Annotated in this window: 49 protein-coding genes and 1 other RNA gene (1 of these 50 running past the window's edge); 29 read left to right on the forward strand and 21 right to left on the reverse strand. The window is 58.6% G+C overall.

All coding sequences use genetic code 11. From position 1 onward, the window contains the following. Window positions 1-126: 126 nt before the first annotated feature. From BN3544_RS04950 to ompA, 5 genes are all read right to left on the reverse strand, one after another. Complete coding sequence (locus BN3544_RS04950) at window positions 127-798, reverse strand: hypothetical protein (RefSeq protein ID WP_019431260.1); 672 nt, start codon at window positions 796-798, stop codon at window positions 127-129. A gap of 428 nt (window positions 799-1,226) precedes the next feature. Further along, window positions 1,227-1,615: a transfer-messenger RNA gene (gene ssrA / locus BN3544_RS04955) on the reverse strand. Window positions 1,616-1,627: 12 nt separating this feature from the next. Next, a complete protein-coding gene (locus BN3544_RS04960; RefSeq protein ID WP_019431259.1) occupies window positions 1,628-2,293 on the reverse strand; it encodes an HAD-IA family hydrolase in 666 nt (221 codons plus the stop codon). A 6-nt stretch (window positions 2,294-2,299) separates the two neighbouring features. Continuing rightward, complete coding sequence (gene ubiG, locus BN3544_RS04965; protein ID WP_019431258.1) at window positions 2,300-3,010, reverse strand: bifunctional 2-polyprenyl-6-hydroxyphenol methylase/3-demethylubiquinol 3-O-methyltransferase UbiG; 711 nt, start codon at window positions 3,008-3,010, stop codon at window positions 2,300-2,302. A gap of 90 nt (window positions 3,011-3,100) precedes the next feature. Continuing rightward, window positions 3,101-3,751: an outer membrane protein OmpA gene (ompA, locus tag BN3544_RS04970; protein ID WP_026036874.1), complete on the reverse strand. Its 651-nt coding sequence runs from the start codon at window positions 3,749-3,751 to the stop codon at window positions 3,101-3,103. Window positions 3,752-3,984: 233 nt separating this feature from the next. On the opposite strand from ompA, the gene gyrA reads away from it, so the two are divergent. From gyrA to BN3544_RS05020, 10 genes are all read left to right on the forward strand, one after another. Continuing rightward, complete coding sequence (gene gyrA, locus BN3544_RS04975; protein ID WP_019431255.1) at window positions 3,985-6,636, forward strand: DNA gyrase subunit A; 2,652 nt, start codon at window positions 3,985-3,987, stop codon at window positions 6,634-6,636. A gap of 2 nt (window positions 6,637-6,638) precedes the next feature. Further along, the gene (serC, locus tag BN3544_RS04980) at window positions 6,639-7,730 is read left to right on the forward strand and encodes a 3-phosphoserine/phosphohydroxythreonine transaminase (RefSeq protein ID WP_019431254.1); all 1,092 of its coding nucleotides are present in this window, start codon (window positions 6,639-6,641) and stop codon (window positions 7,728-7,730) included. A 28-nt stretch (window positions 7,731-7,758) separates the two neighbouring features. Next, window positions 7,759-8,859 (forward strand): prephenate dehydratase, encoded by a 1,101-nt coding sequence (gene pheA / locus BN3544_RS04985; RefSeq protein ID WP_026036873.1) that lies wholly within the window; start codon window positions 7,759-7,761, stop codon window positions 8,857-8,859. Beyond that, window positions 8,856-9,776 carry a prephenate dehydrogenase gene (locus tag BN3544_RS04990; protein WP_019431252.1) on the forward strand — a complete coding sequence of 307 codons (921 nt, stop codon included), beginning with the start codon at window positions 8,856-8,858 and terminating at the stop codon, window positions 9,774-9,776. Before pheA ends, BN3544_RS04990 begins: the two co-directional genes overlap by 4 nt. Window positions 9,777-9,779: 3 nt before the next feature. Continuing rightward, window positions 9,780-11,798 carry a bifunctional 3-phosphoshikimate 1-carboxyvinyltransferase/cytidylate kinase gene (locus BN3544_RS04995; protein WP_019431251.1) on the forward strand — a complete coding sequence of 673 codons (2,019 nt, stop codon included), beginning with the start codon at window positions 9,780-9,782 and terminating at the stop codon, window positions 11,796-11,798. Window positions 11,799-12,014: 216 nt separating this feature from the next. After that, on the forward strand, window positions 12,015-13,694 hold the full coding sequence (gene rpsA, locus BN3544_RS05000) for a 30S ribosomal protein S1 (protein ID WP_019431250.1): 1,680 nt from the start codon (window positions 12,015-12,017) through the stop codon (window positions 13,692-13,694). Between the two features lie 111 nt (window positions 13,695-13,805). Beyond that, entirely contained in the window at window positions 13,806-14,126 is a 321-nt protein-coding gene (locus BN3544_RS05005; RefSeq protein ID WP_026036872.1) for an integration host factor subunit beta, read from the forward strand. 103 nt (window positions 14,127-14,229) lie between these two features. Then, the gene (locus tag BN3544_RS05010) at window positions 14,230-14,517 is read left to right on the forward strand and encodes a LapA family protein (RefSeq protein WP_019431248.1); all 288 of its coding nucleotides are present in this window, start codon (window positions 14,230-14,232) and stop codon (window positions 14,515-14,517) included. Then, the gene (gene lapB / locus BN3544_RS05015) at window positions 14,507-15,664 is read left to right on the forward strand and encodes a lipopolysaccharide assembly protein LapB (RefSeq protein WP_019431247.1); all 1,158 of its coding nucleotides are present in this window, start codon (window positions 14,507-14,509) and stop codon (window positions 15,662-15,664) included. Before BN3544_RS05010 ends, lapB begins: the two co-directional genes overlap by 11 nt. Window positions 15,665-15,784: 120 nt before the next feature. Then, the gene (locus BN3544_RS05020; protein WP_019431246.1) at window positions 15,785-16,084 is read left to right on the forward strand and encodes a ComEA family DNA-binding protein; all 300 of its coding nucleotides are present in this window, start codon (window positions 15,785-15,787) and stop codon (window positions 16,082-16,084) included. Between the two features lie 3 nt (window positions 16,085-16,087). Here the strand turns inward: BN3544_RS05020 and BN3544_RS05025 are convergent, their stop codons facing one another. Further along, window positions 16,088-19,765 carry a hydantoinase B/oxoprolinase family protein gene (locus BN3544_RS05025; RefSeq protein ID WP_036075623.1) on the reverse strand — a complete coding sequence of 1,226 codons (3,678 nt, stop codon included), beginning with the start codon at window positions 19,763-19,765 and terminating at the stop codon, window positions 16,088-16,090. 119 nt (window positions 19,766-19,884) lie between these two features. On the opposite strand from BN3544_RS05025, the gene BN3544_RS05030 reads away from it, so the two are divergent. Both BN3544_RS05030 and crcB read left to right on the forward strand, forming a co-directional pair. After that, window positions 19,885-20,889, forward strand: a complete 1,005-nt coding sequence (locus BN3544_RS05030) for a recombination-associated protein RdgC (protein WP_026036871.1) — start codon at window positions 19,885-19,887, stop codon at window positions 20,887-20,889. 21 nt (window positions 20,890-20,910) lie between these two features. Next, the gene (gene crcB / locus BN3544_RS05035) at window positions 20,911-21,300 is read left to right on the forward strand and encodes a fluoride efflux transporter CrcB (protein WP_019431243.1); all 390 of its coding nucleotides are present in this window, start codon (window positions 20,911-20,913) and stop codon (window positions 21,298-21,300) included. Window positions 21,301-21,376: 76 nt separating this feature from the next. Here crcB and BN3544_RS05040 read toward each other — a convergent pair whose 3' ends face one another. The 3 genes from BN3544_RS05040 to BN3544_RS05050 are packed head-to-tail and all read right to left on the reverse strand — an operon-like array spanning window position 21,377 to window position 23,657. Then, complete coding sequence (locus BN3544_RS05040) at window positions 21,377-22,174, reverse strand: ABC transporter substrate-binding protein (RefSeq protein ID WP_019431242.1); 798 nt, start codon at window positions 22,172-22,174, stop codon at window positions 21,377-21,379. A 14-nt stretch (window positions 22,175-22,188) separates the two neighbouring features. Then, window positions 22,189-22,917 (reverse strand): ABC transporter ATP-binding protein, encoded by a 729-nt coding sequence (locus BN3544_RS05045; RefSeq protein ID WP_019431241.1) that lies wholly within the window; start codon window positions 22,915-22,917, stop codon window positions 22,189-22,191. Further along, on the reverse strand, window positions 22,914-23,657 hold the full coding sequence (locus BN3544_RS05050) for an ABC transporter permease (RefSeq protein ID WP_019431240.1): 744 nt from the start codon (window positions 23,655-23,657) through the stop codon (window positions 22,914-22,916). Before BN3544_RS05050 ends, BN3544_RS05045 begins: the two co-directional genes overlap by 4 nt. A 129-nt stretch (window positions 23,658-23,786) precedes the next feature. Here BN3544_RS05050 and BN3544_RS05055 point away from each other — a divergent pair, with 129 nt between their 5' ends. The 4 genes from BN3544_RS05055 to BN3544_RS05070 all read left to right on the forward strand — a co-directional run bounded on the left by BN3544_RS05055 (window position 23,787) and on the right by BN3544_RS05070 (window position 27,761). Then, window positions 23,787-24,908, forward strand: coding sequence for a substrate-binding domain-containing protein (locus BN3544_RS05055; RefSeq protein ID WP_026036869.1), 1,122 nt, complete (start codon window positions 23,787-23,789; stop codon window positions 24,906-24,908). A gap of 199 nt (window positions 24,909-25,107) precedes the next feature. Continuing rightward, window positions 25,108-25,647, forward strand: a complete 540-nt coding sequence (locus tag BN3544_RS05060) for a TRAP transporter small permease subunit (RefSeq protein WP_019431238.1) — start codon at window positions 25,108-25,110, stop codon at window positions 25,645-25,647. Between the two features lie 44 nt (window positions 25,648-25,691). Then, window positions 25,692-27,209, forward strand: coding sequence for a TRAP transporter large permease (locus BN3544_RS05065; RefSeq protein ID WP_019431237.1), 1,518 nt, complete (start codon window positions 25,692-25,694; stop codon window positions 27,207-27,209). Between the two features lie 57 nt (window positions 27,210-27,266). Further along, window positions 27,267-27,761 carry a hypothetical protein gene (locus BN3544_RS05070; protein WP_019431236.1) on the forward strand — a complete coding sequence of 165 codons (495 nt, stop codon included), beginning with the start codon at window positions 27,267-27,269 and terminating at the stop codon, window positions 27,759-27,761. Between the two features lie 79 nt (window positions 27,762-27,840). On the opposite strand, the gene BN3544_RS05075 is transcribed toward BN3544_RS05070, so the two are convergent. From BN3544_RS05075 to xseB, 4 genes are all read right to left on the reverse strand, one after another. Continuing rightward, complete coding sequence (locus tag BN3544_RS05075) at window positions 27,841-28,920, reverse strand: TRAP transporter substrate-binding protein (protein ID WP_019431235.1); 1,080 nt, start codon at window positions 28,918-28,920, stop codon at window positions 27,841-27,843. A 189-nt stretch (window positions 28,921-29,109) separates the two neighbouring features. After that, window positions 29,110-30,957: a 1-deoxy-D-xylulose-5-phosphate synthase gene (gene dxs / locus BN3544_RS05080; protein ID WP_019431234.1), complete on the reverse strand. Its 1,848-nt coding sequence runs from the start codon at window positions 30,955-30,957 to the stop codon at window positions 29,110-29,112. Between the two features lie 3 nt (window positions 30,958-30,960). Then, complete coding sequence (locus tag BN3544_RS05085; protein ID WP_019431233.1) at window positions 30,961-31,908, reverse strand: polyprenyl synthetase family protein; 948 nt, start codon at window positions 31,906-31,908, stop codon at window positions 30,961-30,963. Beyond that, entirely contained in the window at window positions 31,905-32,159 is a 255-nt protein-coding gene (xseB, locus tag BN3544_RS05090) for an exodeoxyribonuclease VII small subunit (RefSeq protein ID WP_019431232.1), read from the reverse strand. Before xseB ends, BN3544_RS05085 begins: the two co-directional genes overlap by 4 nt. Window positions 32,160-32,420: 261 nt before the next feature. Between xseB and BN3544_RS05095 the strand changes: the two genes are divergently transcribed. The 3 genes from BN3544_RS05095 to BN3544_RS05105 are packed head-to-tail and all read left to right on the forward strand — an operon-like array spanning window position 32,421 to window position 35,322. Continuing rightward, on the forward strand, window positions 32,421-33,548 hold the full coding sequence (locus tag BN3544_RS05095) for an aromatic ring-hydroxylating oxygenase subunit alpha (protein WP_019431231.1): 1,128 nt from the start codon (window positions 32,421-32,423) through the stop codon (window positions 33,546-33,548). Between the two features lie 13 nt (window positions 33,549-33,561). Continuing rightward, complete coding sequence (locus BN3544_RS05100; RefSeq protein WP_019431230.1) at window positions 33,562-34,449, forward strand: DMT family transporter; 888 nt, start codon at window positions 33,562-33,564, stop codon at window positions 34,447-34,449. A 15-nt stretch (window positions 34,450-34,464) separates the two neighbouring features. After that, window positions 34,465-35,322 carry a sulfurtransferase gene (locus BN3544_RS05105; protein ID WP_019431229.1) on the forward strand — a complete coding sequence of 286 codons (858 nt, stop codon included), beginning with the start codon at window positions 34,465-34,467 and terminating at the stop codon, window positions 35,320-35,322. Window positions 35,323-35,353: 31 nt separating this feature from the next. Here the strand turns inward: BN3544_RS05105 and BN3544_RS05110 are convergent, their stop codons facing one another. Both BN3544_RS05110 and BN3544_RS05115 read right to left on the reverse strand, forming a co-directional pair. After that, entirely contained in the window at window positions 35,354-36,202 is an 849-nt protein-coding gene (locus BN3544_RS05110; protein WP_026036867.1) for a ZIP family metal transporter, read from the reverse strand. Between the two features lie 68 nt (window positions 36,203-36,270). After that, a complete protein-coding gene (locus BN3544_RS05115) occupies window positions 36,271-37,167 on the reverse strand; it encodes a dienelactone hydrolase family protein (protein ID WP_019431227.1) in 897 nt (298 codons plus the stop codon). Window positions 37,168-37,257: 90 nt separating this feature from the next. On the opposite strand from BN3544_RS05115, the gene BN3544_RS05120 reads away from it, so the two are divergent. Next, window positions 37,258-37,902, forward strand: coding sequence for a glutathione S-transferase (locus tag BN3544_RS05120; protein ID WP_019431226.1), 645 nt, complete (start codon window positions 37,258-37,260; stop codon window positions 37,900-37,902). A gap of 3 nt (window positions 37,903-37,905) precedes the next feature. Here BN3544_RS05120 and polA read toward each other — a convergent pair whose 3' ends face one another. Then, a complete protein-coding gene (gene polA / locus BN3544_RS05125) occupies window positions 37,906-40,755 on the reverse strand; it encodes a DNA polymerase I (RefSeq protein WP_019431225.1) in 2,850 nt (949 codons plus the stop codon). A 320-nt stretch (window positions 40,756-41,075) separates the two neighbouring features. On the opposite strand from polA, the gene BN3544_RS05130 reads away from it, so the two are divergent. The 6 genes from BN3544_RS05130 (at window position 41,076) to BN3544_RS05155 (ending at window position 47,990) form a co-directional block, all read left to right on the forward strand. Then, the gene (locus BN3544_RS05130; protein WP_019429607.1) at window positions 41,076-42,038 is read left to right on the forward strand and encodes a homoserine kinase; all 963 of its coding nucleotides are present in this window, start codon (window positions 41,076-41,078) and stop codon (window positions 42,036-42,038) included. Window positions 42,039-42,042: 4 nt separating this feature from the next. Beyond that, on the forward strand, window positions 42,043-42,846 hold the full coding sequence (locus tag BN3544_RS05135; protein ID WP_019429606.1) for a BPSS1780 family membrane protein: 804 nt from the start codon (window positions 42,043-42,045) through the stop codon (window positions 42,844-42,846). A gap of 294 nt (window positions 42,847-43,140) precedes the next feature. Then, the gene (locus tag BN3544_RS05140; RefSeq protein WP_231733919.1) at window positions 43,141-44,346 is read left to right on the forward strand and encodes an ABC transporter substrate-binding protein; all 1,206 of its coding nucleotides are present in this window, start codon (window positions 43,141-43,143) and stop codon (window positions 44,344-44,346) included. Window positions 44,347-44,438: 92 nt separating this feature from the next. Beyond that, on the forward strand, window positions 44,439-45,317 hold the full coding sequence (locus BN3544_RS05145; protein WP_019429604.1) for a branched-chain amino acid ABC transporter permease: 879 nt from the start codon (window positions 44,439-44,441) through the stop codon (window positions 45,315-45,317). A gap of 2 nt (window positions 45,318-45,319) precedes the next feature. After that, window positions 45,320-47,245 (forward strand): branched-chain amino acid ABC transporter ATP-binding protein/permease, encoded by a 1,926-nt coding sequence (locus BN3544_RS05150; protein WP_026036586.1) that lies wholly within the window; start codon window positions 45,320-45,322, stop codon window positions 47,243-47,245. A gap of 22 nt (window positions 47,246-47,267) precedes the next feature. Further along, window positions 47,268-47,990, forward strand: a complete 723-nt coding sequence (locus tag BN3544_RS05155) for an ABC transporter ATP-binding protein (protein WP_019429602.1) — start codon at window positions 47,268-47,270, stop codon at window positions 47,988-47,990. A gap of 156 nt (window positions 47,991-48,146) precedes the next feature. On the opposite strand, the gene BN3544_RS05160 is transcribed toward BN3544_RS05155, so the two are convergent. Continuing rightward, window positions 48,147-48,623: an FKBP-type peptidyl-prolyl cis-trans isomerase gene (locus BN3544_RS05160; RefSeq protein WP_019429601.1), complete on the reverse strand. Its 477-nt coding sequence runs from the start codon at window positions 48,621-48,623 to the stop codon at window positions 48,147-48,149. Window positions 48,624-48,670: 47 nt separating this feature from the next. Next, the gene (locus BN3544_RS05165; protein WP_019429600.1) at window positions 48,671-51,100 is read right to left on the reverse strand and encodes a UvrD-helicase domain-containing protein; all 2,430 of its coding nucleotides are present in this window, start codon (window positions 51,098-51,100) and stop codon (window positions 48,671-48,673) included. A gap of 189 nt (window positions 51,101-51,289) precedes the next feature. Between BN3544_RS05165 and BN3544_RS05170 the strand changes: the two genes are divergently transcribed. Then, the gene (locus BN3544_RS05170) at window positions 51,290-52,267 is read left to right on the forward strand and encodes a GMP reductase (protein ID WP_026036585.1); all 978 of its coding nucleotides are present in this window, start codon (window positions 51,290-51,292) and stop codon (window positions 52,265-52,267) included. Window positions 52,268-52,331: 64 nt separating this feature from the next. On the opposite strand, the gene BN3544_RS05175 is transcribed toward BN3544_RS05170, so the two are convergent. Next, window positions 52,332-53,237, reverse strand: a complete 906-nt coding sequence (locus BN3544_RS05175; protein WP_019429598.1) for a LysR family transcriptional regulator — start codon at window positions 53,235-53,237, stop codon at window positions 52,332-52,334. A 119-nt stretch (window positions 53,238-53,356) separates the two neighbouring features. Between BN3544_RS05175 and BN3544_RS05180 the strand changes: the two genes are divergently transcribed. Further along, on the forward strand, window positions 53,357-54,334 hold the full coding sequence (locus BN3544_RS05180) for a Bug family tripartite tricarboxylate transporter substrate binding protein (protein ID WP_019429597.1): 978 nt from the start codon (window positions 53,357-53,359) through the stop codon (window positions 54,332-54,334). A 16-nt stretch (window positions 54,335-54,350) separates the two neighbouring features. Then, complete coding sequence (locus BN3544_RS05185; protein WP_019429596.1) at window positions 54,351-55,556, forward strand: M20 aminoacylase family protein; 1,206 nt, start codon at window positions 54,351-54,353, stop codon at window positions 55,554-55,556. Window positions 55,557-55,625: 69 nt separating this feature from the next. Here BN3544_RS05185 and BN3544_RS05190 read toward each other — a convergent pair whose 3' ends face one another. Together BN3544_RS05190 and BN3544_RS05195 are read right to left on the reverse strand one after the other, a co-directional pair. Continuing rightward, window positions 55,626-56,501, reverse strand: coding sequence for an alpha/beta hydrolase (locus BN3544_RS05190; protein WP_019429595.1), 876 nt, complete (start codon window positions 56,499-56,501; stop codon window positions 55,626-55,628). 14 nt (window positions 56,502-56,515) lie between these two features. Then, on the reverse strand, window positions 56,516-57,671 hold the 3' portion of the coding sequence (locus BN3544_RS05195) for a TonB-dependent receptor plug domain-containing protein (RefSeq protein WP_019429594.1). It continues 1,079 nt past the right edge of the window; 1,156 of the gene's 2,235 nt are visible here — the last part of the coding sequence; the start codon falls outside the window, past its right edge; it ends in the stop codon at window positions 56,516-56,518.

The following is a 57,671-nucleotide window of genomic DNA, read 5'->3' on the forward strand; positions in this document are numbered from 1 at the left end:
ACTTCATGCGCCTGACCTTGCCTATCATTTCCATGGTGATCACCTTCTTGCTCTCCTGCTGAATATTTCAGCAGGCCAGTTGAACACCCTGGTCAATTTTGAGTCGGCACTCCTAGGTTTAGATGGTCAGTTTTCGGTCGGCGGCAACACTTCTGTTACCTGCGTAGCACGGGCTAATTCAGCGTCACGCTTAGCTATGGTCTCATTGGTTGACTTAACGGTTGCGGCAACGTCTTCTCTCATTCGTTTGACTTGCTCCATGCTCATTCTTGTGGCCAAGAGTAAAACCAAGTCATCATGTGTCCGGAGCGATCCACTTAGATATTCTGGGTGCAATTCGATCAAGGCAGCAGGTGAAAGTACACCACGCTTTCGCAGGCTAGACATGACGTCTGAAAGATGCTCTTCAGTATTGGCGTCATGACGCCATACGGTAATCAATACTGGTTTATCGAATCCACTTCTCTCACCAATAATAAAGTGCCCAAACTGCTCATTACCTGCCGAATCATCAAAGTAAGCGTCCAGCGCTACGCGATCTTGCTTGTATTGTGGCTTGCGAGATATTTCTACTCTTTTCAATGTAATGACTGTGTCTCTTTGAAAATGCATGCAGTACCGCAATGGCAGCGAGTCGCAGTTAGCGTGTTCACTGCTCAAAACTGCCACATCCAAAGGCTCACAATTTTCCGCCTTGCGAAGTACATAGTCACTCAGCCCTATAGCCTCATTGGGGTTTAGCAGCGACTTCATTTCGCTGAGACTGGTAACTTTGCTGCTATTTTTGGGTATCGACATCGTTAACTTTCTTGAAAATCTTCGCGGCACACCTTGGAAAACAGACTTCGAAGGCTTGTCTCGTCATGCAATCTTAAGTCAATCGTCAGAGCACTTGGATGAGCGACAAGTTATCGGATAGTAAACCGATATTTACGGCTGTAATCTTGGGCAGGCATCCCTCCGGCCTACCAATGCCACAAAAAAACCGATTGATTCGTCCGCGCGTAACCCGTTGATTTATATAGGGGTGACGGGTGTGCCTTCCGGACTTCGGCCTGTGCTGGGTGGGGCGGGTCGGAGAGAGAATACGCAAACGGAGAGTAAAACGCGCCGGTTACTGGCGTAAATGACTCTCTCCGTAGTCCGCAAGAACCCTCAGGAACCCGCGCAAACACGCGGTAGCAGGCAAAAAAAAGCCAACCCCGAAGGGTTGGTTTTTCCTTTATTGGTGGAGCTGGGGGGATTTGAACCCCCGTCCATAAGTCTTTTTCGTACAGTTCTACATGTGTAGTCGTCTGATTTGAGTCTCGCCAAATGAACCGCGCAGCGACACGCTGAACACCCAGCCAGTACCCTTTTTTCTCACACCATCTCAAGGTACCCGAGATGATGCCAGCCCATATGTTTTACCTTGCAGCTAGGACTTTAGGAGCTTTAACACCCCCATCACCCTAACCCAGCCTATCGGCCAACTGTTGCAAGGCTCACCGGATTAAGCGGCGAGTGCGAAACGTTCGTCGTTTGCAGTTAGTTTTTTTTCTGCTGTTTTACGAGGATCAGAACCTCGACATGCCCTGCCACGCGTCCGAACCCATGTCGAAACCAGTGCAGCCCCTCAATGTCTATTTTAGGCGTTGTTCAGGAATTTCAAGAGGTCCATTGGAGAATCAATGTGCAAATGGGCATTCCAACGCGAAATATCGGTCTGTTGACCCAAGTAACCGTAAGTGGCGGCCACCGTTCCCATGCCTGCAGCCAGGCCCGCGACAATATCTCGCTCATCGTCTCCCACATAGACGCACCGAGCAGGGTCTACGGACAACCGACGAGCCGCCTCGAACAAGGGTTCTGGATGGGGTTTGGCATGCGGCATGGTGTTGCCGCTGACGATGGCGCCTGCTGTCGAAAAAAGAGGCATGGCCGAAGTCAGTGGATCGGTAAAACGGCTGGACTTGTTGGTTACAACGCCCCAATGCAAGCCCTGAGCCACGAGAGTGGCAATCATGTCGCCCACCCCCTCAAAAATGCGCGTGCGCTCGGTCATGCAGTTTTCGTAATTAACGAAAAACTCTTCTTTCATCGCATCAAAATCGGCATGCTCTGGGGTCACGCCAAAGGCGATGCCAATCATGCCTCGCGCACCCGCACCCGCCATGTGGCGGTAGTGCTCAAGCGGAAAGGATGGCAAGCCTCGGTCCATTCGCATCTTGTCTACAGCGGCGCCCAAATCAGGGGCGCTGTCGATCAGCGTGCCGTCAAGGTCAAACAGCACGGCTTCTACATTCTTAAACATGCGTTCTTATCCTTTGCGACATGCCAGCAAGTAATTCACACTGGTGTCTTGGCTAAGCCAATAACGCTTGGTAAAAGGGTTGTATTCCATGCCCTTGAAGCCTTGAGCATCGAGCCCAGACTCTCTGGCCCAAGTGACCAGTTCGCTGGGTTTGATCATGCGGGCGAATTCGTGCGTGCCTTTGGGCAACAACTTGAGGATGTACTCAGCACCCAAAATCGCAAACAAAAAGGATTTGGGGTTGCGGTTGAGTGTGGAGAAGAACACCCAACCACCAGGCTTGACCATTTGGGCGCAGGCTCTCACCACCGATGCAGGGTCAGGAACATGCTCCAGCATTTCCATGCAAGTGACGACATCAAACAGCTCAGGCTGCTCTTTGGCCAATGTTTCGGCACTTAGTTCGCGGTACTTCACGCCTTTTGTGCCGGCTTCCAGTGCATGCAACTGGGCAACCTTGAGGGACTTGGTAGCCAAGTCTATGCCCAAAACCTGTGCCCCCTTGCGAGCCATGGCATCGGCCAAAATACCGCCGCCACAGCCCACATCGACCACTTGCTTGCCTGTCAAATCCGCCAGGCCATGAATCCACTCGAGTCGAAGAGGATTGATCTGATGTAAGGGACGAAACTCGCTCTCAGGATCCCACCAACGGTGAGCCAGATCGGAGAATTTGGCCAATTCGGCCGGATCGACGTTGCTAGCAGCTTGATTCATGGAGAGGATTGTCTCGCAAGCTGCGCTTCGAAAAAGAATTGCCCATAAAAAAAGCCCCATCGCTGGGGCTTTCGAATCCTTGTAAAAGGATTAGTTGTTGGCGCGTGTACCAACCACTTCAATTTCAACGCGGCGGTTCTTGGAACGGCCAGCAGCAGTTTTGTTGTCAGCAACAGGCTGCTTTTCGCCCTTGCCTTCGGTGTAAACGCGGTTCTTTTCGATGCCTTTGGACACCAAATAGGCTTTCACAGCATCAGAACGCTTGACCGACAATTTTTGGTTGTAAGCGTCAGAGCCAACGGAGTCAGTGTGACCCACGGCAATGATGACTTCCAGGTTGATGCCTTTGACTTTACCGACCAGGTCGTCCAACTTGGCTTTGCCTTCAGCTTTCAACACAGCTTTGTCGAAATCAAAGAATGCATCAGCAGCGTAGGTCACTTTGGTGGCTGCAGCTGGTGCTGGAGCAGGTGGGGCTACGACTACTGGAGCCGGAGCAGGTGCTGGTGCAGCGACAGGTGCTGGTGCAGGAGCGGCTTTAGGAGCAACGATGGCACCGTCGCAACCAACAGCTGCAGTTGCAGGTGTCCAGTTGGCATCGCGCCAGCACAGTTCTTGTGTACCGTTTTTCCAGACGAGGTCGCCGGAGCCGTTGCGCCAGTTGTCAACAGTCTGAGCACCTGCTGCTGTTACCAGAGCTGCGGAGGCAACCAACATCGCCAATTTGTTGAATTTCTTCATGGTCTTCCTCTTAAGGGATAAAGCCGCAGACACGCTGCGAAAAAAATACGTTTCAAGTGACCATCACTTGAGCCGTTGACATTTATTGTGCCATAGACATCAATGTGATTCGTGAAATGGCTAACGCTAGCGCCAGGCACAACTCGAATGAATGAAAAACGTTGCATTTGTGCGACATGCGCTTGCACCTAAAATCACGGTTTCACATTGCGTCCTTCACTCCTTCTATCTTTATGACCCAGTTCGCCAAAGAAACACTGCCCATCAGTCTAGAAGAGGAAATGCGGCGCAGCTACCTCGATTACGCCATGAGTGTGATCGTGGGTCGCGCCCTGCCTGATGCCCGCGATGGCTTGAAGCCAGTGCACCGCCGCGCCCTGTTCGCCATGCATGAGTTGAACAACGACTGGAACCGCCCCTATAAAAAGTCAGCCCGTATCGTGGGTGATGTGATCGGTAAATACCACCCGCATGGCGACCAGTCGGTGTACGACACTATCGTGCGCATGGCCCAAGACTTTTCAATGCGTCACATGCTGGTGGACGGCCAAGGCAACTTCGGCTCGGTCGACGGAGATAACGCGGCTGCGATGCGTTACACAGAGATCCGTTTGGCCAAAATCGCCCACGAAATGTTGGGCGACATTGACAAGGAAACCGTCGATTTCGGCCCCAACTACGACGGTTCGGAAAAAGAGCCTCTGGTGCTGCCTTCGCGCCTGCCTAACTTGCTGATCAATGGCTCTGGCGGCATCGCTGTTGGCATGGCCACCAACATCCCGCCGCACAACTTGAATGAAGTGGTGGATGCTTGTTTGCATTTGCTGCGAAACCCGGAAGCGTCGATCGACGAACTGATGGAAATCGTGCCTGCACCCGATTTCCCGACAGGCGCCATCATTTACGGCATGACAGGCGTCAAGGACGGCTACCGCACAGGTCGCGGTCGCGTGATCATGCGGGCCAAGTGCCACTTTGAAGACATCGACAAAGGTCAACGCCAGTGCATCGTGGTCGACGAGCTGCCTTACCAAGTCAACAAAAAGACCCTGCAAGAGCGCATGGCCGAGTTGGTCCACGAAAAGAAAATTGAGGACATCAGCCACATCCAGGACGAGTCTGACAAATCGGGCATGCGTCTGGTGATTGAACTCAAACGCGGTGCTGTGCCCGAGGTGGTGCTGAACAACCTGTACAAGCAGACCCAGTTGCAAGACACGTTCGGCATGAACATGGTGGCCTTGATTGACGGGCAACCCAAGCTGTGCAATTTGAAAGACCTGATCCAGGTGTTCTTGCAGCACCGCCGTGAAGTGGTCACACGCCGCACTGTATTTGAGTTGCGCAAAGCGCGCGACCGCGGTCATGTGCTGGAAGGTTTGGCGGTGGCGTTGGCCAACATCGACGACTTCATTGCCATCATCCGTGGCGCACCCACGCCACCCGTGGCCAAGGTCGAGTTGATGACCCGCGCTTGGGACAGTCAGATGGTGCGCACCATGTTGACGCGGGCCAAGGGCGATGGCTCGGTCATCAACGCCGACGACTACCGCCCAGAAGGCCTAGAGCGCGAATACGGTCTGGGCCAGGACGGCCTGTACCGCTTGTCGGACACGCAAGCGCAAGAAATTTTGCAAATGCGATTGCAGCGTCTGACAGGGTTGGAGCAGGACAAGATCGTGGCCGAATACAAAGAGGTCATGTCCGAGATCGAAGACTTGCTGGACATCTTGTCCAAGCCCGAACGCGTCTCGACCATCATCGGTGACGAGCTGGGCACCGTGCGTCAAGAATTTGGTCAAACCAAAATCGGCGCACGCCGCAGTGAAATTGAGCACAGCGCACAAGACCTCTCGACCGAAGACCTGATCACCCCGACCGACATGGTCGTGACCTTGTCGCACAGTGGTTACATCAAGAGCCAGCCGCTGAGCGAATACCGTTCACAAAAGCGTGGCGGTCGCGGCAAGCAAGCAGCTGTGACCAAAGAAGATGACTGGATTGACCAACTCTTCATTGCCAATACCCACGACTATTTGCTGTGTTTCTCCAACCGTGGTCGCCTTTACTGGCTCAAGGTGTGGGAAGTGCCTGCAGGCTCACGCGGCTCGCGCGGTCGCCCTATCGTCAACATGTTCCCCTTGCAAGAAGGCGAAAAAATCAACGTGGTGCTGGCCTTGACAGGCGAAGCGCGCACCTTCCCAGAAAACCAGTACGTTTTCATGGGCACGTCCATGGGCACGGTCAAGAAGACGTCGCTGGATGAATTCAGCAATCCCCGCAAAGGCGGCATCATTGCAGTCAATTTGGACGAAGGCGACTTCTTGATCGGCGCAGCGCTGACCGACGGCAAACACGATGTGATGCTGTTCAGCGACGGGGGCAAAGCCGTGCGCTTTGACGAAAACGATGTGCGCCCCCTGGGTCGCAGCGCCCGTGGTGTGCGCGGCATGATGATCGAGGAAAGCCAAAGCGTGATCGCCATGCTGGTGGCGGGTGACGAAACACAAAGTGTGCTGACAGCCACCGAAAACGGCTACGGCAAACGCACCAGCATCACCGAGTACACACGCCATGGCCGCGGCACCAAGGGCATGATCGCCATTCAGCAATCGGAACGCAACGGCAAAGTGGTCGCTGCCACTTTGGTGCACGCCGATGACGAGATCATGCTGATCACCGACACGGGTGTTTTGGTGCGCACCCGCGTTTCCGAAATCCGTGAACTTGGCCGTGCTACACAAGGCGTGACCTTGATCGGCTTGGACGAAGGCGCAAAGCTGTCCGGCTTGCAACGTATCGTCGAGAACGATGCCAACGTATCCGAAGGCGATACGGGTGATGGCGAAGCCACCCCGGATGACGGCACAACTGCAGCGGAATAACGATGGGGCGCGCTTTCAACTTTTCGGCAGGCCCTGCCGTCATGCCCGAGGCAGTCTTGCAGCAGGCCGCAGCCGAGATGCTCGACTGGCACGGTTCAGGCATGAGCGTGATGGAGATGAGCCACCGCGGCAAAGAGTTCATCAGCATTTACGAGCAAGCCGAAGCCGACTTGCGGGAACTTCTGGCCGTGCCCGCGCATTTCAAAATCTTGTTCATGCAAGGCGGCGGCTTGGCCGAAAACGCCATCATCCCGTTGAACTTGTCGCATGGCGGGGCCATGGATTTTGTGCTGACCGGTAGTTGGAGCCAGAAATCCCTCAAGGAAGCAGGCAAATACGGACAAGCCCGTGTCGCAGCCAGTGCGCAAACCGATGGGTTCACCACACTGCCCACTCCGGCAAGCTGGCAAATCGGTGCGGACAGTCGGTACGTGCACATTTGTGGCAACGAAACCATTCACGGCGTTGAATTTCACGAACTGCCCGACCTGAAAACCTTGGGCTGCGATGCCCCTTTGGTGGTGGACTTCTCATCCCACGTTGCGTCACGTTCGGTCGATTGGTCTCGTGTGGGCCTGGCCTTTGGTGGTGCACAAAAGAACCTCGGCCCTGCAGGCCTGACCCTGGTCATCGTGCGAGAAGACTTGATCGGCCACGCCCTGCCACACTGCCCAAGCGCCTTCGACTACAAGCTGGTGGCAGACAACCAGTCGATGTACAACACGCCGCCGACTTACAGCATTTACATCGCAGGCTTGGTGTTCCAATGGCTCAAAAAACAAGGTGGCATCGCCGCCATGGAAGAGCGCAATATCGCCAAGGCGCAGCTGCTGTACAACTTTTTGGACAGTTCCAGCCTGTACGTGAACAAGGTCGCCAAAGACTGCCGCTCACGCATGAACGTGCCGTTTTTCTTGCGTGACGAATCGCGCAACGATGCCTTTTTGGCCGGAGCCAAAGCTGCCAATCTGTTGCAGCTCAAAGGGCACAAATCGGTAGGCGGCATGCGTGCAAGCATCTACAACGCTATGCCTCTTGAAGGTGTGCAGGCCTTGGTGGCCTATATGCGTGAATTTGAAAAAACACAGGCCTGAAGCAGGCGACCAGAAAGACTTTTCGGACATGAGCCAACAACCCATTCAGTCGGATGCCTTGGGCGCCCTGCGCGTGCAGATCGACTCGCTGGACAAACAGCTGCTGAGCCTGCTGAACCAGCGCGCCCATGTGGCCGAGCAAGTGGGCGAGATCAAACGAGCCGAAGGTTCGCCCTTCTTTCGCCCCGACCGCGTGGCGCAAGTCATTGACAAAATCACACAAGCCAACCCTGGCCCGCTGAAAAACGAACATGTGGCCTCGATCTGGCGCGAGATCATGTCGGCCTGCTTGGCACTTGAAGCACCGCAGCGCGTCGCCGTGCTGGGGCCACAAGGCACATTCTGCGAACAGGCCGCCATCGAGTTTTTTGGCAGTGCCGCCAATCTGATTTACTGCGCCAACTTTGACGAAGTGTTCCACGCCACTGCCGCAGGCACCGCCCAATACGGGGTGGTCGGTATGGAGAACTCCACCGAAGGCGTGGTGGCTCGCTCACTCGATTTGTTCTTGCGCTCGCCCGTGCATGTGGTGGGCGAAGTCAGCCTTCAAGTGCGCTTTAACTTGTTGCGTCAGCTCAACTCGGATGCGGGCATTGAAGTGGTCATGGCTCACCCCCAAGCCCTGGCCCAGTGTCAAGGCTGGCTGTCCAAGCACCTGCCGCATGTGGAACGCCGCGCAGTATCCAGCAACGCCGAAGGTGCCCGCTTGGCAGCGACCAACCCCGCCTGGGCCGCCTTGGCCAGCGAACGTGCCGCCAGCCAGTTTGGTCTGCACATCGTGCACCACGCCATCCAAGACGAAGCGTTTAACCGCACTCGCTTTGCTGTGATTGCTTTGCCGCAAACCCTGGCCACGCCACCAGCCTCGGGCAAAGACTGCACCAGCTTGGTGTTGTCTGTGCCCAACCGCCCGGGTGCAGTGCACGATTTACTGGTGCCACTCAAAAACAATGGCGTGTCCATGACCCGCTTTGAGTCGCGCCCTGCCAAATCCGGACAGTGGGAGTATTACTTCTACATCGACCTGCAAGGCCACATCAGCGAACCTCATGTGGCCGCAGCATTGCAAGAATTGCAAGGGTTGTGCGCGTTCTACAAGGTGCTGGGTTCTTACCCCGTTTCTGAATGACGCCCGAGCGTCCGACCACGCCACGTTTTGAGCGTTTGGCCCTGATCGGCTGCGGCCTGATGGGCGGCTCGTTTGCACTCGCCCTGCGCAAGGCTGGCCTAGTCAAGACCATCGTCGGTTTCAGCGCTTCTGAAAAAACCCGACAACGTGCCGTTGAACTTAAGGTGATCGACCACGCCTGCACCAACGTGGCAGACGCTGTACAAGGGGCCGATTTGGTTTTATTGGCGGTCCCGGTGGGCGCAATGCAAGTCAGTTTTGCCGCCATGCGCGATGCATTGCAGCCCAGCGCCTTGCTGATGGACGTGGGTTCAACCAAATGTGATGTGATCGCAGCGGCCCAGGCCTCGCTGGGCGAACGCTTGAGTTGTTTTGTGCCTGCCCATCCGATTGCAGGCAAAGAAGTGGCAGGCATTGAACATGCTGACAGCACGCTTTATCAAAAGCGCCGAACCATTCTCACGCCTTTGCCGCAAACCAGCATTCAAAAAATGCAAGCTGCGCACACGGTGTGGGCGGCCATCGGCAGCCATGTCAGCACCATGACCCCCGAAGCCCACGACGCCACGTTTGCGGCTGTCAGCCACTTGCCGCACTTGTTGGCGTTTGCGGCCGTCAATGCGCTCACGGCACAGTCCCAAGGCGCAACATTTCTAGAAATGGCCGGCCCGGGCTTCAGAGATTTTTCGCGGATCGCAGCCAGTGATGCTGCCGTGTGGCGCGACATCCTGAGCGCCAACAAAACAGAAGTGCTCATGCAGGTGTCCTACTTTCGTGCTGCACTCGAACAGTTCGAAAACACCTTGAGGCTGGGCGACACCCCCGCTTTGCAACACCTGATTCAACAAGCCAGCGATGTGCGCTCGGCCTGGACACTGCAAGCGGGCAACGCTTGCAACCAAGACTCCGAAGACTAAAGCATGTTCTCCACCGCCTTTCTTGACATTCCTCCGCTCCAAGAGGCCTCCGGCAGCGTCACCCTGCCCGGCTCCAAAAGCATATCCAACCGCGTGCTGCTGCTGTCGGCCCTGTGCCAAGGCACGACCGTTGTGCACGACTTGCTCGACTCTGACGACACCCAAGTGATGCTGGCCGCCCTGCGCCAACTGGGCTGCGGCGTGGAAGTGGCTGGCACCACCGTGACCATCACGGGTTTGGGCGGTCGCGCATGGCCGACCGAGGCCATCGAATTTTTCATGGGCAACGCGGGCACGGCCATGCGTCCGCTCACGGCAGCGCTAGCGGTTCAAGGCGGTGACTTCACGCTCAAGGGCGTGCCACGCATGCACGAGCGTCCGATCGGCGACCTGGTGGATGCGTTGCGCGAACTCGGTTGCGCCATCGACTACCTGGGTAACCCAGGTTTTCCGCCGCTGTGCATCGGCCAGCCCGCGCTCCAGCTCGACAAACCCATCCCCGTGCGCGGGGATGTGTCCAGCCAGTTCTTGACCGCCTTGTTGATGGCGCTGCCGCTGGCCGCCGCCGACCGCGCCATCACGATTGAAGTGGTCGGTGAACTCATCAGCAAGCCCTACATCGAGATCACGCTCAACCTGCTGGCGCGCTACGGTATTGATGTGAAGCGTCAGGGCTGGGAACGCTTTGTCATTCCAGCAGGCAGCCGCTACCAGTCGCCCGGCACGATTCACGTCGAAGCCGATGCCTCATCGGCCAGCTATTTCATCGCACTCGGGGCCATCGCCCAAGGCGACGGCATTCGAGTCAACGGCGTGGGCGCTGACTCTATTCAAGGAGACATCCGCTTTGTCGAGGCGGCCGAACGCATGGGCGCACGGGTCACCAGTGGGCCCAATTGGCTGGAAATCCGACGCGGGGCCTGGCCGCTCAAAGCCATTGAGCTCGACTGCAACCACATCCCCGACGCTGCCATGACGCTGGCCGTGATGGCGCTTTATGCCGACGGCCCGACCCTGCTGCGCAACATCGCCAGCTGGCGCGTGAAGGAAACCGACCGCATCGTGGCCATGGCCGCCGAATGCCGCAAATTGGGTGCCACAGTGGAAGAAGGCCCAGACTGGCTGCGCGTTCATCCATTGCCAAACGGTCAATTCACCCATGCGTTGACAAAGGGCCAGTGGCAAGGGGCCAGCATCCACACCTATGATGACCACCGCGTGGCCATGTGTTTTTCGTTGGCGGCCTTCAATGCGGCGCAGGTGCCCGTGCGCATCGAAGACCCCAAATGCGTGGCCAAGACCTTTCCTGATTATTTCGAGGCCCTGTTCTCGGTGGCCACAGCCAACGCCAGGCACATCCCGGTGATCTGCATCGATGGCCCCACCGCCTCCGGCAAAGGCACGCTGGCCAGCCGCGTGGCTGCGAAGCTGGGCTACCACTACCTCGACTCGGGCGCACTCTACCGGGTCACGGCGCATGCCGCGCTGCAGGCCGGGCTCACACTCGAAGCCTCTGATGAAAGCCACATCGCCAACCTGGCCCGCCATCTGCCTGTGCACTTTGAAGGCGAACAAGTCTTGCTCAATGGCATGGATGTGACGGATGCGATTCGCAGCGAACAAGGTGGCATGAATGCCTCCAAAGTGTCTGTTTTGCCCGCGGTGCGCGAGGCTTTGGTGCAACTGCAGCACAGCTTTCAGCGCCTGCCCGGCCTGCTGGCCGATGGCCGCGACATGGGCACCGTGATCTTCCCGAACGCCCCTTTGAAGGTGTTTTTGACCGCCAGCGCGGCCCAAAGGGCCGAAAGACGGCATAAGCAATTGATTTTGAAGGGTTTTTCGGCTAATATCGACGCTCTTCGCGCTGACTTGGAAGCGCGTGATGCCCGGGACATGTCCCGCAGCGTTGCGCCACTCAAGCCCGCACAAGATGCCTTGCAACTGGACAACTCGCAGCTCTCCATCGAAGCCTCGGTGGAACAGGTGATGGTCTGGTGGCAAAGTCGGCAGGTTTTTGGTTAATCGACCGAGGTTGATGAACCGAAAACGGCCACCCAGCCCGCCCTGTGCGGGCTGACCTGAAGTTCCACCCGGCTCTCCTCGTGCAGCTTGCACACTGGCCAGGTGGTTTTTTTACAAACCAACCGCAGCTCACGCTGCACAACCAACCGCCACAGTCAGCTCCTGGAAACGACGCATTTCGCGCTCGTCAGTCCTGTTTGTGGATGAGGAAAATTCATGTCTGAATCATTTGCCGCCCTATTCGAAGAATCCCTGACGCGCACGGAAATGCGCCCAGGTGAAGTCATCACCGCTGAAGTCGTGCGCATCGAGCACAACTTCGTTGTGGTCAACGCCGGTCTCAAGTCCGAGTCCTACGTGCCCCTCGAAGAGTTCAAGAACGACCAGGGTGAAGTTGAAGTCCAGGTCGGCGACTTTGTCTCCGTGGCCATCGGCTCTATCGAAAACGGCTACGGCGACACCATCTTGTCCCGCGACACCGCCAAGCGTCTGGCTTCGTGGATGTCCCTCGAAAAAGCCCTGGAATCCGGCGAGTTCGTCACTGGCGTGACCAGCGGCAAAGTCAAAGGGGGCCTGACCGTGTTGGTCAACGGCATCCGTGCTTTCTTGCCCGGCTCTTTGGTCGACACACGTCCTACCAAAGACCTGTCTCCCTATGAGAACAAGACCCTGGAATTCAAGGTCATCAAACTCGACCGCAAGCGCAACAACGTGGTGTTGTCACGCCGTGCTGTGGTGGAAGCCTCCATGGGCGAAGAGCGCGCCAAGCTGATGGAAACATTGCGCGAAGGCTCCATCGTTCACGGTGTGGTCAAGAACATCACCGAATACGGTGCATTCGTGGACTTGGGCGGCATCGACGGTTTGCTGCACATCACCGACATGGCATGGCGCCGTGTCCGTCACCCCTCCGAAGTGGTCACTGCCGGTCAGGAAATCACTGCCAAGATCCTCAAGTTCGACACCGAGAAAAACCGCGTGTCCTTGGGTCTCAAGCAAATGGGCGACGATCCTTGGATGGGCGTGAACCGCCGCTACCCACAGGGCACTCGCATGTTCGGCAAGATCACCAACATCGCCGATTACGGCGCGTTTGTGGAACTCGAGCCAGGCATCGAAGGCTTGGTGCACGTGTCTGAAATGGACTGGACCAACAAGAACGTGGCCCCTTCCAAGATCGTGGCATTGGGCGACGAAGTCGAAGTCATGGTCCTCGAGATCGACGAAGACAAGCGCCGCATCAGCTTGGGCATGAAGCAGTGCCGTGCCAACCCATGGCAAGAGTTCGCTCAAAACACCAAGCGCGGTGACCGCGTCAAAGGCCCGATCAAGTCGATCACCGACTTCGGCGTGTTCGTGGGCTTGGCTGCCGGCATCGACGGCTTGGTGCACTTGTCTGACCTGTCTTGGAACGAAACCGGCGAAAACGCCGTGCGCGAATTCAAGAAGGGCCAAGAAGTCGAGGCTTTGGTCTTGGCTGTGGACGTGGACCGCGAACGCATCAGCTTGGGCATCAAACAGCTCGACTCTGATCCTTTCACCACCTTCGTGTCGATCAACGACAAAGGCCAAACCGTCACCGGCAAGGTCAAGACTGTGGATGCCAAGGGCGCTGAAATCGACCTGGGCGAAGACATCGTCGGCTACCTGCGCGTCAGCGAAATCTCGCGTGACCGCGTGGAAGACGCCAGCCACGTGCTGAAAGTCGGCGACGAAGTGACCGCTGTGGTGGTGAACGTGGATCGCAAGACCCGCAACATCCAGTTGTCCATCAAAGCCAAGGACGCTGTGGACCAACAAGAAGCCATGGCTTCCTTGTCTCAGCAGTCTTCGCGTGAAAACGCCGGCACCACCAGCCTGGGCGCTTTGTTGCGTGCCAAGTTGGACAACAACTGATCTCTTTGATCTGAAGACGCTTGCTGTCTGAAAAGCCTGCCCCTGTCATGGGGGCAGGCTTTTTTCAGGCCGGTGCATGGCACCGACAAGCATGAACAACGAAGTGACAACATGACCCGCTCCGATCTGGTTGAAGAACTCGCCGCCCGCTTTGCGCAACTGACCCACCGTGACGCCGAATTGGCCGTCAAAACGGTGCTGGACGCCATGAGCGATGCGCTGGTCAAAGGTCACCGCATCGAGATTCGCGGCTTTGGCAGCTTCTCCATCAACCGCCGCCCACCCCGCGTTGGCCGCAACCCCCGGTCTGGCGAAAGCGTTCAGATTCCGGAAAAACGGGTTCCTCATTTCAAACCCGGCAAAGCCCTGCGCGAAGCCGTGGATGCCGGCACCGTAGCCAGCGCCAAAGTGACCGCCCCCAAAGTTCTGTGACCCACGTCCACTTGTTGTCTCCAGTACATCCGCTGTGTGTTGCCGTACCTGCAAGGAGCCTGGTTGTGACCATTAGAATGGTTTCAGCTTCCGAGGTCACACCATGAAACGTCTGCTCTGGCTGCTTCAGTGGCTACTGAAAGCATCGGTCTTTTTCACACTGTTCGCCTTTGCGCTGAACAACCAGCAAGAAACGCGTGTCAATTTCTTTTTTGGCACGTTTTGGCAAGCACCCACGGTGCTGGTGGTGCTTTCGGCCTTCAGCCTGGGCGTGATGGTCGGCGTGTTGGGCATGGTGCCCAGGTGGTGGCGTCATCGCCAGACTGCTCGCCAACAATTGAACGCCACAAGCGCCACCCCACCTGCGCCCGAGAGGCCTCATGGAACTTGACCTGACTTGGATTTTGCTGGGCCTGCCCGCTGCGTTTGCGTTGGGCTGGTTAGCCTCGCGTCTCGACTTACGCCAGATGCGCATCGCCAACCGGCAAGCGCCACGCGCCTACTTCAAAGGCCTGAACTACCTGCTCAACGAACAGCAAGACAAAGCGATTGATGCTTTCATTGAAGCCGTTCAAAACGACCCCGACACGTCGGAGTTGCACTTTGCACTGGGCAATTTGTTTCGCCGCCGAGGTGAATACGACCGCGCTGTTCGCGTGCACGAACACCTGATGTCGCGGGCCGATCTGAGCAGTGCCGATCGGCAGCGTGCACAGCATGGCCTAGCCCTCGATTTCTTGAAAGCCGGCTTGCTTGACCGCGCAGAAGAAGCGTTGCGCAAACTGGAAGGTACTTCCTACGAAGGCCAGGCACGGCTGGCACGGCTGGCGATCTACGAACGCTCGCGAGAATGGCCTGAAGCCGCACGCGTGGCGCGTCTGCTTGAAACCTCAGGCGAAGCCAATTTCGACATGCGCATGGCGCACTACCAATGCGAGCAAGCTCGCGAAGCCGTTCAGCAAGGTGATCTCCCCAATGCGCTGAACCTGTTGACGGCGGCCATTCAGGCCACCCCCGATGCGGCCAGACCCCGCATTTTGCTGGGGCAATTGCAACTGTCCCAGGGCCAAGCCGCACAAGCCTATGAGACCCTGTCGGTTTTGTTTGAACGTTCAGATACAGCCGCCCCACTGGCTGCTGCCAGCTTGGTCAAGGCTGCCCAGGCCGCAGCCTTGACCGCAGAGGCCGCGCAATTGCTGAAAAAGTATTACGCCAAACAAGCCTGCATTGATGTGCTCGATGCCATCTCGGCCCTAGAGTCAACGTCCCCAGAAGGGGGGGCTTTATCGCACCAACGGTATCTGGACCATTTGAGCAACCATGCCTCCTTGATGGCTGCCACTCGGTGGTTGACCGAAGAAAACAAGGGGCAGAACCCTTTGCCGGCCCCGGTACAAAAAGCGCTGGAGCAAGCCATCAGGCCCTTAGCCAGGTACCGTTGCGCGGCCTGCGGGTTTGAAGCCAAAGAGCACTTCTGGCACTGCCCGGGCTGCCAGGCTTGGGACAGCTATCCCCCGAGACGCATTGAAGAGTTGTGAACCACCAACTTGAAACACCTTGTTTCAAGTCATGCAAAGGCCCCAGCTCTCCGATTTGAGGGTTCGACCCACAATGCCCTCAGCTGCAGAGCACTGCAGCCCACACAGGGAGAGGCAGAGATGATCAAAAAGATTGCCGCCGCCATCGTGAGCGTCACGCTGGCCGGAATCACTTGGGCGCAGGTGGATCTGAACAAAGCAACAGAAATTGAACTCGATGGTTTAAAAGGTCTTGGCCCAGCGATGACCCGTGAAGTCATGCGCGAACGGGAAAAAGCCCTTTTTCGGGATTGGCCTGACGTGTTAAAACGCGTCAAAGGCATCGGCCCCAAAAAGGCCGCCAACCTGTCAGATCAAGGCGTCCGGGTGAAGGGCCAAGGCTATGGTCAAGCCCCAGCGTATCCACCCCAAAAACCCTGAAGCTCACTCAGACGCGCGAGGTTCAGCCTCGCCAAAACCACCGCCACCTGGGGTGTGGATTTCGAAGACATCGCCCGCCTGCATCTCGACTTGGCCAATGTGTGCCAAGGTCTGCACTTGGCCATCGCTGCGCACCAGCCGGTTGATGCCCGGCAAACCACTGAGCCCACCGGCCATGCCAAAAGCCGGGTGCACACGCCCGTTGGACAAAATGCCCACCGTCATCGGCTCTAAAAAGCGCACACGGCGCACACCCCCATCACCGCCACGCCAGCGCCCTGCTCCACCAGAGCCATGGCGGATGGTGTAGCTTTCCAGCCGCACGGGAAAACGGAACTCCAACACCTCTGGGTCGGTCAGGCGTGAATTGGTCATGTGGGTTTGCACCACCGAGGTGCCGTCAAAACCACCCACCAGCTGGCCTTGTGCGTCGTAGCGCCCACCCGCGCCACTGCCACCCGAAATCGTTTCGTAATACTGCACCCGCGCATTGCCAAAGGTGAAGTTGTTCATGGTCGGCTGGCTGCCTGCCATCACACCCAATGCGCCAAACAGCGCATTGGTGATGCAGGTCGAGGTTTCTACATTGCCCGCCACCACCGAAGCCGGTGGATTGGGGTTGAGCATGGAGCCTTGCGGAATGATGACCTTGAGCGGTTTCAGGCACCCCGCGTTCAGCGGAATGTCATCGTCCACCAGGCTGCGGAACACGTAGAGCACCGCCGCCATGCACACCGCACGGGGCGCGTTGAAGTTGTTCGGCAGCTGGGCGCTGGTGCCCGTGAAATCGATCTCGGCCGTGCGCTGCTGCGCGTTCACACGCACCGCCACCTGAATCTGAGCGCCGTTGTCCAGCGGCAATGTGAACGCACCGTCTTTCAGGCGCGTGATGACGCGGCGCACCGACTCTTCGGCGTTGTCTTGCACATGGCGCATATAGGCCTGCACCACGTCCAGACCAAACTGGTCCACCATGCGGCGCAGCTCCTGCACGCCTTTTTCGTTGGCCGCGATTTGCGCCTTCAAGTCGGCCATGTTTTGCGACGGGTTGCGCGAGGGGTAGGGCCCACTTTGCAGCAAGGCCACCATCTCGGCTTCGCGCAAATGGCCTGCATCGACCAGTTTGAAGTTGTGGATCTGCACGCCCTCTTCCTCGATGCGCGTGGAAAACGGCGGCATCGAGCCCGGCGTCAAACCGCCTACATCGGCGTGGTGACCACGCGAGCCGACATAAAACACAGGGTGTGTGGGGTCTGACAGAAACACTGGCGTGATGACGGTGATGTCGGGCAAATGCGTGCCACCGTGATAGGGGTCATTCAACACGAACAAATCCCCTGGCTGAATGCGGCCTTGGTTCTCCTGGATCACCGTCTGGATGCTCTCGCCCATGGAGCCCAGGTGCACCGGCATGTGCGGGGCGTTGGCAATCAAATGCCCTTGGGCACTGAACAGCGCACATGAAAAATCCAAGCGCTCCTTGATGTTGACCGAGTAAGCGGTGTTTTGCAGCTGCAAACCCATTTGCTCGGCGATGTTCATGAACAGGTTGTTGAACACCTCCAGCAGCACCGGGTCGGCCTGCGTGCCTGCGGCGTGCTGCACGGCCCGCGCCTGCACGCGCACCAGCAGCAAATGGTCGAGCGCCGTCAAACGCGCCTGCCAGCCGGGCTCCACCACCGTGGTGGCATTTTTCTCAGCGATGATGGCCGGCCCATCGATCACATCGCCCGGGCGCATGTCTTCACGCACCACCAGTGCAGCGTCCTGCCACTGGGCTTGGCCCGCAGCATTGGCGGCGTACACACGCACCGTGTCTCGGCGCGGCACCTCACGCTCGGGGTGCAAGGTATTGACGGCCTCTTCGGGCGCATCACCCGGCAGCACGGCCTCGACCGACACCGCCTCGACCACCAGGGTCTTGCCCTGCATCAGGAAAGAAAAGCGCTGGCGGTAGGCCGCTTCAAAGCCCGCCACCAACTGGTCCTGATCCCCCTGGGCCTGGTCCCCCCACGGCACGACCAGCGCCGAGTCGGTGCCTTCGTAGCGCAAATGCACGCGTTGGCGCAGCTCGATGCGGTCGACATGGGCCGCGTCCCCGCCCATTTGCGCCAGCAAGGCTTGGCGCGTATCGTCCCCCAAAGCCTGCAAGCGCTCGGCCAACAAAGGCATGGTCGCAGCCTCCAGTGGGCGCTCCATCGATGCTTCGCGCATCACGCTCTGATCGGCCAAGCCCATGCCATAGGCCGACAAAACGCCAGCCAGAGGATGCACCAGCACCTGCGACATGCCCAAAGCATCGGCCACCAAACAGGCATGCTGCCCGCCCGCGCCGCCAAAGCACTGCAAGGTGTAGCGCGTCACGTCATAGCCACGCGCCACCGAAATTTTCTTGATCGCATTGGCCATCTGCTGCACAGCGATCTGAATGAAGCCATGCGCCACGTCTTCGGCTGCGCGGCCGGTTTGCACGGCCAGTTTTTCAAAGTGCCCACGCACCACCTCGGCGTCCAGCGCTTGGTTCGCAGCCGGTCCGAACACCGAGGGGAAGAATTTCGGCTGCACCTTGCCCACCATCACGTTCGCATCGGTCACGGCCAAAGGCCCGCCACGGCGGTAACTGGCCGGACCAGGGTTGGCCCCAGCGCTTTGTGGCCCGACCCGAAAACGCGCACCGTCAAAAGTGAGCAATGACCCTCCACCCGCCGCCACGGTGTGGATGCTCATCATCGGGGCGCGCATGCGCACGCCAGCGACCTGGGTTTCAAAATCGCGTTCGAACTGCCCGGCAAAGTGCGACACATCGGTCGATGTGCCGCCCATGTCAAACCCGATCACCTGGTCGTGCCCCGCCAGCTGGGCCGTGCGCGCCATGCCCACAATGCCGCCCGCAGGGCCGCTCAAAATCGCGTCCTTGCCCGCAAACACCTGCGCGTCTGTCAAGCCGCCTGAAGACTGCATGAACATCAGTTTCACACCCGGCATTTCGCTGGCCACTTGGTCTACATAGCGGCGCAAGATGGGCGACAAATAGGCATCAACCACGGTGGTGTCACCCCGGCTGACCAGCTTCATCATCGGGCTGGTCTGGTGCGAGGTACTGACCTGTGTGAAGCCCACTTCACGCGCCAAACGTGCCGCAGCCCGCTCATGCGCCGTGTGCTGCCAGCCGTGCATGAACACCACCGCCACCGACCGCAGTCCCAGCGCGTGCCAATGCACCAATTGGCTGCGCAAATGCACCTCATCCAGTGGCTGCAACACCTCGCCATCCACGGCCACGCGCTCTTGCGCCTCGACCACGGCGCTGTAGAGCAACTCGGGCAGCACGATCTGACGGTCAAACAAACGCGGGCGATTTTGGTAGGCGATGCGCAGCGCATCGCCAAAGCCCTGTGTGGTCACCAGCAGCGTGGCTTCACCCTTGCGCTCCAGCAAGGCGTTGGTGGCCACGGTGGTGCCCATCTTCACGCATTCGACCTGCTCAGGTGTGACGGGTTCACCAGGCTTCAATTCGAGCAAATGGCGTATGCCCGCCACCGCCGCATCGCGGTATTGCTCAGGGTTTTCTGAAAGCAGCTTGTGCGTGACCAAGGTGCCATCGGGGCGCTTGCCCACCACGTCGGTGAAGGTGCCGCCACGGTCGATCCAAAATTGCCAACGCGGTGCAGATGTACGCATGAACAGATCTTTCAATACAACAGACAGGGATCTTTCGCACTGTAAATGCAAGCAGATCATCATCTATGATCGTCGGATATTTCCATGCACCTATCGCCTGGAAGTCTAGAAGGAATGCTGTGTTCAAGAATGTGATGGTTTACCGCATTGGCGAGGGGTTTGCGCCCACATTGGCCGATGTGCAAGCGGCTTTGGAGCCGATGCAATTTGTCGAATGTGGCGCCAGCCAGGAAAAGTCGATTGGCTGGATTCCTCCACGGGGCGAGGCCCATGGTCCGCTGGTCGAATCCGTGGCCGGGCAATGGATCATGAAGCTGATGATCGAGTCCAAGGCGGTGCCCGGCAACGTGGTGCGCCGCAAGGCCGATGAACGCATTGCCGAGATCGAAGCGGCCACTGGCCGCAAGCCCGGTAAAAAAGAAAAGCGCGACCTGATGGACGAGGTGCTGCTGTCACTGCTGCCCCAGGCTTTTGCCCGCCAATCCAGCGTGCTGGTGTGGATGGACTTGGACAAGCGCCGTCTGGTGCTCAATGCAGGCAGCCAAGGCAAGGCCGACGAAGTGATGTCGGCGCTGATGAATGTGATGGGCGGTCTGTCAGTGTCCTTGATCCAGACCGTCACATCGCCGCAAGCGGCCATGACGCAGTGGCTTTTGGCCCCCACGCCGGACGAATGGCCTGCCGACCTGACGGTAGAACGCGAAACCGTGCTCAAGTCCACCGGCGAAGATGCCGCCAGTGTGCGATTCACGCGCCACCATCTGGCCAACGACGATGTGCGCAAACATGTGCTGGAAGGCAAACTGCCCACCCAGTTGGCGCTGAGCTGGGATGGCCGCGTGGCCTTTGTGCTGACCGAAACCCTTCAACTTAAAAAAGTGCAATACCTCGATGGTGTGATGGACGAATCGGGCACCGACAAGAATGAAGACCGTTTTGATGCCGATGTGGCCTTGTCCACTGGCTTGCTGGCCCCCCTGATCGACAGCCTGATCGAAGCCTTGGGTGGCGAGATGGAACTGGGTGCTGCGGGTGCCGATGCCCCCACGGAAAATCCCGTACCCAAAACAGTGATTTCAACCGTCTTGGCAGGTGGTGCCGACGACGGAGACCCGCCTTTTTAACACCACACAAGGAACCGACACATGTTCACTGTGATTGCGATTTGCATCGGTGCCTGTGTGGGTGCCTTGTCGCGCTGGCAATTGGGTTTGTGGCTCAACCCAACGCCCGCCGCCAGCGGCTTATTGCCCTGGGGCACCTTGGCGGCCAACCTGATCGGAGGCTATCTGGTGGGCGTTGGTATGGGCGTGTTTCAGCAATTACCTGAATTGGACCCGGTCTGGCGCTTGGCTTTGATCACCGGATTTCTGGGGGCACTGACCACCTTTTCCAGCTTTTCGGCCGAAGTGGTGGCCTTGCTGCAACAGGGCCGTTTCGCGTTGGCGGTTGGCACCGCTTCACTGCATCTTTTTGGTTCGTTGGCACTCACCTTATTGGGCTTGAAGACCGTCAACACACTGTGGTCACAGTGATGGGCCAGCCCCCAGGGCTTCACCCGAGCCACGGTTTACCGCACCCGCTGCGCGGCGCAGCGCGGCGAGAGCCAGATTACTTGCCTGCGTTCGGAAAAAACAACTGCTCTCCGCCGATTTTGTAATCGGCGATCACCGCTTGGCCAGCCGACGTGGTGATCCAATCGACAAACTTCTGTGCATCGGCCTGCTTGACGTGCGCGTGCTTGGCCGGATTGACCACCATCACGCCGTATTGGTTGAACAAGCGCTTGTCACCTTCGACCAAAATGGCCAGATCGGCCCGGTTCTTGAAGTTCAACCAGGTGGCGCGGTCGGCCATCACATAGGCGCCCGAAGATGCCGCGATGTTCAGCGCCGGACCCATGCCGCAGCCACATTCCTTATAGCCACTGCCTTTTTTGTCGGTCAAATTGGCCATCTTCCAAAAGCGCAGTTCGGCGGCATGCGTGCCGCTCTTGTCACCGCGAGAAACAAAAGCTGCATTGCCACCCGACAGCTTGGCCAAGGCCGCCACGATGTCTTGGCCTTTGGTGCCCGCCGGGTCGGCCTTGGGGCCAATCAGCACAAAGTCGTTGTACATCACAGGCAAGCGCTTGAGGCCAAAGCCATCGGCCACAAACTTTTCTTCGGCCACTTGGTCGTGCACAAACACCACATCGGCGTCACCGCGCCGCGCCATATCCAGCGCTTGGCCCGTGCCCAGGGCCACCACTTTCACATCGAGCCCGCTGGCTTTTTTGAAGGCGGGCAACAAGTGCGCAAACAAGCCCGATTGCTCTGTCGAGGTGGTGGATGACATCACGATGGACTGAGCTTGCGCCCACGCCGACGTGGTGGCCAAAACAACGCAAACAAGCGCTCGGCGGGTCATTGAGATTTTAAAGGTCATGAAAGTTCTCCTTGAACAAAAGCATGTGCTGCCGGGCTGCACAAAGCCAGCACGGCGGAATTAAAAAAATCGGCCACGGGCAGATCGGCCATGATGCGACCGCCCTCCAGATAAATGACGCGTGTAGACAGGCGCTTGACCTGACCCAGGTTGTGGCTGGCCCAGATCAGGGTCACGGGCTGCGCTGAAGTGGGGCCCGCTGCAAATTCGGCCATCAAGGTCTCGACTTCGCGTTTGGCGTGCGGATCCAGACTGGCTGTGGGTTCGTCCAGTAGCAAGACATCGGGCTGGCGCGCCCAGGCGCGGGCCAATGCCAGTCGCTGCTGCTGGCCGCCAGACAATTGGCGGCCGTTTTGCCCGGCCACAGATTGCAAACCCACGCGCTGCAGAGCTTGCACCGCTATTGCTTGCGCCGCTTTCCAGCTGAGCCCCCGTGGACGGTCCAGCCACAAGCCCAGTGCCACATTGTTCAAGGCCGACAAGCGCAGCAAGTGGGGTCTTTGGAACAGCATGGCCTGTTGCAGACCCGGCGCATGCAGCACTTGGCCTTTCGAATGCGGCAGCAGTCCGTGCAAAGTGCGCAGCAGGGTGCTTTTGCCCGAACCGTTGGCCCCTACCAGCGCCACGCGTTCGCCGGCCTTGATGCGCAAACTCACGTCCCTCAAAGCCTGCTGTGTCCCCAATTGAACGCCAACGGCGTCCAGTGCGATCTGCACGGCCGTCATGGATGAACCCCATCCAAAGCGATGACGGGCAATGGCCTCGCATGACGCCGCTCGCCCCAGCGCCGAATCAGGGCCACCAAAGCATTGAGCAGCAGCACCACCACCAACAAAACCATGCCCAGCCCCAGCGCCAGCGGCAAATCGCCCTTGCTGGTCTCAAGTGCAATGGCGGTGGTCATGACCCGTGTGAAGCCATCGATATTGCCACCCACAATCATCACTGCACCCACCTCCGAGATGGCACGGCCAAAGGCAGTGACGCCAATGGTCAGCAAGGCCAGGCGTTCATCCCAGGCCAGCAGCAAACTGCGCACCCAAGCACTTGCGCCAAGCGAAGCCCATTGCTCGCCGTGCTGGAGCTCTACATCCTCGACCACCTGCCGCGTCAATGCAGTGACCACTGGCACCACCAAGATGAACTGGGCCAACACCATGGCCTTAAAACTGAACATCCAGCCCAAAAACCCCAAAGGCCCGGTGCGCGAGAGCAGCAGATAAACCACCAGACCCACCACCACCGATGGCAAAGCGAGCAAGGTGTTCAAGCCCAACAGCACCGCGCCCCGGCCGCTAAAACGCGCCACCGCCAACCAGGCGCCCATTGCGACGCCCACGACATAGGCCAGCAGGCAGGCCGTGGCACTGACAGCCAATGACCTTGCGACGACCACCCAGAGGGCTGGATCGGCAGAGGTGATGAGTTGCAACGCCGCGATGACGCTATCAGAGAAGGTGTTCATGAGTGGGGGATGATGCTACCGGACGAACACCTCAGTCCGAGTAGGGGATGTCAACTATGAAATCAATTGCATACGACACAGCCAATGTATGAGGAAGGATGCCAGCACGATTAGGGCAAACTCTTGCTTGTGCAACACATCAATCTTTCTTACAGCTGGACGCCGCATCAAGACGAAGCGGCGCAGCGCGATCAAACCAGCCCCCTGCGCAACCCTTTGATGGACATGCTGCAAGCTGTACGAGCAGCAGGCTCGATTGCCGGAGCAGCCAAGTCCTTGCAACTGTCCTACCGACATGTCTGGGGAGAACTCAAGCGCTGGGAGCAAGCGCTTGAACAGCCTCTGATCCTCTGGGAAAAAGGCCACGCCGCCCGACTGAGCGAATTTGCCGACAAATTGCTGTGGGCCGAGCGCCAAGCACAGGCCCGACTCGCCCCCCAAATCAGTGCGCTGCATGCCGAGTTAGAAAAAACATTTTGGGTGGCTTTTGACCCTGAGCACCACGTGTTGCCCATTTTTGCCAGCCATGACGACGCGTTAGTTCAACTGCGAGAGCACGCAGCTAAACAGTCTTTGCACCTTGACTTGCGTTTTTGCGGCAGCGTCGACGCCATTCGCGCCTTGAATGAAGGCCGATGCATCATGGCTGGCTTTCATGCGCCCTCTCAACCCGCCACAGATTCGCTGGTGGCACGCACCTACAAACCGCTGCTCAAAACAGGTTTGCATAAATTGATTGGGTTTTCCAGCAGACAACAAGGCTTAATGGTGCAGCCCGGCAACCCCCTGGCGCTGCGCCAGCTGGACCATTTGCTCAGACCGGGCGTGCGTTTTGTCAACCGAAGCCCCGGAACTGGCACACGCCTGCTGCTCGATCAATGGCTCACCGCCGCCGAACTGAACCACCAAAACATACATGGCTACGCACATGAAGAGCCCTCGCACGCGGCCATCGCCGCCTGCATTGCGGCAGGACAGGCTGATGTGGGTTTGGGCATCGGTTCGGCCGCTCAGGCACAAGGCCTGGATTTTGTCCCTCTTGAACAGGAAGACTATTGGCTTGTTTGCCTCAAAAGTGCCGTTGACTCCCCCCCTGTTCAGCAGCTTTGCCGCTTGCTTCAGTCCACAGATTGGACCGACCAGCTGAATGCCATGACTGGCTACACCGCCGTCAACACTTCCGGACAAATCCAATCCTTGAAGCAACGCCTGCCGTGGTGGACGCACCGTTCGCACAAACCAAAGCCATAAGTAATACCACGTACAAAGTATTTTTAAGTCCCCGTTTGAGAGAACTCAGAACAGCGACAAGTCAAATATCAGGCCCATAACGCCTTAAAAAAGAGGAAAGAAAGGCTGACTCGTTGTTACCATTGAGGGCATTTGCAATGGGCCGACCTTGCGCAATAAGCCGATAAGGCCTTTGTTATTTTTTGATTGGAGAGATGCCTTGACTGCCTTACTCAAATTTGCACGCTTCATGGACTGGATGAGCGAAGGTTTCGGCAAGATCGCCTCGTGGGCTGTGTTTCTGGCGGCCATGATTTGTGCTGGAAATGCCTTCATCCGTTATGGTTTCGACTGGAGCTCCAACGGCCTGCTCGAAATCCAGTGGTACATGTTTGCTTGGGTGGTTATGGTTGGCGCGCCTTATGTGCTCAAAGTCAACGAGCATGTCCGCGTGGACCTGATCTACGGCAAGCTCAAAGGCAACGCACCCGTTTACGTCGACATTTTCGGAATCATCGTGTTCCTGATGCCCATCATGGGCTATCTGGCATGGCTGTCTTTCCCTTACTTCATGAACACCTTGGTCTCAGGCGAAATGAGCCAGAACGCTGGTGGCCTGATTCGCTGGCCGGCCACTCTGGCGCTGCCATTGGGCTTTGCCATGGTCTGGCTGCAAGGTCTGGCTGAGCTGATCAAACGTGTGGGTTACCTGACTGGCCAATACGCCATGGACACACACTACGAAAAGCCCCTGCAATGACATTCAGGCACTGAAATAGAACATAACAACAAAAAGGACACCAAATGCAAATGGAAAATTTCGCACCGATCATGTTCGCAGGCCTCGTCGTGGTGATGCTGGTCGGCTTCCCCGTCGCTTTCTCGCTCGCTGCGCTGGGCCTGGCCAGCGGTTTTTATGCCATTGAAATGGGCTGGTTCCCCGTTGCCTTCATGAGCAACTTGCCCATCTCGATTTTCTCGATCTTGAGCAACGACCTGTTGCTGGCCATCCCCTTCTTCACCTTCATGGGGACCATTCTTGAAAAGTGTGGTCTGGCCGAAGACATGCTGGATTCCATGGGCCAATTGTTTGGCCCCGTGCGAGGAGGGCTGGGTTACTCGGTCATCATCGTGGGCTTCATTTTGGGGGCCATCACCGGCACCGTGGCCGGGCAAGTGATCGCCATGGCCTTGATTTCACTGCCTGTGATGATCCGCTACGGCTACAACATGCGCTACGCCACGGGCGTTTTGGCGGCGTCAGGCACGATCACGCAGTTGGTTCCTCCATCACTGGTCTTGGTGGTGCTGGCTGACCAATTGGGCAAACCTGTGGGCGACATGTACAAAGGCGCTTGGGGCCCTTCGCTGATTCAGATAGCCATGTTCGCGCTTTACACCTATGGTTTGGGTTTGATCAAACCCGAATATGTGCCCGGCGTTCCAAAAGAAGAGCGCACCTTAAACGGTTGGGCGCTGTGGGCCAAGTGCCTGAAAGGCATCATCCCATCGGCTGTGCTGATTTTCACCGTGCTGGGCTCGATGGGCGGCTTGCCGTTTCAAGACTCCGCACTGGCAACTCCGACCGAGGCCGGTGCCATGGGTGTGGTGGGCGCATTGATTCTGGCCGCCATGCACAAACGCCTGAACTGGAGTCTGTTGTGGGAAGCCATGCACGGCACCATGCGCCTGACGGCCATGGTCGTGTTCATTTTGATCGGCTCACGCGTGTTCAGCCAGGTCTTCCAGGGCGTAGACGGGGCCAAATGGGTCGAACACTTGCTGACCGGCTTGCCGGGCGGCCAGGTGGGCTTCCTGATCGTGGTAAACCTGTTTGTGTTTTTCCTGGCCTTTTTCCTCGACTTCTTTGAAATTGCTTTCATCATCGTGCCGATGCTGGCGCCCGTGGCCGACAAACTGGGCATTGACCTGATCTGGTTTGGTGTGCTGCTCTGCGTCAACCTGCAAACCAGTTTTATGCATCCGCCGTTTGGCTTTGCGCTCTTTTACTTGCGTGGCATTGCAGACACGTTGTTCAAGGACAAACGCATCCCTGTGGCCGTGAAATCAAGTGACATCTATTTGGGATCCATCCCTTGGGTGATCATGCAAATCATGCTGGTGGTGATCGTGATCTTTGTACCGCAAACTGTGACCGCCTTCCTCGACAAGGAAGTCAAGGTGGACATCGACAAGGTGGTCATCGAGATGCCCCAAGACGGCCCTTCAGAACTGGAAACACCGACACCGGCAACAGGCGCTGAGCAAGAAAAATCCGCCAAGGATGCGCAGGACAAGATTGACGACTTGTTTAAGAAATAAAGCGCTAAGCCTCTTCAAACGCCTCGATTTCGAGGCGTTTTTTATGCGTACACCTCAATGACAACCTCACCCTTACCCGATTTGACCGAGCACCTGGGCCCAGCCCCTTTTCGCTTCATCCCGAAACACGAAACCGTGGCATCACCCGCATTCAGCTTACCGTTCAAGGTCTTGGCCATCTTGCTTTTGCTGGGCTTGGCTTTCTGGGCGTACCAACTGCACGGTCCCCAAATGGCACAAACCGACCACCTCTGGCTGTGGGCGGCATGGGGCATCATGGCCTATACCGTCGGCCACCTGCTGCTGGGAAAAACACAGCTGACATCCCAGACCTTGGAGCAAACTTGGATCTGGCACAAAAAGGTCGAGCTTCGTGACCTGGCCTACGTCAAACTGATCCGAGTCCCCGGCCTGGACGCCGTGATTGCACCACGCCTTTATGCCCGGACCTTGATGGGAAAATTCACCGTGATTTACGCGTGCAGTCCGGAAATGATCGATGAGTTCAAACGGCTGGGGGCCGAACTCAAAGAGTTTCGATCCATGCACTGATCGTTCTTTTAAACTCTTAACTGGAGACATTCAAAAACAAAAAACCGGCCTAGGCCGGTTTTTTTGTGACTGACTCAGATCACAGCTTTTGAGCTTGCATGAACTTGTCAAAGGTGGCTTCGGTGAAGCGGAACCACAGGTTCTGGTCTGCCTGGAATTTGCGGTAATCACCGTAAATTTTCTTCCAGTCAGGGTTCTTCTCGTTCAACTCTTCGTAAACCGCCATGGACTGCTTGAAGGCTTCTTTCATCACAGCATCAGGGAAAGCACGCAACTTGGTGCCTTTGCCCACGAGCTCTTTCAAAGCTGCCGGATTCTTGGCATCGTACTTGGCCTGCATGGTGGTATGAGCCACGGCTGCAGCGGCTGCAACGATCGCCTTGTTCTCTGGCGACAGTGCGTCGTAGGCTTTTTGATTGATAAAGAAGTCCAACTGTGGACCGCCCTCCCACCAACCTGGGTAGTAATAAAACGGTGCGACCTTGTTGAAGCCTAGTTTCTGATCATCGTACGGGCCAATCCACTCGGCTGCGTCGATCGTGCCTTTTTCCAAAGACGTGTAGATCTCGCCACCAGGGATGTTTTGCGGCACGCCGCCCATGCGCTCGAGAACGCGACCAGCAAAGCCACCGATGCGCATTTTCAGGCCCTTGATGTCGGCAACGCTCTTGATCTCTTTGCGGTACCAGCCGCCCATCTGGGCACCTGTGTTGCCACCTGGGAAGTTGATCATGTTGTACTTGGCGTAAAACTCGCGCATCAGCTTCAAGCCATTGCCTTCGTACATCCAAGCTGTCATCTGGCGGCTGTTCAAGCCGAATGGGATAGCACAACCCAGAGCGAAGGCTTCGTTCTTGCCAAAAAAGTAATAAGGGGCGGTGTGGGCCATCTCAACCGAACCCTGCTGCACTGCGTCCACCACGCCAAAAGGCGGTGTGATTTCGCCTGCGGCATGCACCGAAATTTCAAATTTCCCACCCGACATGGCTTTGACGTTCTGAGCAAAGACATCGGCGGCGCCGTGAATGGTGTCCAGCGCCTTCGGGAAGCTGGAGCTCAGGCGCCAACGAATGGCAGCTTGGGCATGAACAGCTGGGGCAACACCAGCGGCCAAGACGCCGGCCAAGCCAGCGTTTTTGATGACGGAACGACGATCCATGAATGGGCTCCTGTTGAAAATATAAGACACACCCAGAGAGCCGGGCATTGACTCTTGAGTCGGGCTTTATTGTAAGAAGTGAGGCATGGACAAGGGCTGCGGGTTTACCCTTTTTGTGCAATCTGAAATCGAAAATTTTTTGAAATTTAAATCGTTTAAAAAAAATTAAACCCGCTACTTGATTGGACTTCAATCGGGCCAGCGCAGCCGAATGGCGCGCTCAATGCCCAGCGCATCCAACCCCTGCGAGGTCAGCAACTTGGCAGGGTCACCGTGCTCGATGAATTCATCGGCAAAGCCCAACTGCAACAAAGGCCGAACCAGCTTGGCGGCTTGCAGCGCTTCTGACACCGCACTGCCTGCGCCGCCCATGATGCAACCGTCTTCCAGGGTGGCCAGCCGCTCGTGACTTTGGGCCATCTGCGTCAGCAATTCGGTGTCCAGCGGCTTGACCCAGCGCATGTTGACCACCGTGGCATTGAGTTTCTCTGCCGCTTGCAGGGCCGGAGCCAGCAGGCTGCCAAAGACCAAAATGGCCAGCTGTTCGCCCTGGCGGCGCACTTCGCCTTTGCCGAAGGGCAAAACATCCAAGTCACAGCCGGGCACCGCGCCCACACCAGCCCCGCGTGGGTAACGCACGGCGACCGGGTGGTTTTGGGCGTATGCAGTGCTCAGCAATTGGCGGCACTCGCGCTCATCGGCCGGGCAAGCCAGGCTCATGTTCGGAATGCAACGGACAAATGCGATGTCATATGCCCCTGCGTGGGTCGCCCCATCGGCCCCCACCAGACCTGCACGGTCAATGGCAAATACCACCGGCAAGTTTTGCAGGGCCACGTCGTGGATCAACTGGTCGTAGGCACGTTGCAAAAACGTCGAATAAATCGCCACCACGGGCTTGAGACCTTCGCAGGCCATGCCTGCGGCAAAGGTGACGGCATGCTGCTCAGCGATGCCCACGTCGTAATAACGGTCAGGAAAACGGCGGTGAAAGTCCAGCATCCCGGAGCCTTCGCGCATGGCGGGCGTGATGCCCACCAGACGCTTGTCTTGCTCGGCCATGTCACACAACCACTGGCCAAACACCTGGGTGAAGGTGGTTTTAGGCGGCGTAACGGGGGGCAGCAAGCCCACATTCGGATCAAATTTACCGGGGCCGTGATAGGCCACTGGATCGGCCTCGGCCAGTTTGTAGCCTTGCCCTTTTTTGGTGACCACATGCAAGAACTGCGGGCCAGCCAGGTGTTTGATGTTTTCCAGCGTCGGGATCAGCGATTCAAGGTCGTGTCCGTCGATCGGTCCGATGTAGTTGAAGCCAAATTTCTCGAACAACGTGGCGGGCACCACCATGCCTTTGGCGTGTTCTTCGAGGCGCTTGGCCAACTCAAACAGCGGCGGCGCGTTCTTGAGCACGTTTTTACCCACCGTTTTGGCTGCCGAATAAAAACGCCCACTCATCAGCTGGGCCAGATACCGGTTGAGTGCACCGACCGGCGGGCTGATCGACATGTCGTTGTCGTTCAAGATCACCAGCAGCTTGCAGTCCTCAACGCCCGCGTTGTTGAGGGCCTCAAAAGCCATACCCGCGGTCATGGCCCCATCGCCAATCACCGCGATGCTGTGACGCGACTCGCCCTTTTGGCGGGCGGCCAAAGCCATGCCCAAAGCCGCTGAAATGCTGGTCGACGAATGCCCCACGCCGAAGGTGTCGTACTCACTTTCGTCGCGGCGCGGAAACCCCGACAAACCGCCCATTTGACGCAAGGACGGCATGCGATCGCGTCGCCCAGTAAGGATCTTGTGCGGGTACGTCTGATGCCCCACATCCCACACGATGCGGTCTTCTGGCGTGTTGAACACGTAGTGCAACGCCACCGTCAACTCGACTGTGCCGAGATTGGAGCTGAGGTGACCACCCGTTTTGGACACGTTGTCCAAAACACAGCTTCTCAATTCATCGGACAGGCGCGGCAACTCGTGGCGCAGCAAGCGGCGCAGGTCTGCAGGCGAGGCGATGGTTTGGAGTAATGCGGTCATAAATTAGTTGTTACGTTGTACCACCGTGGCGGTTAGAGCACGCAATGCCGCCAGACGGGCATCGGGCAGCCCGGTATCGGCAAGGGCCTGCATGGCCTGATCGGCCAAGGCGTCGGCGTAGGCCTTGGCCGCCTCTAGCCCCATCAGGGCCACATAAGTGGGTTTGTCGGCGGCCTCGTCTTTGCCCGCTGTCTTGCCCAGCGTGGCCGAATCGGCCGTCACATCCAGCACATCGTCCACCACCTGAAAAGCCAGGCCCAGCGCCTGCCCGAAACGGACTAAGGCAGTTTGCGCAGCATCGGACACCCCGGCTCCGGCTCCGGCTCCGGCTCCGGCTCCGGCTCCGGCCCCAGCCACACAAGCTACACCCATTTGCACACTGCACAGCAGCAAAGCACCCGTTTTGAGGCGGTGCATCTGGCGCAACTGGTCTTCGCTCAGACGCTGGCCCACGCTCGCCAGGTCAATCGCCTGGCCACCGGCCATGCCTTGGTAGCCAGAGGCACGCGCCAACAAAGCCACACAGGACGCTTGCGCAGACGCCGCCACACTGCCGTCCTGGGGGGTCAGCATTTCAAACGCCAAGGTTTGCAAGGCATCGCCCGCGAGCAAGGCCTGCGCCTCACCAAATTGCACATGCACCGTCGGTTTGCCGCGCCGCAGCACGTCGTTGTCCATGCTGGGCATGTCGTCGTGCACCAGCGAATAAGCATGGATGAGCTCGATCGCACAGGCGGCATTCAGGGCGGCCACACTTTGTGGGGCATCGCCTAAAGCCTCGGCAGTGGCCAGCACCAACAAGGGGCGCAGGCGTTTGCCGCCATCAAGCACGGCGTAACGCATAGCCTGGCCCAAAGCGGCGGGCGATTCGGCCTGAATGGCATCAGACAAAGCAGCCTCTACGCGGTCCAGATGCACTTGCATCCAGCCTTTCAGGTCAAACAGACTCATGCGCCACTCCAGGGTTTGAGTTGACCGCCGTCCAGTACCTGAATCTGGTCTTCAACTGCCTTGAGTTTGTCACGGCAAAAAGCCAGCAAAGCCGCGCCGCGCTGGTAGCCGCTGAGCAACTGGTCCAAGGGCATCTGACCCGACTCCAATTGCCCCACCAAAAGCTCCAACTCGGATAAAGCCGCCTCGTAAGTGGCGGGTAAAGCCGGCACAAGGGCGTCAGCGAGGTCGGATTTGGCAGCCTTGGGCATAAAAGTGTTCCGGCAAAAGCGTCAATTTTAGGCGTTAAGCATCCGTCCAGCTGACAAAAGCCCCTTTAGTCCGCCTGCACAAAGCGTCATTGCGGCGCATTTTCAGGATGTGTGAACCAGCAGCCCGCTGCTCAGGGACCTGCGGGGTAGAATCAAGGCTCATCGGCAGGAAATTTCCTGTCATTTTTTTGCGCAGTTTTCATTGAATTCAGCGCTATGTCCCTGCCCCTTCATAGGGGGAGTCTCTAGGTCAGGTCACCCATGTCTGATTTAAGTCTTCAACTGCAGCAGGCCGCAAGCCAACTACCAGTTTCCACTTATTTCGATGAGGCGCTGTTTCAGCGCGAATTGAACACGCTCTTCCGGCAAGGCCCACGCTATGTGGGCCACCAGCTGGCAGTGCCCAACCCGGGCGACTATTACGCCCTGCCCCACGAAGCCGAAGGCCGTGCCTTGGTGCGCAACGCACAAGGCGGGGTCGAACTCGTCTCCAACGTGTGCCGCCACCGCCAGGCGGTCATGCTGAATGGCCGAGGCAATCTGCAGACCCAGCAAAAAGGCAGTGCTGGCGGCAACATCGTTTGCCCCTTGCACCGCTGGACCTACGCGCCAGACGGACAACTCCTGGGTGCGCCGCATTTTTCGCACGACCCCTGCCTGAATCTGAACAATTACAAGCTGCAGACATGGAATGGCCTGTTGTTTGAAGACAATGGCCGCGACATCGCCGCCGATCTGGCCGACATGGGACCTCGCTCGCAGCTCGATTTTTCGGGCTATGCGCTTGACCGGGTCGAGTTGCACGAATGCAATTACAACTGGAAGACCTTCATCGAGGTCTATCTGGAGGACTACCACGTGGGTCCTTTCCACCCGGGGCTGGGCCAGTTTGTGACCTGCGACGACCTGAACTGGGAGTTCAAGGAACACTATTCGGTGCAGACCGTGGGCGTGTCTGGTGGCTTTGGCAAACCCGGCTCGGACACCTACAAAAAATGGCACGAGGTGCTGCTGAAGTACCGCAACGGCCAGTTGCCCGAACGCGGCGCCATTTGGCTGACGTATTACCCGCACATCATGGTCGAGTGGTACCCGCATGTGCTCACGGTGTCGACCCTGCACCCGATCAGCGCCCACAAGACGCTGAACATGGTGGAGTTTTATTACCCCGAAGAAATCGTCGCCTTTGAGCGCGAATTCGTCGAGGCACAGCAGGCCGCTTACATGGAAACCTGCATCGAGGACGACGAGATCGCAGAGCGCATGGATGCGGGCCGCAAAGCCCTGCTGGCGCGTGGCGACAACGAGGTAGGCCCCTACCAAAGCCCCATGGAAGACGGCATGCAGCACTTCCACGAGTGGTACCGCCGCCAGATGAAAAGCCTCTGAGCAGAAAGCACAGATGCAAGCCTCCTGGATGATTCTGGCGTCGCTGTTTTTTGCGACGATGAGTGTCTGCATCAAATTCGCCGCACCGCATTTCGACACTTTTGAACTGGTCTTCTACCGGGGACTGATCGGCATGGCCTTCATGGCCACCCTGTGCAAGGTGCAAAAAGTGCCTTTGCGCACAACGATTCCCATGATGCATGTCTGGCGCTCCATCATCGGTGTGGCCTCGCTCTCGGCCTGGTTTTACGCTATAGCCCATCTGCCATTGGCCACGGCCATGACGCTCAACTACATGAGCGGGGTGTGGGTGGCGGCCTTTTTGATCAGCGGCACCTTGGTCATGGGCCGCTTGCAAGACGCGAGCAAACAAGGTCCGATGGTGCTCACGGTGATCGCTGGCTTCAGTGGCGTGATCATGATCTTGCGCCCCACCATTGAGCAAAACCAGCTGTTTGCAGGCGTCATCGGCCTGCTTTCGGGCTTGGGCGCTGCACTGGCCTACATGCAAGTAACCGCGCTGGGCCGAGTAGGCGAACCAGAATCCCGCACGGTTTTTTACTTCTCCATCGGCACCACGGTCGTGGGTGGTGTGGTCATCTTGTTCTCGGGTGCCAGTGCCTGGACCTGGCCCGCCGCCTTGTGGCTGCTGCCGATTGGCGTGCTGGCTGCTTTGGGCCAACTGAGCATGACCAAAGCTTACAGCCGAGGTGCCACCTTGGTGGTGGCCAACTTGCAATATTCGGGCATCGTATTTGCTGCCCTGTATGGCCTTTTCTTGTTTGGCGACCAGATCCCCCTCATTGGCTGGGCGGGCATAGCGCTCATCATTGCCAGCGGCATAGCGGCAACCGCCTTGCGCAGCCGCGCCCTGCCCCGCGCCCCTGCCGAAGAACACTGACCCCGGAGACACCGCATGTACAGCTTGTTGATCACCGCCCGCGAATTGCAACAACTGCAGCAACAAGGCACCCCCTGCGCTGTGCTGGATTGCAGTTTTGACTTGATGAAACCGGAACTGGCCGATGGTTTTTTTGAGGCGGTGCACATTTCGGGTGCCAAGCACGCCCATCTGGACAAGCACCTGAGCACACATCACCCGGACCAAGCGGTGAACGGTGGGCGTCACCCCTTGCCTCAGCGTGACGTGGTGGCGCAATGGCTGGGCAGCATGGGCATCCACAATGGCATGCAAATCGTGGTGTACGACCGCAACAAAGGCCATTACTGCGGCCGCTTGTGGTGGATGCTGAAATGGCTGGGGCACGACGCTGTCGCAGTACTCGATGGCGGGCTGCAAGCTTGGGAGGCTGCAGGCGGCACCTTGGCCTCGGGACCAGCCCCCGCGGCGATGCCCGCGCAGTTTGAGCTGAAAGCGCCGCTGCGCCAATTGGTGCTGACCGAGACAGTCGCTACAGAATTGGGCAAACCCACGCAAACCATCATCGACGCCCGCGCCGGAGCGCGTTACCGAGGCGAGGTGGAGCCACTGGACCCAGTGGCGGGGCACATTCCGGGTGCAATCAACCGACACTTCACCGAGAACTTCACCGAAGACGGCTTCTTCAAATCACCCGCAGTGCTCAAAACCGAATGGGACAAAGTACTGGCTGGGCGCAACGTCAGCAGCGTGGTGCACCACTGCGGCAGCGGCGTGACCGCCGTACCCAACCTGATCGCGATGGAGTTGGCAGGCTATGGGCCTGCAGCGCTCTATGCGGGCAGCTGGAGCGAGTGGAGCCGCACCCCCGGCCTGGCCTGCGCTCAGGGCTGAGGGCTGCCCGCAGCCAAACCACGGAGCAGATTCAGTGGCTGTGGCCCGCTGCCGAACTGACCAGCACCACCATGCCCATGCCCACGGCCAGCCAGATGATTTGTGCGGCTGTTTCTCGCGCAGACAGGCGTTTTTGCAATTGGGGAATCAAGTCTGCCAGTGCGACATAAATAAAGCTGCTGCTGGCCACTACCAAAAAATAAGGCAGCCAGTCGTGCAAGGCATCGACCAGCACATAACCCACGGCGCCACCAAAAGCTGTGATCGCTCCAGCCATTGAAACCTTGACGATGGCCGCGCGGCGGCTGCTGCTGCCTTGGCGCAAAACGGCCAGGTCACCCATGTGGTGCGGCACTTCGTGCGCCATCACGGCCAAAGCGGCAATCACACCCAGGCGCATGTCCGCCATGAAGGCCGATGCGATGAGAATGCCGTCGCCAAAACAATGCACGCTGTCCCCCGCCAAAACGGCCCACTGACCTCGCGGAAGCTCACTCACAGCACCTGAACTTGCCTGGTGGTGTCCATGCACTTCGTCGTAGGCATGGGGTTCGGCACGGTCATGGCCATGCTCGTGTGCGTGACCGCTGTGGTGCCCGTGATGGTGCTCATGCCCGTGATGCCAAAGCTCGGCTTTGTCGAGCAAAAAGAAAAACACCAAGCCCAGCAAGAGCGTCAGAAACAGCGCATGCGCGCCTGCTTCGCTTTCGAAAGCCTCGGGCAACAAATGCAAAAAAGACGTGGCCATCAAGGCCCCGGCGGCGAGACTCAGCATGTGCTGGGTATAGCGGCTCAAAATGCCAAAACTGAGCCAGGCCGCCACCCAGACGCTGCCGATGCCCGCCACCAAAGTGCCCACCAAAATCGCCAATAAAGTCATCATGTTTCCCGGAATGCTGTGCATCCCAAAACAAACCGCCCAAAAGGGCGGTTGTTGCGTTCAAAAAATCAAGCCACACCTTGGCGTTTGAGCCAAGCCAGCAAGCGCTGCCAGCCGTCTTCTGCCGCCGCCGCGCGGTAGCTGGGGCGGTAATCGGCATGGAAAGCGTGTGGTGCGTCAGGATAAACCACAAACTCACTGGATTTGGCCGCGGCTGGCCCCTGCGCCAGTTCAGCTTTCATCTTATCAACCGTGTCAAGGGGAATGCCCGTGTCGGCAGCACCGTACAAGCCCAACACGGGCGCCTTCAGCTTGCCCACCAGAGCCAGCGGGTGCGTGGGCGTCTGCGCTGTCGCATTGCCCACCAAGCGGCCATACCAGGCCACCCCCGCCTTGATTTTGGGCTGGTGCGCGGCATACAGCCAAGTGATGCGGCCACCCCAGCAAAAGCCGGTGATGGCCAACTTGTTGGTGTTGCCACCGTTTGCCGCCGCCCAAGCCACACAAGCGTCCAGATCGGCCATGACCTGGTCATCGGGCACTTTGGAAATCACCTCGGCTTGCAGTTTGGCGATTTCACCGTACGCACTGGCGTCGCCCTGACGCACGAACAGCTCGGGCGCAATCGCCAAGTAGCCAGCCTGGGCCAGACGGCGCGTGACGTCAGCGATGTATTCGTGCACACCAAAGATCTCGGAAATCACCAGCACCACCGGCAAACCGGTTTTGCCTGCAGGTGCGCTGCGGTAGGCAGGCATCTTGAAACCATTCACGTCAATGGTCACCTCGCCAGAAACCAAACCCGTTGAAGGGGTCTTGATGGCCGTTTGGGCCATGATCGGCATGGCCGCTGCGGCATAACCTACGCCCAAAGCGGCTTTCAAAGCCACTCGGCGCGTGGCACCGCTGGCGCCAATTCGTCCGCCCAGCAGGGCTTGTGCGTCGTTAATCAGATCGTTGTTCAAGGAGAGTCTCCAAAATCGTCCGTGAAAGGGATGCTTATCTTGGCACATGCGCTTTTTTGTTGCACGAACCCGGACATTTAAACTGCCCCCATGCACGACACTGCCTTGCCCGTTCTGTATTCATTTCGCCGCTGCCCCTATGCCATGCGAGCCCGACTGGCATTGCATGTCAGCGGCCTGGCGCACGAGCACCGTGAGGTGGTTTTGAAGCAAAAACCCGCCCACATGCTGGCCTTGTCGCCCAAAGGCACGGTCCCGGTTTTGTGGCTGCGCGCCGCTTCGGGTGATCAAATTCTGGACCAAAGCCTGGACATCATGCTGTGGGCACTGCGCCAGCACGACCCACTGGCTTGGCTGGCCGATACGGATCAAGGCATGGCCGACGCGCAGGCCCTCATCGCACACAACGACGGCCCCTTCAAACACCACCTGGACCGGTACAAATACCCCAATCGCTCAGGTTTAGAAAGTGGCCATGCCGACCGTGACCTGGCCGCAGTCTGGCTGCAATCGCTCGATGCCCGTTTGCAGGCGCAGCCTTTTTTGGCGGGTGGGCATGAAGGCTTGGCCGACGCGGCCTTAGCCCCTTTCATCAGGCAATTTGCCCACACCGATCCGGGCTGGTTTGCGGCGCAGCCTTGGCCCGGCCTGTTTGCATGGCTGGCGCGATTTGAAGCCTCTGAACTGTTCAAGGCCATCATGCACAAGCACGAGCCGTGGCAAGAGGGCGCTTGATGCTCAGTGCGCCTGCTCCCAATTAGGCCCAAAACCCACTTCGGCCAGCAAAGGCACCTTCAGATCGGCCACGCTGGCCATGATGCGCGGCACCTCGGTGCGCACCCATTCCACCTCGGCCTCAGGCACCTCAAACACCAGTTCATCGTGCACCTGCATGATGACTTTGGTGGCCTTGCCTTGCTCGTCCAGCGCTTTTTGCACCGCCACCATGCTCAGCTTGATCAAATCAGCCGCCGTGCCCTGCATGGGCGCATTGATGGCGGCGCGCTCGGCCCCGGCGCGGCGCGGGCCATTGGGGCTGTTGATCTCGGGCAGCATCAAGCGGCGACCCAACACCGTCTCGACATAGCCCAAGGCCTTGGCCTGTTCGCGAGTGGCGTCCATGTAGTGCTTGACGCCCGCAAAGCGCTCAAAGTAGCGGGTGATGTAGTTTTTGGCAGCCGTGTTGTCAATACCCAGCGCCTTGGCCAGCCCAAAGGCGCTCATGCCGTAAATCAGGCCAAAGTTGATGGTCTTGGCGTAACGGCGCTGCTCGCTGCTCACCGTATCGGGCGTGGCGCCAAACACTTCGGCGGCGGTGGCTTTGTGCACGTCGAGTCCTTCATGAAAAGCCTTGAGCAAGGCCGCATCGTCGCTCAGGTGCGCCATGATGCGCAGCTCGATCTGGCTGTAGTCGGCGCTGGCGATCACGCAGCCGGGCGGGGCCACAAAGGCCTCGCGCACCTTGCGGCCTTCGGCGGTGCGCACCGGGATGTTTTGCAAATTCGGCTCGTTGCTCGACAGTCGGCCTGTCACGGCCACGGCCTGCGCGTAATGCGTGTGCACACGGCCTGTGCGCGGCAGCGCCATTTGCGCCAGTTTGTCGGTGTAAGTGCCCTTGAGTTTGGACAGGCTGCGGTGCTCGAGGATACGGGCCGGCAGCGGGTAGTCTTCGGCCAGTTTTTCCAGCACCTCTTCGTCAGTGCTGCGTGCGCCCGTGGCGGTTTTCTTGACGACGGGCAGGCCCAGCTTGTCAAAAAAGATTTCGCCCAGCTGCTTGGGGCTGGCCAGGTTGAAGGGCTGGCCCGCAATTTCGTAGGCCTCGGTTTCGAGCTGCACAATGCGCTCGCCCAGCGCCTGGCTTTGCGCGGCCAGCGTGGGTGCGTCGATCAGCACGCCATTGCGCTCAATGCGGTAGAGCGCTTCGCTGGTCTGGATTTCAAGCTCATAAACATACTTGAGTCCCGCATGCGCCTCGATCTGCGGCCATAGCGCCGAGTGCACATCCAGACACTGGTCAGCGTCTTCACATGAATAATTCGCCGCCTTGTCCACATCCACCTGCGCAAAAGGGATCTGGTGCACACCCTTGCCGCACAGGTCTTCATACGTCACGCCTTTGCGCCCCACATGGCGCTCGGCCAGGCTAGAGAGGCCGTGCGGTTTGTGCACTTCGAGCACATAACTCTCGAGCATGGTGTCGTGGGCGTAGCCCTGCACCTCAATGCCGTGGTTGGCGAACACATGCCGGTCGTATTTGATGTTCTGGCCCAGCTTGTGACGGGCCGGGTTTTCCAGCCAAGGCTTCAATTTAGCCAGCACTTCGGCCAGCGGCAGTTGCTCGGGCGCACCCGGGCCGTTGTGGGCCAGCGGAATATAGGCCGCCTCGCCCGGCTGCACACTCAGCGAAATGCCCACGATCTCGGCACGCATGGCGTCGAGCGAGGTGGTTTCGGTGTCGATGGCCGTCAGTGGGGCTTGCTCAATCCGGGCGAACCACTGGTCAAAGGTGGCCCAGTCGAGCACCGTGTCGTATTTCAAGTCGCCATTGACCGAACTGGCCGCGATGGCGGCACTGTCATGCACGGGCCATGCCGGTGCTTGTTCATCTTGCGAAGCTCCGAACAAATCCCCCATGCCAGTGTCTTTGGGCTTGGCGGTTTTGGCTTTGGGCGCGGGCGCAGGCATGGCCCCACCCAGCGACTGCACCAAGCCTTTGAAGCCATAGGTCTGGTAAAAATTCAGCAACTTGTCTTTGTCGGGCTCGTGCAGGTGCAAGCTGGCCAATGAGGGCAAATCGGGCACCCAGTCATTCAAGTCGCAATCGATCTTCATGGTCACCAAGGCGCGGCCTTTGGGCAGCCAGTCCACGGCCTGGCGCAAGTTTTCACCTGCCACGCCCTTGATCTCGTGGGCGTTTTCCATCAGCTTGTCGAGTGAACCGTATTCGAGCAGCCACTTGGCCGCGGTCTTGGGGCCCACTTTGTGCACGCCGGGCACGTTGTCCACCGGGTCACCCACCAAGGTCTGGTAGTCGATCATCAGCGAGGGCGGCACGCCAAACTCTTCGGTCACACCCGCCACATCGCGCACCTTGCCGTTCATCGTGTCGATGATGGTGATGTGTTCATTGACCAACTGGCTCAAGTCTTTGTCGCCGCTCGACACCGTCACCTCGATGCCCTGTTGGGCGGCGGTGTGGGCCAAGGTGGCGATCACGTCGTCAGCCTCTACGCCGGGCACGTCCAGCACCGTCCAGCCCATCAGGCGCACCAGTTCGTGAATGGGTTCGATCTGCGTGCGCAAATCGTCAGGCATAGGACTGCGGTGGGCCTTGTACTCGGGGTACATCTCGTCCCGAAAAGTCGGCCCTTTGGCATCAAACACGCAGGCGGCATAGACAGCGGGCACATCCTTGCGCAGCCGCTCCATCATGTTGATCATGCCGCGAATCGCGCCCGTCGCCGCACTCGTCGGATCGCCGGGGACGGCCCGCAGGTCGGGCATGGCGTGGAAGGCACGGTACAGGTAGCTGGAGCCGTCGACCAACAAAAGGCTCGGCTTGGATGTTTCAGGGGTGTTTTCACTCATCCCCCGATTGTGTACCGGGTTAAGGGCTTGACCGTGAAACGACGCCATGATCGGGTGGCCGGGCCTGCGCCGGGGCGATGTGGCAAAGCGAAGCGCCTCTGAGCCCTGTTGCAGGCACGGCCACCCGATCTCCCCGCCAGTTCTGGGCAAACCCTGGCAGACCCGCAAAGGGCTGGCTGCGCGGGACCTCAGAGGCGCTTCGCTTTGCCGCATCGGCCCTGCGCAGCCAGCCCTTTGCGGATTATTTTTAACTTGTCGCCCTCTACAATCCCAGCTTTGCCCACCCAAGCCAGCCACGCTGGCGATCTGAACCTCTTCCCATGGCGGTATTCACCGAAGTCTCTGAAGCCCAGGCCAACGACCTGATGCAAGCCCTGAATTTGGGTCAACTCACTGCCTTGCGCGGCATCGAAGGCGGTATTGAAAACACCAATTACTTCGCCACCACCGATCAGGGCGAGTACGTGCTCACCCTGTTCGAGCGCCTGACACATGGGCAGCTGCCGTTTTATCTGTTGTTGATGAAACACCTGGCCGGGCGCGGCATTCCCGTGCCGGACCCTGCCGCCAACCGCGATGGCGATGTCCTTCACACCGTGGCCGGCAAACCCGCCGCTGTCGTCAACAAGTTGGCTGGCAAGAGCCAATTGCAACCGCAGACTGTGCATACAGCCGCCGTGGGCGAGATGCTCGCACGCATGCACCTGGCTGGGGCCGACTACAACCGCAGCCAGCCCAACCTTCGCGGCCTGACTTGGTGGAACGAGACCGTGCCCGTGGTACTGCCTTATTTGGACGAATCCCAGTCCGGCCTGCTGCGCAGCGAGCTGGCCTTTCAAAACCACACGGCGGCCAGCGCCGCTTATGCGGCCCTGCCACGAGGCCCGGTGCATGCCGATCTGTTCCGCGACAACGTGATGTTTGACGGCGAACGGCTGACGGGTTTCTTTGATTTCTATTTTGCGGGTGTGGACACTTGGCTGTTTGACTTGGCGGTGTGCCTCAACGACTGGTGCATCGACTTGCCCACCGGCGTGCACGATGCCGAACGCGCCCAAGCCATGCTGAAAGCCTACAACCGGGTGCGCCCCTTGAGCGCAGCAGAGCGGGCGCTGCTGCCTGCCCTTTTGCGGGCAGGGGCTTTGCGTTTCTGGATTTCAAGGCTCTGGGACTACCATCTGCCCCGTGAAGCCGCCATGCTCACACCCCACGACCCCACGCACTTTGAGCGCGTGCTGCGTGGCCGCGTCGACCACCCTGTTTTGGCCTCTGCCCTCATTTGACACCATGAACCTGCACATCGTTCCCGCCCGAACAGGCCTCCACTGGGCCATGCAAGGCGTGCGTACTTTCTGGCGCCAGCCACTGGCCATGTCGGGCTTGTTCTTTTTGTTCATGGCCAGCGTGTCGATCGTGTCCATGGTGCCTTTTGTTGGCGGCGCTTTGGCTTTGGTGATATTGCCTGCACTCACGCTGGGCATGATGGCCGCCACACAAACCGCCGTGCAGGGCAAATTTCCCATGCCCAGCGTTTTGTTTGTGGCGCTCAAGGCCGGCCCCCAACGCAAAACCATGTTCCACCTGGGCGGCTGGTACGCACTGCTGTTTTTAGGCCTGATGGTGGTTTCCATGCTGGCAGACGGTGGCACCTTTGCCAAAGTCTATTTCGGCGGCAGCCCCATGACGCCTGAAGTCGTCAATACCGAATCATTTCAAGCGGCTTTGTGGATCTCGATGGTGCTGTATATACCGGTGTCCATGATGTTCTGGCATGCCCCGGCTCTGGTCTACTGGCATGGTCTGCCGGCTGGCAAAAGCCTGTTTTTCAGCCTGGTGGCCTGCTGGCGTAACCTGAAGGCTTTCTCGGTCTATGTGCTGGTCTGGATCGGCATTTTCACCGGCTCCGGCATTGTGGCCTTGCTGGTCGCCAGCGCCTTGGGCGATGCCGAACTGATGATGCCCATCCTGATGCCCATGGGCCTGATGGTGACCGCCATGTTCCTCACATCCATATTGTTCACGGTACAAAGCTGTTTCACGCCCCCAGCCCACCCCGACGCCAATTCGCACACACCACCTTCGATGGACTGATGGGTCACTCTGGCCGCAAGGCCTGCGGCAGGTCGCTGGTACCGACCATGACACCGGACACAAAACCAACTTTGAATTATTTTTTGGGTTCACCCCAATTTAATTCACGCCAAAAGCCCACATCCAAGGGTTCACGCTAAGCCATATGGTCATTGGTGTCCAACATAATCTGCAGCGCAAGTTGTGTTGCAGCTCAAAGGGTTTTTGAAAACCCTTAGCAGCAACACTTTTCTCAATCCATCTGGAGATTTCTACATGCAACGTCGCACCCACTTGACCCTCCTCGCATCCTTGATGCTGACTACAGGCCTGGCTTTTGCCGCAGAACCGATCAAAGTCGGCGTGACAGGCCCCTACACAGGTGGCTCTTCCTCCATGGGCGTGAGCATGCGTGATGGCGTCAAACTGGCCATCACAGAAATCAACAAAGCCGGTGGCGTTCTGGGCCGTCAGCTGCAAGCTGTCGAACGTGACGACGAAGCCAAAAACGAGCGTGGCGTGCAAATCGCCCAAGAACTGATCAACAAAGAAAAAGTGGTCGCCACTTTGGGCTTCATCAACACCGGCGTGGCCCTGGCTTCGCAGCGTTTTTACCAAGAAGCCAAGATCCCGGTCTTCAACAACGTGGCCACCGGCTCCATCGTGACCCAGCAGTTCAAGGCCCCAGAGTTCCCAGACAACTACATCTTCCGCAACGCGGCGCACGACAGCATCCAGGCTCCCATGATCGTGGAAGAAGCCATCGGTCGCCGTGGCTTCAAGAAAGTCGCCATTTTGGCTGACTCGACCAACTATGGCCAACTGGGTCGCGAAGATCTGGAAAAAGCTCTGACCGCTAAAGGCGTCAAGGCCGTCGCGGTTGAAAAGTTCAACATCAAGGATGTGGACATGACCGCTCAGTTGCTCAAGGCAAAAGAAGCCGGTGCAGAAGCGATCCTGACCTACGCCATTGGCCCTGAGCTGGCACAAATCGCCAACGGCATGACCAAATTGGGCTGGAAAGTCCCCATGGTCGGCAGTTGGACTTTGTCGATGGCCAACTTCATTGACAACGCAGGCCCTGGCGGCGAAGGCGCGCGCATGCCGCAAACCTTCATTCAGGAAGCAAACACCGTCAAGCGCAAAGCCTTCATCGACGGCTACCTGAAGACCTTCAAGCCCAAAAACAACCGCATCGACTCACCCGTGTCGGCCGCTCAAGGTTATGACTCGGTTTACCTGCTTGCCGCTGCCATCAAGCAAGCGGGCAGCACCGACGGCGTGAAGATCCGCGAAGCCCTGGAAAACCTGCAAACCAAGGTTGAAGGCGTGGTCACCACTTATGACAAGCCTTTCACCCACGACGACCACGAAGCCATCACCGCCAACATCCCGGTGTTTGGCGAAGTCAAAGGCAGCCGTGTGGTTTATGCCTACGAAGAAGACAGCAAAAAAGGCTCGGACATCCGCACCAAAGCAGCCAAGAAAGAGGCTGCTGCCAAGCAGCCCGCCAAGAAGTAATTTGTGAACTTCCACACACCGTATTCGCTCACGCGGATACGGTGTTTTTTTCTGTGCTTTAGCTTTTCACTTCTTACCTCCTGAGTCCCCTTATGGAAATCCTGCTTCAACTTGTTTACAGCGGTATCGCGCTGGGCATGATCTATGCGGTCATTGCCTTTGGCTACCAGCTGACTTTTGCCACTTCCGACACTTTGAACTTCGGACAGGGCGAAGCCCTGATGCTGGGCGCATTGGTTGCCTTGACATTGGTCGACCGTCTGGGCATGAACTATTGGCTGGCGATCCCGCTGGTCGGCGTCTTTGGCTTGTTCCAGGGTGCCTTGGTCGAACGCATCGGTGTGCGCCCGGCCATCAAGATCAAAAGCGAATTTGGCTGGATCATGTCCACCATCGCGCTGGGCATCATCTTCAAGAACGTGGCCGAGAACATCTGGGGTCGCGATGACCTGAAATTCCCCTCGCCCCTGCCTGAATCTCCCCTGAAAATTTTGGGTGCCAACGTGCTGCCCATGGAACTGCTGGTCATTGGCGGCGCTTTGCTGATGATGTTGGCGGTGGAATTCTTCAACCGCAAAACGATTTACGGCAAAGCCGTGGTCGCCACCTTCAACGACCGCGATGCCGCCAAGCTGATGGGCATCAACACCGGTCTGGTGATCACTTTCTCGTATGCACTGTCATCGTTGACCGCCTCTTTTGCGGGCATGCTGATCGCCCCCCTGACCCTCACGGGCGCCACCATGGGCGCAGTGCTGGGCCTTAAGGCCTTTGCGGTCGCCATCATTGGCGGCCTGACCAGCGGCATGGGCATCATCGTGGGCGGCATCATTTTGGGCATTGCCGAAACCACCACAGGCTTTTACCTGTCCACCGGCTACAAAGATGTGCCCGGTCTGGTTCTTCTTTTGCTGGTGCTGGCGGTCAAGCCCGCTGGCTTGTTTGGTAAATCTGCGATCAAGAAGGTCTGATGATGAATCGCAAATACTTCATTGCTTCCGTGCTGGGCTTCATCGCCCTTTGCCTGGTGCCTGTGTTCACACAGAACCCTTATTACATTCACCTGGTCGAGACCATCATGATCTACGCGATCTTGTTGTTCGGTCTGGACATCGTGGTCGGCTACACCGGTCAGGTCTCGCTGGGTCATGCTGGTTTGTTCGGCATTGGCGCTTACACCGCAGGCGTGCTGTTCCTCAAGGTTGGTGCGCCATTTTGGGTCATCCTGCCCGCCAGCATCGCGGTCACCGCCGTGTTTGGCGCGATCTTGGCCTTGCCTGCGCTGCGGGTGTCCGGGCCTTATCTGGCCATGGTCACGCTGGCGTTCGGCACGATCATCCAGATCCTGATCAACGAAATGACCTTCCTGACCGAAGGCCCCATGGGCTTGAAGATCCCCAAGCCCACTGTGGCCGGCTACAAGTTCACCGAAGAGTCGTTTTATTGGGTGGTCTGCGTGATGTTGGCCTTGTCGCTGTTGTTGGTGCACCGCGTGCTGCGCTCTCAACTGGGCCGCGCCTTTGAAGCGCTGCGCGGCAGCCCTGTGGCGTCTGACTGCATGGGCGTCTCGGTCTACCGCTACAAGGTCTATGCCTTTGTGATCAGCGCCGGTTTTGCTGGTCTGGCCGGTTGCCTGTATGCCTATTCCGAACAATACATTTCGCCCAACACCTACAACAACGAACTGACCGTGATGTTCTTGTTGGCCATCATCATGGGCGGCCGCAAAACCCGTCTGGGTGCCATGCTGGGCGCCACCATCATCGTGTTGCTGCCCAAGCTGCTCGATGACCTGGAAGCCTTCCGCATGGTCGCCAGTGGTTTGGCGGTGTTGATGCTGTTGGGTGCCGTGATCGGCATCGCCCGCAGTCGCACCACTTGGCAAACCATGTTCGTGCCGGTAGTGGGCACCGCTGCGCTGGCCGCCTTCTCGTTCTGGTTGGACAACATCACCGACTGGCGCTTGTCCATCTTTGGTTTGATGATCCTGTTTGTCGTGTACTACCTGCAAGACGGCATCGTCGGCTTTGCCCGCAGCCTGTTGGGCAAGACCGCCAACTCGGACAACGTGATCGATCTGGAAGCTGGCAAAAACCAGCAAGGTGCTTTGGTCAATGCCACCGAAAACAGCAATGGCGATTTGCTGGTCGCCAAGCAAGTGCTGATGCAGTTCGGTGGCCTCAAAGCCATCAACCAAGTCGACCTGAACATCAAGCGCGGCACGATCCACGGTTTGATCGGCCCCAATGGATCGGGCAAGAGCACCATGATGAACGTGCTGACTGGCATCTACGTGCCGACAGCCGGTGACATCGCGTTTGCTGGCCGCTCGGTGGTGGGACGAACCTCGTCTGACATCGCCTTGTCCGGCATCGCCCGCACCTTCCAAAACGTGCAGTTGTTTGGCGAGATGACTGCCTTGCAAAACGTGCAGGTCGGCTTGCACCACACCTTCAAGAGCAACTTCCTCGATGTGGCGCTGCACACGCCGCGCTACAACAAAGAAGAAAAGTCCGCCACCGAGCGCGGCATGAGCCTCTTGCACTTTGTAGGCTTGGCCGAGCTGGCGAACGAAGAAGCACGCAACCTGCCTTATGGCAAGCAGCGCCTCTTGGAAATTGCCCGCGCTTTGGCGCTCGATCCGCAACTGCTGTTGCTTGACGAGCCTGCGGCTGGATTGACCGCCCCCGACATCAAAGAGCTGGTGCAGATCATCCGCAAGATCCGCGACCACGGCATCACCGTGATCCTGATCGAGCACCACATGGACGTGGTCATGAGCATTTGCGACACGGTCTCGGTGCTCGACTTCGGCCAGAAGATTGCCGAAGGTGTGCCCGCAGAAGTTCAAGCCAACGAGAAGGTCATCGAAGCCTATCTCGGCGGCACAGCCACCTGATGGCCGATTGGAGTATCAAGACATGTTGAGTATCAAAAATCTGGAAGCAGGCTACGGCAAGGTGCACGTCCTGCATGGCATCAGCATCGAGGTGCCCAAAGGCAAAGTGGTGACCCTGATCGGCTCCAACGGCGCTGGCAAGACCACCACCATGCGCGCCATCTCCGGCATGATCCAGCCCACTGCAGGCGAGATCACGCTGAACGGCAAGCGCATCGACGGAATGGAGTCGTACCACATCGCCAAGCTGGGCTTGGCCCACTCACCCGAAGGCCGCCGCGTGTTCGCCACCATGACGGTGACCGACAACCTGACGCTGGGCGCGTTTCCGCGCCTGACCGGCAGCCGCCCCAAAGGCGATGTGGCCGGTGACCTGGACCGTGCGATGGACCTGTTTCCGCGCCTCAAAGAGCGCCGCAACCAACTGGCCGGCACCTTGTCGGGCGGTGAGCAGCAAATGCTGGCCATGGCCCGCGCCGTGATGCTGAACCCCGAAGTGGTCTTGCTGGACGAGCCCTCAATGGGCCTGGCCCCGATTCTGGTGGAAGAGGTTTTCAAGATCATCAGCCGCCTGAAAGAACAAGGCGTGACCATGCTGCTGGTCGAGCAGTTCGCTGCCGCTGCGCTGAATGTGGCCGACTACGGCTACGTGCTGGAAAACGGGCGCATCTCGGTGCACGGTGATGCCGAGCGACTGAAGACCGACCCGGCCGTCAAAGCGGCTTATCTGGGCGGTGGGCACTGAGCGTTCACTCAGACCGTTCAAGCAAAAAAGGGGCAGTCCGCAAGGACTGCCCCTTTTGTTTGGGTGACGCTGGATGCAGTGTCGGGACTGAAGCCACCGACCTACCGATCAATAAGCCGCCTTGTAGGCCAGCGCTTTAGCTCGGACATGGTCTGCTCAGTGGTGATGACCGTGCGCACCATGCGCGTGGCGGTGGGTGATTTCTTCGGCCGAAGCAGCGCGCACTTCCTGCACCGTCAAACTCAGGGTCAAGTGCTGACCCGCCCAGGGGTGGTTGGCGTCCAAAATGACTTTGTCGCCCTTGATCTTGACCACATTAAAGACCTGCTCATGGCCCTCGGCCGAGCGGCCACGCAACTGGCCGCCCACCTTGACGCCCGGTGGGAATTCACTTTTGGGGATGGTCTGCACCAGTGCCTCATCGCGTTCACCAAAGGCGTCTGCCGGGGCCAGCTTCAAAGTGGTGGTGAAGCCCACTTCCTGCCCTTCCAACGCTTCTTCAATTTTGGGGAAAGTGTTGTCATAACCGCCGTGCAGGTAAGCGGTGGGCTCTTGTGTCTTGTCGAGCAACTGGCCTTGGGCGTTCACCACTTTGTGGTGCATGGTGACGACGGTGTCTTTGGTGATTCTCATGGGGGTTCTTTCTGAAGGAAATAAGATGGGTAGGGGCTTGAATGGCCTCAAACCACGGTGAGTTTGGCCACGCTCAGCGCCAGCCACTTCACGCCGTGGCGCGGGAAATTCACTTGTGCGCGGGCATCGACCCCGGCACCTTCGACCGCCAGCACCTTGCCCTCACCAAATTTGGTGTGGAAGACGTTTTTGCCAGCGCTGATGCCGTGCTCGGGTTCGGCCTTTTGCACCGGCACGGGCGGGCTTTTGTAGGTTTCGGTGCTCAGGCTGCTCTGGCCCCAGGCCGGTCGGGCATGGCGGCTTTGCGCCGGGGTCTGGCCCCATCCGCCACCAGAACCACCTGATGCACTGCCATGAGCGCTGCCACCACCGCCCGTGCCCAGGTTAGAAAATCCGGCTTGCTTAGGCGTGATCCATTTCAGGCATTCTTCTGGCAACTCTTCCAGAAAACGGCTTTTCAGGTTGTATCGGGTCTGGCCGTGCAGCATGCGGGTTTGCGAATGGCTCAGATACAGGCGCTTGCGGGCGCGTGTGATGGCCACATACATCAGGCGGCGCTCTTCCTCCAAGCCATCAAAGTCGTTCATGGCGTTTTCGTGCGGGAACAGACCTTCTTCGAGGCCCGTGATGAACACCGCATCAAACTCCAGGCCCTTGCTGGCGTGCACCGTCATCAACTGCACAGCGTCTTCTCCGGCTTGCGCCTGGTTGTCGCCCGCCTCCAACGAAGCGTGGGTGAGAAACGCAGCCAGCGGACTCATGATCACGCCATCCTCCGAAAACTCATCGATCGTGTCTGTACTTGGCTCTGAGTTTTCGCCAAGGCCCTGACTGGCAGGGCTTTGCGTCAGGCCCGCTCCGCCCTGGGGCAAGGCCACCGCACTGCGGCCAAAGCCCTCTTGCGTGACAAAGCTCTCGGCCGCGTTGACCAATTCCTCCAAGTTTTCAACGCGATCAGCCCCTTCTTTTTCGGCGCGGTAGTGGTTGACCAAGCCGGTCTTGTCCAGCACCAAGTCAATGATCTCGCGAAGGGTCAGGCCCTCGGTTTGCTCCCGAAGCACATCGACCATGGCCACAAAGGCGGCCAAATTGGCCCCTGCCTTGCCGGTGGTGGCGCTCACCGCATCGTGCAGCGAACAACCTGCGGCGCGCGCGGCGTCTTGCAACTGCTCGATGCTGCGCGCGCCGATGCCGCGTGGCGGAAAGTTGACCACCCGCAAAAAGCTGGTGTCGTCGTTGGGGTTCTCCATCAGGCGCAAATAAGCCAGCGCGTGCTTGATCTCGGCGCGTTCAAAAAAGCGCAAACCGCCATACACCCGGTACGCAAATCCGGCGTTGAACAGCGCAGTCTCGAGCACCCGACTTTGGGCGTTGCTGCGGTACAGCAGCGCAATCTCTTTGCGCGCAAAACCGTCTTGTTTGACCAATTGACGCAACTCGTCCACCAGCCACTGCGCCTCGGCAAAGTCAGACGGCGACTCCACCACGCGCACCGGCTCGCCCGCGCCTTGGTCTGTGCGCAGGGTTTTGCCCAAACGGGTTTTGTTGTGGCTGATCAGGTGATTGGCCGAGTCGAGGATGTTGCTGAAACTGCGGTAGTTTTGCTCCAGCTTGATCTGGTGCTGCACCTGAAACTCGCGCACAAAATCGGCCATATTGCCCACGCGGGCACCCCGGAAGGCATAGATGCTCTGGTCGTCGTCGCCCACGGCCAGAATCGCACAATTGCCACCCTCACCCGGCAGGCCCGCCAACTGCTTGAGCCAGGCGTATTGGAGCTTGTTGGTGTCCTGAAACTCGTCCACCAAAATGTGGCGAAAGCGGCGGCGGTAATGCTCGCGCACATGCACGTTGTCGCGCAGCAACTCATACGAGCGCAGCATCAACTCGCCAAAGTCCACCACGCCTTCGCGCAGGCACTGCTCTTCGTAAAGCTGGTACAGCTCCACCTTGCGGCGGGTCTCGTCGTCGCGGACAGGCACATCGCCCGGGCGCTGGCCGTCTTCTTTGCAACCCGAAATGAAATACTGCACCTGCTTGGGCGGAAAGCGGTCTTCGTCCACATTGAACTGCTTGCACAGCCGCTTGACGGCCGAGAGCTGGTCTTGCGTGTCCAAAATCTGAAAAGTCTGCGGCAAACCCGCCAACTGAAAATGCGCCCGCAAAAACCGATTGCACAGCCCGTGGAAGGTGCCGATCCACATGGCGTTCACATTGACCGGCAGCATGGACTGCAGGCGCAGCTTCATCTCCTTGGCGGCCTTGTTGGTGAAGGTCACCGCCAAAATACCGCCGGGCGAGACCTGTGAGGTTTGCAGCAACCAAGCGATGCGCGTGGTCAGCACCCGGGTTTTGCCGGAACCTGCGCCCGCCAGGATCAAAGCGTGTTCGGCAGGTAAAGCCACTGCACGGTGTTGCTCATCGTTGAGCTGGGCGAGCAAAGGGGAAGAAGTGTTCGGGTCGGTGTCTGACAGCATAGGGGGAGATTGTAGGAACTAACTTGTCGGAACCACTGCCCTAGAACGGCTTAAAAAGCAGTCAGACAATCCGGGTAGAATCAGCCACCGGGCCCAAGATTCTTGCGCCCGGTTTTTTTTTGGAAAACCGGCCAAGCCAAGCGCTCATTCGTTCCTTTTAACGATTCCTTTTTGGAGCTTGGTTTTCTCATGGAAATTTTTGATTACGACAACATCTTGTTGCTGCCACGCAAGTGCCGCGTGGAGAGCCGTTCCGAGTGCGACGCGGGCGTCGAACTGGGTGGCCGCAAGTTCCGCCTGCCGGTGGTGCCTGCCAACATGAAGACGGTGGTGGAGGAGTCCATTTGCCTGTGGATGGCGCAAAACGATTACTTTTACGTGATGCACCGTTTTGACCTGGACAACGTCCAGTTTGTGCGCGACATGCACGCCAAAGGCGTCTACGCCTCGATTTCTCTGGGTGTCAAAGCCCCTGACCGCGCCACGGTGGACCAGCTGGCCGCCGAAGGCTTGGTACCCGAGTACATCACCATCGACATCGCCCACGGCCATGCCGACAGCGTGCGCGACATGATCGGCTACATCAAAGCCAAATTGCCCGCGAGCTTCGTCATCGCTGGCAACGTGGCCACGCCCGAAGCCGTGATCGATCTGGAAAACTGGGGCGCTGACGCGACCAAAGTGGGCGTGGGCCCCGGCAAGGTCTGCATCACCAAACTCAAAACCGGTTTTGGCACGGGCGGCTGGCAGTTGTCGGCGCTCAAGTGGTGCGCCCGCGTGGCGACCAAGCCCATCATTGCCGACGGCGGCATCCGCAGCCACGGCGACATTGCCAAGAGCATCCGCTTTGGCGCGAGCATGGTCATGATCGGTTCGCTGTTTGCCGGCCACGAAGAGTCGCCTGGCAAGACCGTCGAGGTTGATGGCGAGATGTTCAAGGAGTACTACGGCTCAGCGTCTGACTTCAACAAGGGCGAGTACAAGCACGTTGAAGGCAAGCGCATCCTCGAACCCATCAAGGGCAAGCTGGCCAACACGCTGATTGAGATGGAGCAAGACGTGCAAAGCTCGATCAGCTACGCCGGTGGCACCAAGCTGATGGACATCCGAAAGGTCAATTACGTGACCTTGGGTGGTGACAACGCTGGCGAACATCTTTTGATGTAAGCCCGCACAGGCTGGCTTGACCGCCCCAGGGGAGCCAACAGGCTCCCCTTTTTTTGGGCGGGCCTCAATCGACCAAGCGACTGGTCACAAATTGGCGGAAAACCGCCATCACGGGCAGTTCGGTCCTACCCGCCAGGGTGATGATGGCCAAGCGTGCCCCGCCACGAAACGGGGGGGCCATGGCCAACTCCACCAGCGAGCCGTCGGCCAAGCCTTGGCGGGCCGCCCCCACAATGCCCAAAAAAATCGCATCGGTCTGGCGCACCACTTCGATGAGACTGGAGATCTCCTCGCACTGCAAAGTGGTCATCTGAGCCGGGTTGGCGCGGGGGCCATAGTGGTCCACCATGGTGCGGGCCACCTCTTGCGACAGCGGTGTCGAGGCGATGGGGTAAGCCAGCAGGGCTTCAAATGGCACTGGCTCTGGTTGGCGGGCCAAGATTGGGTGTCCTTGTCGGCACACAAAACCCGCCCGCATCTCGACGATGTCCACCATGTTCAGGTCGGGCGCGGCGTCCACTCGGCGCACATCGACCACCAAGGCGTCCAATTGCCGCTCTCGCAGTTGCACCAGTTGCAGCTCGGTCGATCCTCGCGACACGGCCACCTGAACCGTCGGATGGTGTTCGGCCATGTGCTGGAGCCAGGGCGTCATCAGCATGGCCCCTGGCCCCGAACCCAGCCCCACCCGCAAACTGCCCAGCCCACCCTGTTGCAGCAAAGCTGCCCCCTGCCGCAGTTCTTGCGCCTCGTGCACGATGCGACGGGCCCGCTCCAGCACCGACAGGCCCAGCGGCGTGAGTTCGTTTTTTTTGCCAATGCGGTCCACCAGTGGCCCGCCCAGTTCTTCTTCCAGCACCTGAATGCTGCGGCTGAGCGCCGACTGGGTGATGTGCAGCTTTTCAGCGGCACGGCTGAACGAGCCGGTTTCGGCCAGTGCGAGCCAATGCGCCAGATGTTTGAGGTTCATTCATTCATTTTACGAATGAAAATCATAAAAATAAGTCATTGGACACATGAATTTTGACTTCTTACGATCTGCACATGGTTTTCGGACCATTCAAAATCCAACAGTAAACAGGAGACAACATGAACCTCAAAACCCTTCTCAGCAGCTTGCTCGTCGCGGCCAGCGCTTTCGGCCCTGCTTGGGCACAAACTTACCCGGCCAAAACCATCAGCCTGATCGTGCCCTACCCCGCAGGCGGTCCTTCTGACTTTTTTGCCCGCAAACTGCAACCTGATGCGGCAGCCAAGTTGGGCCAGACCATGATCATCGAAAACATCGGTGGCGCTGGTGGCGCGATCGGCATGGCCAAACTGGTCAATGCACCGGCCGACGGCTACACCCTGACCTTGGGCAGCCCAATGGAGCTGGTGCTGGCCCCGATGGCCATCCAGGGTGTCAAGTACAAGTCTGAAGACTTCAAGTTGGTCGCGCAGTTCGCCACCACCAACACCATCTTGGCAGTGCGCAACTCGCTCAATATCAAGACAGTGGACGAACTGCTGGCCCTGGCCCGCAAAAACACTGACAAGCCGCTGAGCTATGGCAGCGTGGGTCCTGGCTCGCTGTACCACTTGATTGGCGAGCGCTTTTCGCAGCTGACCAAAGTGCCCATGTTGCACGTCCCCTACAAAGGCATCGCCCCTCTGTTGACCGACCTGATGGGTGGCCAGATCGACATGGCTTTCCTGCCCATGGCCGGCTCCATCCCCCAAACCCTCATCGACGGCAAGATTCAGGGCCTGGCCGTGACCGCTAAAACGCCACACCCCTTGTTCAAACAGTTCCCCGCCATGGCCGCCATGAAAGGCTTGGAAGCCATGGACTTTGACATCTGGGCGGGTGTGCAAGTGCACAAAAACACGCCCGACGCCGTGGTCAACACCTTGAACAAAGCTTTCTATGCGGCCGCTGAAGCCCCCGAAAACCGCAAGGCCCTAGAAGGCAGCGGCAACGTGGTCTTGCCATCGCGCACCCCGGCCGAGCTGGCTCGTGTGTACCAAGGTGAAATCGAGCGCTACCGCGCCATTGCCAAGTCGATCAACCTGCAACCCCAATGAGCCGCGGGGACTGACCATGAACGCGCCCCATGACGCTTTTCTGCACGACAAACTGCAGGCCCTTAATGCCGAAGCGGATGAATTCATTGCGGTGCGCCGCGATATTCACAAGCACCCGGAGATGGGCTACAAGGAATACCGCACCAGCGATCTGGTGGCCGAGCAACTGAGCGCTTGGGGTTACCAGGTCACGCGCGGCCTGGGCGGCACAGGCTTGGTGGGCCAGATCAAAAAAGGCACGGGCGGCAAAAGCATCGGCATCCGCGCCGACATGGACGCCTTGCCCATCGACGAGGCCACCGGCCTGCCTTATGCCAGCTGCAACGTGGGCATCATGCACGCCTGCGGGCATGACGGCCACACCGCCATGCTGCTGGCAGCGGCCAAACACATCGCCCAGCAAGGCGTTTTCTCGGGCACGGTGAACCTGATTTTTCAGCCCGCAGAAGAAGGCTTGGGCGGCGCGAAAAAAATGATGGAAGACGGTCTGTTCAAGCAGTTCCCGTGCAACGCCATCTTTGCCATGCACAACATGCCCAGCCACCCACAAGGCCACTTGGTCTTGCGCGATGGCTCGGCCATGGCGTCTTCGGACAACGTGACCATTACCTTGCACGGCAAGGGCGGACACGGTGCCATGCCGCATGTGGCGGCCGACCCGGTGGTGGCCGGATCGGCCATCGTGTTGGGCCTGCAAAGCATCGTGGCCCGCAACATTGACCCGCAGCAAATGGCCATCATCACCGTGGGTGCGTTCAACGCCGGCGTGGCCAATAACGTGATCCCGCAAACCGCCACACTCAAGCTGAGCGTGCGATCGCTCGACCGCGATGTACGCGCCCTGCTCGAAAAGCGCATCACCGAGTTGGTGCACGCGCAAGCCCAAAGCTATGGCATAACTGCCGAGATCGACTACCAACGCGGTTACCCGGTGCTGGTCAACCACCTGCACGAAACCGACTTTGCCCGCACCGTGGCCGAAGAGCTGGTGGGCACAGACAAAGTGGTGCGACAAGGCCGCGCACTGACGGGCAGTGAGGACTTTGCCTTCATGCTCGAAGAGGTGCCGGGCAGCTATTTGCTCATCGGCAATGGCGATGGCTCCGGTGATGGCCATGGCGCTTGCATGGTGCACAACCCCGGCTATGACTTCAACGACCAGAACGTGGCCATTGGCTCGGCTTTTTGGTCGCTGTTGGTCGAGCGGTTTTTGCCCGCTTGAACCTGCGGCACTGTTATGCAAAAGGGCAAGCCAAATGGCTTGCCCTTTTTTTATGGTGTGGGCTTGGGATCAGGGCGATTTCTGCCCGATCAAGTTTTTGGCCAGCACGTTCAGGCGACTGCCCGGGCGGGTGAGGTCTGTGACCACACTGAAGTGGTTCAAGCCAGGCAGGTCTTCACAAACGGGCACGGTCTTGGGGCCCCAGGCTTGGTGAATCAAGCGGTTGTGACGCAAAAACTCTGCGCTCTCGTCGCCCCCGACCACGGTGTACAAAACCCCTTGGCGAGGCCGCTGCCATTTGGCCGGGCTGGCCATGCGCACATGGGCCGGGGTGAGGCGCAAATCGCCCTGCACAAAAGGCGTTTGGCGCACAGGAGCCAGATCGAACAGGCCCGAGATCGACAAGGCCTTGCGCACCAAGCCGGCAGGCAAATCGCGCCCCAGCTTCTTCCAGTCACAAGCCAGCAACATGGCGGCCAAGTGGCCACCCGCAGAATGACCGATCACGGTGATGTTGTGGCGATCGCCCCCGTGCGCGGCAATGTGCCGCCAAACCCAGGCACTGGCTTGGGCCATTTGCAAGGCGATGTCGGGCACGGTCACAGGCTGCGCCTCGGTGCCGGGGCACAGGGCGTAATTGACCACCACCACGCAAGCGCCCATGTCGCGCAGCGCAGGGGCCACAAAAGAATGGTCCGCTTTGTCCAGACTGCGCCAATAGCCACCATGGATGAAGATCACCACAGGCGCATCGGCGTGGGTGGCGGGAAAGATGTCCAGCGTTTCGTTGGATCCGTCGCCGTAGCGCACATCCAGCTGCGCTGGCAAAGTCTGGCGTGCCTGCTCAGAGGCGTTTTTCCAATGCGCAAAATGGTCGGCAAAGTCAGGCACCAGCGCCCGGTTGTTGTACATGCGGTCGTGCCAGGCGGCGTCTTTTTTAGGCATGGGTGTCTCCTTTTTTAGATTTTCATTTCCACTCGAAGCTGCACATTGCGCCAGTTACGGTCGGTGGTTCGGGCTGTCTCGCTCTGGGTGCCGTTGTTGAAGGTGGTTGCCGTCAAATAATCGCGCGGCAGCAGGTTGCTGACCGTCAAGCGCAAGGCCGTCGCAGCAGAATAACGCCACAGACCATACACATCAACCACGCGCTTGACACCCTGATATGAAAACTGTTCTTGGCTGCGACGGGTGTCGTAGTCGGGGTTCCAGTTGACATTGCCGCCCAGCGTCAAGGGCATGCCGCGCAAACGGTAATCGGCACCAAGGTTGGCGGTCATGCTGGGCTGTTGGTCCAGCCGGTTATCGGGGCCAGGAACGGCCTTGACCTTGGAATGGAAAAAGCTGACGTTGCTGCGAATGTCCACGGGCCAAGCCTCTGCCCAGGCTTGGTTCAAGCGGAATTTGGCTTCCAGCTCGATGCCTTGGGTGACCGCATCGCCCACGTTTTGAGGCGTAGACACCCAGCGTGCTTGATTCGACCAATTCACGGTCTGCAAGCTGGTCTGGTATCGGATCAGGTCCTTGATATTCCGACGGAACACATTGGCACTGAGCACCCCGCCGCCCTCCAAGTAACGCTCGAAACCGAGGTCAATGCCGGTGGCCAGCTCGGGGCGTAAATCGGGGTTGCCCACACGGTCGGGCTGGGTGGGCACGTTGTTGCCAGAGATGGGGTAATCGCGCGAGTAACGCAGCGGTGCCACCAAGTTGTAAAGCGTGGGGGTCTTGTAGCTGCGCGTCAGGCTCATGCGGATTTGGTCGCGCTTGGCCGGATCGGGTTTCCACAAGGCGTGCAACAGCGGTGTCCACACCTGGCTTTGGTTGCGCTTGAGGGCTTCGCTCACTTGCCCCTCGGTCAAGATGCTTTCGTAGCGAACGCCCGCATAGGCCGACCAGTTCGGGTTGATCTTGAACTCGTCTTGGGTGTAAGCCGCCCAACGCGCCGTGCTGGCCTTCAGGTTGCCGCTGTCGTCGCCCGCACCCGCGCTGGCCTCTTCCACCCGGCGCACGCCTTCGTGCTCCAAGCCACTGACCAGCTGGTGTCCATTCTCGAGCACACGGGTCCACTTGCCATTCAGGCTGGTGCTGCGGTCTGTGAAGCGCTGTTCATCAAGG

The sequence above is a fragment of the Limnohabitans sp. Rim47 genome, from assembly GCF_001517545.1.
GTDB lineage: Bacteria > Pseudomonadota > Gammaproteobacteria > Burkholderiales > Burkholderiaceae_C > Limnohabitans_A.

Bases quoted from the DNA above. Each gene is read 5' to 3' on its own strand.
- BN3544_RS05075 (WP_019431235.1), bottom strand. From the start codon at position 28,920: ATGGATCGTCGTTCCGTCATCAAAAACGCTGGCTTGGCCGGCGTCTTG.
- pheA (WP_026036873.1), top strand. From the start codon at position 7,759: ATGAGCCAACAACCCATTCAGTCGGATGCCTTGGGCGCCCTGCGCGTG.
- BN3544_RS04995 (WP_019431251.1), top strand. From the start codon at position 9,780: ATGTTCTCCACCGCCTTTCTTGACATTCCTCCGCTCCAAGAGGCCTCC.
- BN3544_RS05145 (WP_019429604.1), top strand. From the start codon at position 44,439: ATGGAAATCCTGCTTCAACTTGTTTACAGCGGTATCGCGCTGGGCATG.
- serC (WP_019431254.1), top strand. From the start codon at position 6,639: ATGGGGCGCGCTTTCAACTTTTCGGCAGGCCCTGCCGTCATGCCCGAG.
- BN3544_RS05140 (WP_231733919.1), top strand. From the start codon at position 43,141: ATGCTGACTACAGGCCTGGCTTTTGCCGCAGAACCGATCAAAGTCGGC.
- BN3544_RS04950 (WP_019431260.1), bottom strand. From the start codon at position 798: ATGTCGATACCCAAAAATAGCAGCAAAGTTACCAGTCTCAGCGAAATG.
- BN3544_RS04960 (WP_019431259.1), bottom strand. From the start codon at position 2,293: ATGTTTAAGAATGTAGAAGCCGTGCTGTTTGACCTTGACGGCACGCTG.
- BN3544_RS05190 (WP_019429595.1), bottom strand. From the start codon at position 56,501: ATGCCTAAAAAAGACGCCGCCTGGCACGACCGCATGTACAACAACCGG.
- BN3544_RS05025 (WP_036075623.1), bottom strand. From the start codon at position 19,765: ATGCGTACATCTGCACCGCGTTGGCAATTTTGGATCGACCGTGGCGGC.
- BN3544_RS05070 (WP_019431236.1), top strand. From the start codon at position 27,267: ATGACAACCTCACCCTTACCCGATTTGACCGAGCACCTGGGCCCAGCC.
- BN3544_RS05020 (WP_019431246.1), top strand. From the start codon at position 15,785: ATGATCAAAAAGATTGCCGCCGCCATCGTGAGCGTCACGCTGGCCGGA.
- BN3544_RS05105 (WP_019431229.1), top strand. From the start codon at position 34,465: ATGTACAGCTTGTTGATCACCGCCCGCGAATTGCAACAACTGCAGCAA.
- gyrA (WP_019431255.1), top strand. From the start codon at position 3,985: ATGACCCAGTTCGCCAAAGAAACACTGCCCATCAGTCTAGAAGAGGAA.
- BN3544_RS05040 (WP_019431242.1), bottom strand. From the start codon at position 22,174: ATGACCCGCCGAGCGCTTGTTTGCGTTGTTTTGGCCACCACGTCGGCG.
- BN3544_RS05050 (WP_019431240.1), bottom strand. From the start codon at position 23,657: ATGAACACCTTCTCTGATAGCGTCATCGCGGCGTTGCAACTCATCACC.
- BN3544_RS05005 (WP_026036872.1), top strand. From the start codon at position 13,806: ATGACCCGCTCCGATCTGGTTGAAGAACTCGCCGCCCGCTTTGCGCAA.
- BN3544_RS05120 (WP_019431226.1), top strand. From the start codon at position 37,258: ATGCACGACACTGCCTTGCCCGTTCTGTATTCATTTCGCCGCTGCCCC.
- BN3544_RS05010 (WP_019431248.1), top strand. From the start codon at position 14,230: ATGAAACGTCTGCTCTGGCTGCTTCAGTGGCTACTGAAAGCATCGGTC.
- BN3544_RS05085 (WP_019431233.1), bottom strand. From the start codon at position 31,908: ATGAGTCTGTTTGACCTGAAAGGCTGGATGCAAGTGCATCTGGACCGC.
- BN3544_RS05165 (WP_019429600.1), bottom strand. From the start codon at position 51,100: ATGCTGTCAGACACCGACCCGAACACTTCTTCCCCTTTGCTCGCCCAG.
- ubiG (WP_019431258.1), bottom strand. From the start codon at position 3,010: ATGAATCAAGCTGCTAGCAACGTCGATCCGGCCGAATTGGCCAAATTC.
- BN3544_RS05150 (WP_026036586.1), top strand. From the start codon at position 45,320: ATGAATCGCAAATACTTCATTGCTTCCGTGCTGGGCTTCATCGCCCTT.
- BN3544_RS05170 (WP_026036585.1), top strand. From the start codon at position 51,290: ATGGAAATTTTTGATTACGACAACATCTTGTTGCTGCCACGCAAGTGC.
- polA (WP_019431225.1), bottom strand. From the start codon at position 40,755: ATGAGTGAAAACACCCCTGAAACATCCAAGCCGAGCCTTTTGTTGGTC.
- BN3544_RS05130 (WP_019429607.1), top strand. From the start codon at position 41,076: ATGGCGGTATTCACCGAAGTCTCTGAAGCCCAGGCCAACGACCTGATG.
- crcB (WP_019431243.1), top strand. From the start codon at position 20,911: ATGTTCACTGTGATTGCGATTTGCATCGGTGCCTGTGTGGGTGCCTTG.
- BN3544_RS05095 (WP_019431231.1), top strand. From the start codon at position 32,421: ATGTCTGATTTAAGTCTTCAACTGCAGCAGGCCGCAAGCCAACTACCA.
- BN3544_RS05100 (WP_019431230.1), top strand. From the start codon at position 33,562: ATGCAAGCCTCCTGGATGATTCTGGCGTCGCTGTTTTTTGCGACGATG.
- BN3544_RS05045 (WP_019431241.1), bottom strand. From the start codon at position 22,917: ATGACGGCCGTGCAGATCGCACTGGACGCCGTTGGCGTTCAATTGGGG.
- dxs (WP_019431234.1), bottom strand. From the start codon at position 30,957: ATGACCGCATTACTCCAAACCATCGCCTCGCCTGCAGACCTGCGCCGC.
- xseB (WP_019431232.1), bottom strand. From the start codon at position 32,159: ATGCCCAAGGCTGCCAAATCCGACCTCGCTGACGCCCTTGTGCCGGCT.
- BN3544_RS05175 (WP_019429598.1), bottom strand. From the start codon at position 53,237: ATGAACCTCAAACATCTGGCGCATTGGCTCGCACTGGCCGAAACCGGC.
- BN3544_RS05155 (WP_019429602.1), top strand. From the start codon at position 47,268: ATGTTGAGTATCAAAAATCTGGAAGCAGGCTACGGCAAGGTGCACGTC.
- BN3544_RS05185 (WP_019429596.1), top strand. From the start codon at position 54,351: ATGAACGCGCCCCATGACGCTTTTCTGCACGACAAACTGCAGGCCCTT.
- rpsA (WP_019431250.1), top strand. From the start codon at position 12,015: ATGTCTGAATCATTTGCCGCCCTATTCGAAGAATCCCTGACGCGCACG.
- BN3544_RS05180 (WP_019429597.1), top strand. From the start codon at position 53,357: ATGAACCTCAAAACCCTTCTCAGCAGCTTGCTCGTCGCGGCCAGCGCT.
- BN3544_RS05110 (WP_026036867.1), bottom strand. From the start codon at position 36,202: ATGACTTTATTGGCGATTTTGGTGGGCACTTTGGTGGCGGGCATCGGC.
- BN3544_RS05135 (WP_019429606.1), top strand. From the start codon at position 42,043: ATGAACCTGCACATCGTTCCCGCCCGAACAGGCCTCCACTGGGCCATG.
- BN3544_RS05160 (WP_019429601.1), bottom strand. From the start codon at position 48,623: ATGAGAATCACCAAAGACACCGTCGTCACCATGCACCACAAAGTGGTG.
- BN3544_RS04990 (WP_019431252.1), top strand. From the start codon at position 8,856: ATGACGCCCGAGCGTCCGACCACGCCACGTTTTGAGCGTTTGGCCCTG.
- BN3544_RS05065 (WP_019431237.1), top strand. From the start codon at position 25,692: ATGCAAATGGAAAATTTCGCACCGATCATGTTCGCAGGCCTCGTCGTG.
- lapB (WP_019431247.1), top strand. From the start codon at position 14,507: ATGGAACTTGACCTGACTTGGATTTTGCTGGGCCTGCCCGCTGCGTTT.
- ompA (WP_026036874.1), bottom strand. From the start codon at position 3,751: ATGAAGAAATTCAACAAATTGGCGATGTTGGTTGCCTCCGCAGCTCTG.